Source organism: Sulfolobus sp. A20 (genome assembly GCF_001719125.1).
Taxonomy (GTDB): Archaea; Thermoproteota; Thermoprotei_A; order Sulfolobales; family Sulfolobaceae; genus Saccharolobus.
This window is the reverse complement of sequence record NZ_CP017006.1, coordinates 458,206-515,231: the sequence shown is the minus strand read 5'-3', so window position 1 is coordinate 515,231 and position 57,026 is coordinate 458,206. Positions and strand designations below refer to the sequence as shown.

The window sequence follows — 57,026 nt, the reverse complement described above, 5'->3', positions numbered from 1 at the left end:
AGATTGATTTCCGGAAGACCTAACTCAGCACTACTTGATGCTATCCTCAGATCACAACTTAATGCTAATTCTAAGCCCCCTCCTAAAGCATACCCATTTATCATAGCTATTGACGGTTTGGGAAATCTCTCAATATAATCCATGAGTTGTCTCCCTTTGAGAGCAAATTCCCACGCCTTTACAGGATCAAGCTCCTTAAATTGTGAAATATCAGCACCAGCTGAGAAAGCTCTACCATTACCGGTAATGATTACTACCTTAATATTATCATTAACTGCAAAGTTTTTTAGTGCAATTTCCGTTTCTTCTATCAATTTAAGATTTATTGAATTTAACTTATCTGGTCTATTCAATATTATCCATCCTAATTTATCTTCCTCTTTTACCATTATTGTTTCCATAAAAGAGACCTCGAGTATTATAAACATCTGCAGTATTTATCTTTTTAAGCAACTAAGTATAATGGAATATGTGAACAAAAGGGATACAATTATAGCAATATTATCATCGGCAATTCCTTTTGCAGGAAACACAATAACTTCATTCATAATTAGTAGAATTTATGGAGATTTTAAAGAAATAATAAAATATGTAATATTAGGACTTCCAATTACTATAGGTACTACATATTATCTTTTAACGAATATATTTCCAAAATTAGAGTATTATCTACTAATTATTCCTGTAATTTTACCATTTCCGGTATCGTTCATTTTAAGCAGAAAGAATATGGCAATCACTTACAGTGAGGATGTCATTGAAATCAAGTTTAAGATACCTATAAACATGAGTGCCAGAGATCCTCATGAATTATTTGAATATGTATTCAATAAAGCCTTATCAAAAATTAAAAACCCATATTACTATAATAAATTAATTTCAGTCGCAAATTGTTCTGGACTTAAAGTATCATATATTAGTGATGATAAATTAGTTATCAGGAGGAAATGCGGGGATATAGATATTAGAATAATTATCTCATCAATGAAAATAGCAGATATGGTAATAGATATTTCATATTAATCTAGAAATTATAATAATTAAAAATATTATAGTAAGATATATATTTGAAAATATAAATGATCTCATAGCTTCTTCTTTGCTTGGATTTCTCATTAGTCTATATGAGAAGAAAAGTAATATCAAACTCAATATGGTACTAGCTATTAAATAGCCCAAGCCTAAGTAGGTAAAAAGCAAGATGACTATAGGAACCATTAAGGCGTTAGATATCGCTATCGCCTTGGCAGAAGTAGTTATTCCAACAACTGCTGGTAGCATTGGATAATGTGCATTTAAATAATCCTCTCTATATTTAAGGGCTAATGACCAGAAGTGCCCCGGAGTCCACATGAATATAAGAAAGCCTAAGAGGAAACTCTCTAGATTAAACGAATTTGTTAAGGAAGCGTAACCTGCCCAAGCTGCAGCACTTCCTGCAAATCCTCCAATTACAATATTAAGCCAAGTTCTAGGCTTTAGCAAGATAGTGTAAACAAACACATATATTATAACGCCTAAAGCAATAAAGATCGCAGTCATGATATTGTCCACAAAACCTATTAAACTTCCTATTAATGCTAATAATGAACCCACTAGTATTGCTTCTTTTTTACTCACATAACCTACAACAGTAGGTCTCCTAGAAGTTCTAGACATTACCTTATCTCTATCAATTTCTATCCCACTATTGATTATCATTGCCCCCATAGATCCTAAAGTACCACCTATAATCACAAAGACAATGGGCAAAATAGACATTCCAATCTTGTAAGCTAATATTGCACCTGCAATAGCTGCCAAATCGAGAAGACTAACCACGCCAAGTTTCCCTAGTTTTATATATGCTTTAACCTTATTCTGTAAGCTCATCAAATTTATCTTTATCTTATTAGAATAAAAATTTATATCATAAACATCCTTTTAATAATAGCACTAAGTCAGTCAATGCGCCATAAGCAGCATTGATGGGTCCTGCACCAGGACCTCTTATTACTATTCTTTGTATCTCATTATGAATTTCCAACGCATTTTCGACACCATCTATATTAAATAAGGGATCATGAGGATCTAATTGCTTTGGAGAAACCTCTACAACATAATTGTCAGCATAAGCTAACAACTTTATTTTTTTACCTTCAGCTCTACTTCTTCTTATCTCTTCGTTAGTAATATTTTGAATTCCTCTAAATTTAAAGTCCCTTAGTCTTAAATTCCTATTCATCATTAGGTTAACTAGAATGGTTAACTTAGCAGCAGCGTCAAAACCGTTTAAATCTAACGTAGGGTCCTCCTCGGCATATCCTTTCTCCTTAGCCTCTTTTAGAGCACTATTGAAGTCAAGTCCGTCATAAATTCTACTTAAAATGTAATTTGTAGTACCATTTAATATTCCCCTTATCTTAAACACCTCTACTAAAGGTTGAACTCTATATAAGTTTATAGATGGTGTACCACTCATTACGGTACCTTGAAAACCTATTTTTGAGCCATGTTTTTCTGCTACTTCAAATAATTTTTGAAATTCAAGAGCTAGTGGCGCCTTATTAACTGTTATCACGTGTATTCCTCGCGATAACGCTTTAATGTAAAGGCTTACTGAAGGTTCTCCATCGTTATAATTAGGGCTAGAAGTGTCAACTACTACTTCTGGATTTACAAAATCTAATGCTTCAATCACATTAATGGTTTTCTCAGGGATGAAATCATCTTTATCTCCCATCATAAAACCTCGTCTAGTAACTATCCCAGCAATTTCAACATCTTGTAATATTGGATACCTATCTTTTTTCTCATAAAGTAGTTTTCTGAACGCCCTTCCTACGTTACCATAACCCACTAATAATAGTTTCATTTTATCACCAAGGTTTCATAGTCCTTTTTACCACTACAAAACCTCTCTAATAAGTCTACTACATTATCCACAGCCCTCTTAACTAGGTCTTCTTCTACATTTGGTACTCCAGCTCCTACTATAACTACGTTTTTTGTATCTGAAGTTACGCTAGTGATAATTGAATCCCTGTGAGGATAAACGTGAAGTACCCTACCTTCATCATCTACTAATATTGGAATACCTTTATCTAATTTTTCCACTTTTTTACTACCTAGATCAAAGAATTCTTCATTACCCTTGGATATTACGATATGCAAATTTCCGATTATCTTATCCCTATCATAAATACCAATAGGTACCAATGTTTCAATGCTAGCGATATTACCAATATCTACGATCTCATTTATTCTAGGAAATTTATTACCTCTCATTACTCTTCTTCTCAGAGCTTCTCCGCTAGGTCTAATTTTAGTGGGATCAATCCCTATTTTCCAATAAAAATCCCTATAAGCTCTTACCACTGGGTCATCCTTAAGAGAGTCAACGTTTTTCCCCTTGTATTTAGTTTCTATAGCATTTATAATTTCGTCCAAAGAGTTATTTTTAGTTATTTTAAGATTGCTCACCTCATTCATAGCTACGAATATTCCCAATTTTCTAGCCTCATCAGAAATCTCAAGCTTTTTCATATGAGTAAGATATTAATAGCCTAGCTTTTAAAATTCCTTTACTCTCACTTAATCGATTGACTAGCTCTACAAGTTTACTCTTTTCTCCTCTAACAGCTATTGCTTCAACACATACCCTTTCATTAATATGTACGTGAAGAGATGAAATGATATATTCATTATAGTCGTGTTGAATACCAGTTAGAGAATCTGAAGCTAACTCATGATCATAAACTATGTTTATAATGCCATATACTTGGTCATTATCCTCCTTATTTTCATCCAGGTAGTTTTTTAAGGCAATTTGAAAGATCCTTGACCTATCATAAATATTCTTAGTTCTCATAAAATCCTCAAGCTCTCTATATAATTCCTTAGGTAATGATATACTTATTTTCTCAACATTCATAAATATCATGATGACGCATAAGATAAAAAGATTAAACTACATCTACTCTATATACTTCCTCTGCCTCAAATATCCCACATTCGGTTATTAGCCTACCCATGAAATCCACAAAAAGTGCTTTGCACGTTTTTTCCCAATTGTCTCCGACAATCTTTATTACTCTATCCTTTATCGATAAGTTATTATTTAAGATTTCTATTGCGTCCTTGGAATTAAGATTTATATATTTTTCTATCTCACTTATTACGTCACTTATATTAATATTTACCTCCTTATTAAGCTCAAGATATAGTGAAGTAGCCTTAATATCCTGCGGAAATTCCCTCAGATTAGTATCAATACCAACACCGATAAATAAGTCACAATATTCAATATTCTCATAAGTCCTTGCTTCAATTAAGATTCCCGCTATTTTCTTATCATTTACCACTATATCATTAGGCCATCTTATTTTAGAATTGATAAAGTTATTAATTATCTGCATGATTGCAATAGCTACCTTAACTCCTATCAAAGGTATATTTTCGGTTTTAAAGTTCTTCTTAACATAGGTGAACCAAAGCCCACCAGGTGGTGAATACCAACTTCTACCAAATCTTCCCCTAGCCTTAGTCTGTTCTTTCGCTATAACAATGAAGTCTTCATATAACATATTACTTACTGCTTCAGCGAAATCTTGAGTAGATGTTACCTTATTAAGTTCTATCACCAACATATTTCCACACATCCTCCTTCTTGAAAACTATGGAGAAACCTGATGCCTTTCTGGCTCTATTCATAATTGCTAGTCCTATACCCCTTTCACTAACTCCATGAATTATTCCAATGTCAGCATTTAATGTGTCCAACTTCCTAAAACAATCAAATAAATTCTTAGCCACTCCATATAAGTTTTCCTCACTGCCTAATTCAATAATTTGAATTTCTTTGTTAACAAACTTCCTGCAAATACCTTTAGTGCATAAAAGAGCTACCCTATAGCCCTTAGCCTTTAGCTCTTCAATAACTGATGCTAATATGCTCACGTCTTCAACCACTATTAATTTTTTCTTAGGGGCATAATGTCTATATTTCATTCCAGGGGCTAATGCAACTTCAGCCTCTTTTGTTCCCTTAATAAAATCAGGCAAAATAACCTTTCCAAAAAATCTCTCTAGTTCCTCAACTGAAAAGGGCCCAGGTCTCAACAACACAGGTGGATCTACGGTAACGTTTATCACAGTAGATTCTACTCCAAAAAACGTTTCACCTCCATCTAATATAATATCAACTCTACCATTAAGGTCCTCAATAACGTGTTCGACTTTAGTAGGACTAGGCTTAGTCGCCAAGTTAGCACTTGGCGCAGCAATAGGTACTTCACTCTCCCTTATTAAAGCTAGGGCCACTGGGTGAGCTGGCATCCTTACTGCCACAGTATCAAGACTGCCTGTAGTTTCCTTAGGTACAATATCAGTTTTCTTTAATACAAACGTTAATGGACCGGGCCAAACGATCTTAGCGATTTTTAACACTTTTTCAGGCACTTCTTTAGCTATTAGGAAGAGTTGATTAAAATCAGATATATGGACAATAAGAGGATTATCTACAGGTCTATTCTTTGCAATAAAGATTTTCTTTACAGATTCTGAATCTAATGCATTTGCACCTATTCCATATACAGTTTCTGTAGGAAAAACTACAGTACCGCCAGACCTTATTACTTGAGCCGCAATTTTTATTTTCTCTATTTCTGGGTATAGAGGATCTACCTTAATTATATCAGTCATTTTCCTTAACCTTATATTTTTAAGAGAAATATATTTATCGATGATGAAAGTAGATTTTCGAAAGATGAGATATGAGGTGATCTCTGAGCAAATGTATTTAAGCTCTCGTTAAAAATAAATACATATGCCAGACCAGACGATGCTAATAGGAAATTTGGATGAAGTGGCTAAGAAAGCTGCGAAATGGATTATAGATAGAAAACCTATCAAATCACTTATTGACTGGGGAATTTCGTTCTCCTTATGGCCTCCACACTTTACTACATCGTGCTGTGGAACTGAGTTTGGAGCTTATGCTGCAGCTAGATTTGATGCAGAAAGATATGGAATGTTACCTTTTTCTTCAGCTAGACAATCTAATATCCTAATTATAGAAGGCACTCTTAGCAGAAAGATGGCTAGAGCTGCAAGAATAGTTTATGATCAAATGCCTGAACCAAAGTTTGTCATAGCATTAGGAGCTTGCATATTAGAAGGAGGAATCTTCTGGAACTCTTATAACACAGTTTTGCCGTCAGATGTTGGAATTCCAGTAGATCTATATGTTCCCGGTTGCCCAATAAGGCCAGAGGCAATAGCTAGAGCTGTTCTAATGTTACAGAAGAAAATAAGAACTCAAGGAGCGTTCAATACGTAGATATTATTAACGTTCGTATTAGTGTAACCAGTTTTAATTACTGCATTATATTTTTCTAAAATCTCGTAGCTGGAATGGGTCTCTAAGGCCTTATCTATCTCACTCTCGTCTAACTTTATATCTTGACTAACTATGCATCCTGCGTACTCAGAATTCCCATCTATACCATCAGTTGCAAAAGCTAACAATTCGAATTTACTATTATTTTTTCTTACATATTTAAGGAACGATAAACATACTTCTCCGTTTCTCCCACCCTTTCCAGCCTTTCCAGTTATTGTAACCTCTGGTTCTCCTCCTAATATAATGTAAGAAGACCTCTTTAAAGGCAAACTGTAACTATCTATGGAATTATAAATTGAAGCTAGGAAACTGCCTACGTCTTTAGCTTCCCCTCTGATTTCAGAGGTCAGTATTAGAGAATTAGCTAAGTCCGTACTTAATCTCTTTAAAACACTCATATTATCAAGTATTACAAAATTTTTTACTACATGTTTGAATTCCTTAGGAGTTTCAGTTAAATAATTTATATATTTATGTAAATTCAATTTCTTTAATATATTTATCGCATCGTTTAAGGTTGAATGGTCAACAGCGGTTAAACCACTACCTATGCTACTAACATCATTCCCAGGCACATCGCTTACAATAAATGACAAAACTGTAGCATTATTTTTCACATAATTTATAATTTTTCCACCTTTTATTTTAGATAAATGCTTTCTAACTATATTTATGGAATTTATTCCTAAACCAGAGGATATAAGAGTTTTATTTATATAAATTAGTTCTTCTAAACTTAGCTCTGAGGTTTCTATCATGGCTGAAGCACCACCTGATATTGCAAAAATTACCAAATCGTAATCATTACTATTTAATAATTCAATTGCTTTTTCACCTGCCTTTATACTATTCTCGTCAGGCAATGGATGTCCGGCTCTAATAACGTAGTTATCAGCTTTAGCGTTTTTAGGTACCACTATTAATTTATCTACGAAATGAATTCTCTCAACGAAAAACTTCGACATTGGAATAGAAGCTTTACCTACTGCGATCAGAATAGGTTTATTAAAAGTAAAACTTTCGCCATCTACAGTAATCTTGTTATCAGTGACAGAGACTTTCTCTTTCAAAGCGTTATAGGGATCGGAATACTCTAAGATTTTATCTATTAATTTTTTAGTCACCTTTTTCTCCCTCTTTCTTATATTCCTTATAGATTTGAGAAGCTAATTTTCTACCTTGCCTAGTTAGGTCATAATATATACCTTTTGGTTTATTACCTAATTCTTTGGCCTTAACCTTTAGCCAAGGCTTCACAGAGGACGTAACGTACTTCTTTAAAGGTCCTTGATACCTATATAAATAGCCTAATTCCTCTAGTTTATTACAAGCTTCTTCAATAACTGTCTCGTCATATTTGGCTTTCCAGCCAGACTCTCCCAGCAATCTCCTAGCCATATACCACGGATTATCTGGACCAAATTTATATATATGAATCAGAATTTTTTTCATTACATCATTTAATTCATTCACTAACTAACACCTGTTCAGCTATTATTTTAGGTATCTTTTCTATTTCACCATTTACCTTTATTATTATATTGTTCACTTCATTATTCAGAACCTCCAGCTCTATCCCGGGCTTTAAACCAAAATTAGTTACTTCTCTCAAAATCCATTCCTCCTCTCTAATTATCATGATTACTTTATAATGCCCATTTTTCAACTGGGAAAGTCTCTTCCCATATATCTTTACTCTGCCCTCAATAGGGTGGCCATGAGGGCAAGTAGTGGGATGACCTAATATTTCATCAATCTTTTCTATTATATCATCTGGCCAAATGTGTTCTAGCCTATGAGCTAACTCATGAGCCCTAATCCAGTCAACCTTAAGTACATCAGTAAGCAATCTTTCACTAAGCCTATGGGATTTTATTAATCTCTCAGCTACTTTTTTACCCTCGTCCGTTAGCTTGATCTTTCTATCACTACTTCTCTCTATTAATCCCAATTTTTCTAACCTATTTAGAGCTTTACTAATTGTTCCGGGAGAAATATTAAAAATTTCAATTAAATCAGATACTCTAGCTCCACCTTTAATTTCTTCTAACTCATATATTTCTTTCAAATAATTTTCTAATGGCTCAGATAGTCCTTTCACAGTTTCATATAGAAATTCTAGTTTTTATACTCTCTATTAGATTAGATACTTTCTCATCCTTTGCAAATACTTCTATCACTGCGTTTATCTTTTTTCCCTTTATTCCTTCTTGTTTCAATAGACTTGTGATCTTTTCGAAAGCCTCATCAACAGCTGATGATATATGATCATGTAATCTAGTTTCTATTTCATAGCCATATACCTTAGCTATAGCATAAAACTTTTGGTTAGTGAAGCTCATCCTACCATAATATATCATTATTATAAAAATAAATCTGAGGTTCTAACTGCGAACAGACAAAAAAATATTAAGAAATTCTTTGGATATATTGATATGTGTATAAAGTTATTTTTAAGATAAGGGGAGGAGAAGGCACTTCCCTTAGAGAGTTAAGACAAGCTGGCTTTATACCATTATATTTTAGAAGAAATGGTATAGAAGAATACTATGTTGCACTGTTTAAGGGAAAAGATATTGGAGAATTAAAAGAGGCACTTTTTGATCTTTCTTATTACCTTTCGAAAAATAGAAAATATGGTATGTGTGATTTTGCTACAATATACGAAGTAACGAACAGCAGTAATTTAGGAAAAGTAATCGGTGGTGTAACGGGTAGTGTTTTGGGATATTATTTAGGCGGATTAGGGGGATTAATATTAGGAATGCTTGGAGGAATATTTTTAGGGGAGCTAGCTGATATTCAACTTGGAGAAAAATTTGTAGGTGTAGTAGGATGGCCCACGTTAATAAGAACTTAAAGAAAAGACTAATTAGTACTCTCTTGGGAATATCATTATTAGTAACCTCAGGGTATCTAATATTCAAAACTGGAATAAATAGTGAACAATTGCAGTCTGCGTTGTTTTTCGGAATTAGTCCAATAATCTTCTACATGATAGGCATAGTATTCGGAATAGAGAGAATAATTTATGGAGTTACAGGGAGCGAGAAATTATTCAGATTGTTGGCAGGAGATGGAGAGCTGTACTTTACTGCATTGTTAGGAATGTTCTTCTTGTTCATACTGTCAGGGGTCTTAGTTTTGGTTTATACTCCAGCTGTAATAGGAATTTTAAGTAAAGTATTAGAGCTAATAAATGGGCTAAGTTTCTTAGCCTTATCAGCTACGCTTCTCATGAAGCCTTAATACACTTAATTATAACCCAAGGTCCAAACTCTTTTCTTTGAACCACTTGTAAGGAATTTGACAACAATAAATTAATATAATAATCATAATGTCTTAGATTGACTTTCCACATCTTAGAAAGAATTTTGGCCATTAATGAGTCGACATTAGCTAAAACAGCTATACCGCATTTACCCTTGGGCTTGAGAATTCTTGAAATTTCTTTAATAGCCAGATGAGGATTAGGCAACATATGTAAAACCAAGGTTGAAGAAACACCATCGGCTATATTGGATTTTATCGGTAAGTTACTTGCATCTCCTCTAACGGCAATGACATCTTTTCTCTTTTTCTTCATGTATTTTAAGAAATTTAATGAAATATCTATCCCTATGCACCTATCACATTTCAAGAGATCAAATATTTTTCCGGTGCCAGTTCCTACGTCTACTACGACGCCTCCGCTAATGAACTCAGCTATATTTCTGAGAAAATTAGAGTATGATGTACGTCCAGTTATGAACATACCCAATGGAGCCCATAGATTCTCATAAATCGGGATTATCCTTTCTAGCATTTGATCAGTTTTTATCTTGACATTACTAGGTAAAAAATCATAGATCCCGTTATCAATTAAATTAAACTTATGTCCTTTCTCGCAAATTAGATTATCATCTATTTTACTACCATCAATAGGGCAGATGAAGATCATCGAATATATCTATCAATTAGCCTTATTAAATCTCTGTTAGTGAAAATTAAAGTTTCTTTTTTATTATCTTTACTTTTAACTATCAAGCTTCCCACTTTTCTTTTCAACATCATTTCTACACTATCTCTTACATAATCTTCAGCATCTCCCACAACTAAATTAACGTTCATGATCTTTTCTACATTCGAATTCAATGACATCATACTTTCAAAGGAATACACTATATCTCTAGCGCTAACTATTCCTAAAGGCAAATCTAAAACTACTGGTAGATGTCGTATAGAATTACCAAGCATCTTTTCTGCACATGTCGAAATCTTAGTAAAAGGCTCAACTACTATAGCCTTCCTAGCTATTTCCCAATTTTTCTCCTTAATTTTTTCCCAATTGAAATTACTAATAATATCTCTTTCTGTTATTATATATTTGTTTGTATATATAACAAAATCGCTGTTTTCCGTTAACATTGCTGTTACTATATTCTTTATATCGTTTGATTTGACTGAAACTGGTTTTTTTAACTTTATTTCATTCATTTTAGCTTCCATCTTATTTTCCAATATTTGTTTCAATGCAATATCAATAGTAAAAACACCAATAATTTTAGATGAGTCTGATATTACTAATCTCCTAATATTATTTCTCTTCATAAAATAAATGACATCTATCACGTAGGCGTTAGGATTAAGAGATATTATCTCCGAGCCCTTAATCCAGAGTGACATTCCTAATTCCTAACGCTTTTAATAAGTTATAAAGTAATAATAATAAAGGTTTCTCAGAATTTACCTCCACTTTATTTTCATCCAAGTGAAGAAAACCTTTAACTCTGACACATTCTTCTAAATCACTCAAAATTCTATTTACTACCTCATCAACCTCGTCTGGGCTTTGTATAAAATACTTTTTACCAAGCTCTAAATTCGTGAAGCCCTCTATAAATATTATGTCTACTGGTAAAAGATCTATCAGAGAAGATGAAAGAACATTGGGCATAAATAGCACTGACTGCCTTTCTCCCTCTTGAAACACAATGTAATCACTTCCAGCTTCCCGGAATCTATCAGTATCCTTCCCAGCTAAATCAAGTAAATGATGAGAATGTTTAAACACAGCTATTTTATAATTAACCTTATTTTTAATTATTTTAATCGCTTTTTCTATCACTGAAGTCTTTCCAGTATCCTTCTTACCTACTACGTGAAATATGCATACCATATCATATATTAACTTAAAAAATATATAACATCTTATGACATTGATTACACTTGAAGATGCAAGAAAAATTATAGACTCTACAAGCTTTAATGTAACACCAAAAGAATGCGAAGTTAATATTTCAGATGCTATAGGTAAAATTGTAGTTAGTGAGATTAGAGCTATTAAGAGCATACCAGAAAGGTCTCTATCAGCAATGGATGGATATGCGATTAAGTTTAACGATTATCTTAAGTATGGGAAATTTAAGGTTGTAGGGAAGATCTATCCATTTGATACTACAGAAAGAAAATTGTCAGATGGAGAAGCTTACTATGTAACTACTGGAGCACCATTACCAATTAATGCTGATACTGTTATCCCTATAGAAAACTCAAAATTAGAAGATGATTATGTGGTCTTCAAAGGTGAAGTAAAAAAAGGAAAGAACGTGAGAGAAAGAGGTGAGGACGTTAATGAGAACGAAGTTATTATAACAAAAGGTGAGGAGATAAAACCTTATCATTTAGGACTTTTAATTCAGCAAGGCATATTTAGAGTAAAAGTGTCTAATCTCAATTTTTCAATTTTCGCAAACGGTAATGAAATTACAGACTTCAGAAATCCCGAGAGTCATAAAATACCAGATTCAATATCTCCTATTATAATTAAACTCTTAGAAAAATTTGGTAGTGTCAATTATCTAGGAGTTGCTAAAGATGATTTAAACGATGTCTCTCAGATGATAGAAAATGCTATAGATAAATCCGATGTATTAATCTCCATAGGAGGCTCATCAGTAGGTGAGAAGGATTTCGTAAAGAGAGCTGTAAACAAATTAGGAGAGATACTCTTTGAAGGAGTATCAGTAAATGTAATTAAAAGAGGTAGTATTGGTAAGGTAAATGGAAAGCCAATAATTATATTACCTGGACAAGTGGTCTCAGCTATAACTGCATTTCATGAATTTGGTCTCTCCGTATTATCTAAAATAATTAACGTAAATTTAAAAAAATACGTAAAAAGTTATTTAGCTGATGACATATTTGTTGAACACAAAATGGATTCAATTTATCTGTTTCGAACAGAGGGAAGTTCAGCTAAACCTCTTAAGTGGGGAGTTGGACTATACAAAGAGTTGACAAAGGCTAATTCTTTTGGCATATTAAAGAGAAATGTAATGTACAAGAAAGGGGAAGAAGTTGAGTTACAACTATTATTATGACACGATAATCTTAGCTGGAGGTTTATCTAAAAGATTTGGTATAGACAAATGTTCCTTTGAAATAAACTCTAAGACTATGCTTGATAGGGTAATTGATCAATTTCCAGACCCCATCGTGGTTTCTAGAACTAATAGAGTCATCTCTAAAGGTATAATAGTAGTAGAAGATGGAGACTATATGGGACCTATAAAGGGAATAAGAGCTGGTTTAAAATATGTTAAGGAGAGGAAAGTGTTTATCACCGGCTGTGATTTCCCTTTTATAACTGTCAATATAGCTGATTACCTATGTAGCAAAAACGGTTACGATATTGTTATGGTAGTTGACGAAAAACCTCAACCACTTTTGGCTTGTTACTCAACTGCTTTTCTAGAGCGTAACTTATCTAAAGTAAAGAAATTAACAGAATTACTTACCTTATCCCATTCCACATATTTAGCAGGTAGTCAAGAGATCATTAGAGCTGATCCATTTTTATACTCAACAATTAACGTTAATTCTATTGTGGATCTCGTTTTAAGACCTAGAAGAATAAAATCTTTATCAAGATTAATTGTAAATAATCTACTTTAATTCTATCTCTACATAGAGATTAAGGAATCAAATTAAAGACTAACATTAGCAAAATTACTTCTATACAAAGAGAAAAATAAACATTTGTTATTATTTTAAGGACTAAACAAAGAATATTTTATATACTTCCCATTTAAGGGAAGAAACTATTTATGGAATAACGTAGCTTTTTTACGATAATATTCAACTAAGATGTAGTTAGGAATGCTTATTAAGTAATTCCTTACCAAAATAAAATCAGAGAAAAAATGGCGAAGAAGAAGAAGGAAGGTCAACAGCAACAAGGTGGCGGAGAGCAACAACAGAAAAAGAAATAATTTATTTAGCTAATTACCCATGAAATATTAAAGTTAACTCTTTTTTACTCCTTTCCTACTTTTCTAATATTGAATGTGTGCGCATTGTACTCAGGAGGTAAAGATAGCACCTATGCTCTACACTGGGCAATTCTAAAAGGGTTCGAAATTTCATGTTTAATAACCTTAATACCTAAAAGAGAAGACTCTTGGATGTTTCAGTATCCTAACGTAAATTATACTAGATATCAAGCTGATGCGATGGGCTTTAAATTATTAGTATTTGAGACTACCGGTCAACGTGATATAGAATTACAAGATCTAAAAAGAGCTTTTTTGGAAGCAAAGAAGTTAGGGGCACAAGGCATAGTGAGTGGGGCATTGTTATCTGACTATCAGAGATTAAATATTAGTATAATCGCTGAAGAGGTCGGCTTAAAAACATACAACCCAATTTGGAGAAAAAATCAAGAGGAATATATGCGATGGCTAATAAAAGAAGGTTATAAATTTATTATCACGTCGGCTTCAGCTTACGGTTTTCCCTTTAACCTCTTAGGAAAAATAATTAATGAGGAAGACATAGAAAATATAATATCTGCGTCAAAAAAATATGGTTTTAATGCTGCTTTTGAGGGAGGTGAAGCTGAGACTTTCGTTGTTTTTGCTCCGTTGTTTAAAAGAGAGTTAAAAGTTGAAGGTAGGATAAAGAAGATAAGTGAGTTTGAGTGGAGATACGAAATAATACGTATACACTGAAAAAATGTAAGTACATAGTTAATTATGATAGTATAATCGAAGACAGTAATATAGTAATACAAGATGGCAAGATAAAGGAAGTTGGAAATTATTCTGAAGGAGATGAAATCGAATGTAATCAGTATATAGTGATCCCCGGATTAGTTAACGCTCATACCCATACTCCAATGATAGTCTTACGTGGATATTATGACGATGCAGAACTAACATTATGGTTAGAAAAGATGTGGGATTTTGAAAAAGAGTTCAAACAAAGTTGGATGGATTTAGCGTCCGAGCTAGCTATAATTGAAATGCTCTCTAAAGGAACTACAGCGTTTGTTGACATGTACTTTAATCCAGAAGGTATAGAAAAACTTTCTAATATGTATGGAATAAGGGCTGCAGCAGGATATACTTTTTTAGATAATCTTTACGACCCTTATGAAATAGATAAGAAGCAGAGAATGTTAAAGAAAAAAGAAATGTTTTATCCGATAGTTAACGTTCATAGCATTTATGCAAATTCTTTGAACACGTTAAAATTAGCAAAACAGTTAGCTAAGGAAACTGATACCTGGATACACATTCACGTTTCTGAAACAAGAAAGGAGATTTATGAGGTCAAGAAGAGGTATGGAAAGTTCCCAGTAGAACTTCTTCATGATTATGAAATCGATAAATTATCGCAGATGGTTCATTTAGGGTGGGTTGCAAGCTGGGAACTAAATTACGTATATAAGGCTACACATTGTCCGACATCAAATATGAAATTAGCCACTGCTGGATTCTTCCCGTTCAAAGAAATGTTAGAAAAAAATATAAATATAACTCTCGGTACTGATAGCGCAGCTAGTAATAACTCTTTAGATATGTTTAGGGAGATGAAAAATGCAGTATTACTTCAAAGGCATTCGTATTGGGATGCAAGTATAAAAGCATACCACGCTTTTAGGTCGGCTACGTTCGAAGGATACAAGCTTTTAGGAATAAAGGGAGGTAAAATAGAAAAAGATTATATTGCTGATCTAGTATTACTAGACAAGAATTATCTCTATCCATTAAGGAAAGATAGAATACTCTCACATATCGTTTATAATGCTGTTGGAGAATACGTTAAAAAAGTAATAGTGAATGGGAAAATGGTCTATGACGAGGAAAAGGCTAAAATATTCCATACTAGAAGATTAGAGTTACTTTCTCTTATTGACCAAATTGTACCATAATCCGTAAGGAGAGGATAAAGCTAGTGCTAAGCCTGGTATTAGATTTAATAAGAATTTCCTAACACCACCATAATAACGTATACCATATCCTATCAAAGGAATGTATAGGACTGCTAAAGGTGGAAAAATTAAGCCAGATAGTAGTCCTAGAATATAATAGCTACCATAGTATGCATAGCCAGTCAAAAAAGTGAAATCTATTAGCCCGTCAAACATCAACATTATATCATATTTACTTCTCCACAAGTTCCTCCTAGCCTCCTTGATAGATGAGGAGAAATCTAGTCTAGCATGAACCTTGTTAAGATGGAGACATCTACCATCTGCCGGTTCTACTATGTACCCAGATTTTTTTAGTTTAGCATAAAGCCATACGTCTTCATCTCTCTCATATCTCTCGTCAAATTCCTTTATTACTTCTCTGTTTAACCCACTACAACCTAAATTTGGATTATGCTCATTTACTGATAAATGTTTGTCTACTTCATCCTCTGAATAAGCATAATGCATCCAAGTAAAGACAACTCCTTTCTCTAGCTTATCTATAAGTCTCTTAGAATAATCTTTAGGTATAACCACATCACTATCCAACATTATTATGTATTTATCATTAGCAAGCTTAAGCATCTTATTTCTCAACTTAGCCATATTAACTTTCTTCATTCTCTCGTCCTTGACATAAATTATTTTGTCCTTAAGGCTCTCAAAAAATTCATTTATATCTCTTCTTTCACTATTGTCATAAACTATTACTCCATCAACAGGTTGAGATATAGCTGAAAATACGGACTTTTTTACCCAATCTAGATTGTCAGAAGGACCGACAGGTATTATAATCTTAACCATTATTACCAAATACATAAATGAGAGAAATAAAAGTTGCAGTAATTGCTCATGGTTTAGGAATGAGTAAAACTTACAGTGGAGAAGGAAATGTTTACAAAACAGTTTTTGAAATGTTAAATGAGGAAAAAATCCAGTACATTGCTGTTAGTTTTTCTAAACCTTATGACTTATTTTTGCCCTCAGTCTATTCCTTACCATTCCATTTGTCTAAATTTGATAAGTATCAAAGACTACTTTCTTACTATACAGCTAAAAAGGTAAAGCCTAAGTTATACATAAATTTATCAGGAGTCCCGTTACCTTTATCAAATCTTGCCCCACACATTATATATGCTGGAGCACCTTCGATTTCTAATGTACCTAGTAAATATAATAGATCACTCATATGGAAGCTATACCTACTTCCATTTAGGACAATAGTAAATAGAATGAAAGATGAAGCCAAGAGGGCTAAAATAATAGCTAATTCTAGATATTCAGCAAAGGCTATAGCTGAGGTATATAATATACAAGAGCCAGAAGTAATCTATCCTCCCGTTGATGTCGAGTTTTATTCTAAAGCATATAACGAGAATTCAAGAGATAACGCATTTCTAACCATAGGTAGAATAGAGAGAGGGAAAATGCTAGAGAATAGTATACTACTATCAGCAAAAACTGGTATTAAGGGAATTATAGTAGGATCTCTAAATGAGAAAAGCTATATGCAGAAACTGATTAAGCTGAGAAACAAGCTAAATGCCGATATAGAAATTTATACGAATCTAGGAAGAGAAGAGCTACTCAAGATTATGGAAAAGGTGAAGATATACTTTCACCCGACTATGGGAGAACACTTTGGCATACCGGTGATAGAGGCCATGTCCTCTGGCCTTATTCCCATTGTACCTAAGGAGAGTGGAGCATATGAAATAGTACCTGAATTTTCATATTCTGACATAGATGAGGCTTCCAAAATTTTAAAGGATCTAATAGAGGACAAGAGAGATATTGAAATTAGACGAGAGATGAAAAAGAGATCTCTAGGGTTCGATAAAGTCACGTTTAAGAATAAGTTTATGTCAAAAATTCTCACTTTAATTTCCTAGCTGTTATTATAGTGAACTTCTCTTTTAATAACTCAAGAAATGAATGGTCATTCATTTCATTTGAGTAATCCTCAATTATTGGTAATAGGTCTTTGAATTCTTCCTCCGACAATTCTCTATATTCGTAATGAGGCATTCCAATTTTCTCTTCGAACAACTTCTTGGCATACTCCTTAGCATTACCCTCCAACTTATCTATTAAATCAATGTACTCCTCCCTACTGAGAGAGTTATACTGATCTTCCGTTATAAGATTTTTTAGTAGCAGAGCCTTTAAAAACTTATTAATTTCTTGCTTTGGTGGCTGAAGTCCGATCTTTTCTGGGGAAACCCTGCCCCTTATATAGATTTTCCCTCCTACCATGCCGCTTCCTACAAAATTTCCTACGGGTTCCCTTCTCATATTCTTGCCAAAGACGACTATAGCTCCTCCCGCCATGTATTCTCCTAAGTAATCATCGACCATTCCACCGATTATTAGATATGGTTTTTTATCTTTATATTCCCTCATCTGAATACCTACTCTATTTCCTGCATTACCTCTAACGTAAATTCTACCATTTTGAAAAGCTTGACCTAAAACGTCTCTCGCATCACCATATATTACCACCTTTCCGCCATGCATCGTATCACAACAATCATCTGCTACATTACCATATACGTAAAAGTTGTTTCCCTCATTAAGATTAGCTAAACAATTGCCTACAACACCATAAAGATTAATTCTAAGTCCTTGTATGACCTTAGCAGGTAAATTTATCCCAATATACCTATGCCCCATAACATTTGCAACTGTTATCTCTTTCTTCCCAGATATTGCTAATTTCAAAATTTCGTAATTTAGATCCTTGTACCCTATATCGTACGCGTTTATGTCATAGTTTTCTGGGACCATAACGGGTGGAGGAGAAAATGATCCTAATTCTTCCTCGTTTCTACCATAAGAAATAACTCCTTTGTTAATCGACGCTATAAAGTATGATCCAGGCTTAAGAGTCCATACCTTAGCTTTAGGACTTATTTCCCTTATCTCATTCTCCTCGCTTGCTACATAATAATAATAATCGTCCTCTCCCACTATAGCGGGTCTGAACTTAGCCCTATCAGCTATCGCAATTAAGTATAAATCATCACCAGAATCATAACCTATAATTGCGGTAAACGGACCATCTAGCCTGGAATTCCTATACAAGTAATCTACGTGATTTGGCAACCCGTTAAATCTTCTTGAAGGATTTATAATAATATTCACAACTTCTTCGATAGTTAACCCTTCTGATAATAATTCTTCAAATAAAAACGCTATCACTTCACTATCCGTTCCAACGAAACTACTCAACCCTCTTGATCTTAGATACTCCACGTTAGCTCCAAAAGAACTTACGTCACCATTATGCACTATTGCTATATTAAATGTAGAGAATGGATGCGACCAGAAAGGAAAATAGCCTGGTGAATTAGTGGGCTGTCTAGTATGAGCTAACCATAAATCACCCTCCAAATTTTCCACATTATACTTCTTAGCCACTTCGATAGGATATCCAACACCCTTAAACACTTGAAGAGAACTACCTATACTATATATTCTTCCCTTCCTATCTTGGTTCCATAAAATTTCATTAACGTTTCTTATAGCCTTCTTTATCTCGTTAATATCTCCTAAAGTAATAACGTTACAGTCGCAGAGGTTTGACCTAACATAATCATACTTAATATCCTTTACGTAAATTCCGTAATCCGAAAGAATCTCTTTTAATTCATTAGGATTACCTTTATAGAACGTCTTTATAACGTAATAGTTCCTATCATGAAGATTAAAAACAGCAAATCCAGCTCCTTTATCACTTCCCCTATATCTTACTCTATCTATCCCTCTTACTACAGCTTCACCCCCAATCTTAGGGGCATTCCTCTTTCTTAAAACACCTAGAACACCACAACCAGAAGGGGTATATTCCATTATAACTCACCTGCAGACTTAATCCTTAACTCGTTCCTTATTATCGAGTTAAGATTTATTGAACGAAGTAGCTCTCTATTACCCGTCAATGTAGACTGAACGCTATATACCCCTGCTGCACCAGCAAGTAAGGCTATTTCTTTTTTCATCCCGCTTATTAAGCTGAACGCCTTTTCCTCAAGATTGCTCTTATTACCCTCTCCTATAGCTTTTTCTAAAACAAAATAGGGCATTATGACTGAGTCAGCTCCTAACAGAACCATTTTAAAAGCATCAGCAGAATGTCTAAGCCTACTTGATTTAGCTAATATATCGTAATTATTTCTAATTCCAGCTTCCCTTAATTTTGTATCAAGATCACTAACTACTATCTCTAGATCATCACTCCCTAGATCCTCATCAATTATAAATCCGGGAACACCAATTCCTATCACATCATCTATAACATTTTTGTCACTGGGAATCAACAAATAAGAGTCATCTTCAGGTTCTCCTTTATTCCACTTAGCTATTCCCTTACCATCATTGCTTATGAAAACTTCAGAATACTTATCGATTGTAACATAGTCAAAAACTGCAGAGGATAAGGCTAGAGCACTCCAAGCAAACGCATCTTTATATTCACTTGATGCTTCTGTAATATCAAAGATTATTGGTAGTGAGAGATATAGCTCTCCTCCTTTAAGATAAAAGGATGTATCTATATCCTCTCTGTACGGATCAATGGAAGGTCGAGTAACTTGAGCTCCATCAGATCTTAACCAATCTACTATCCTCGCAGGTCTCTCAACATCTGGAGGAGCAGTGCTGCCCATACTAGTTATTACTGGATTTGCCTTAGTCATTAACTCGTGCATATAAGAGATTATTCTCTTATTCCATAACTCGCCCATTTTGGGGTTAAGGTCTTCTTCAGTACCTTCAATACCTAATATTTGTAAAGTATCATTAGTTAAACCATAACCATATAGGAGATCTCTTCTTCCCCTAAGATCCTTGATAGATTCTAACCCTAAATTATCAAGAATATTAGCCAATTCTAATGAAAATCCATTGATAAAGTTAATAAGGGTTTTAACGCCAAATTCAATATTGAAAATCCTTGTTCCATCAATCTTTGAAGTTAAACCAGTTGGACATGACCCAATGTGACATTTGTGAACCATAACGCAACCCATTGCTACTAAGGCCGCTGTTCCTACACTCACCAGATCAGCTCCTAGTGCTATCAATTTAGCAGCATCAGTAGCTGACGAAACCCTACCCGCTGCTATAATTGTAAACTTCTCTCTGAGTCCTTCACGTCTTAAAATAGTGTCTGCTGATGACACAGCAAGCTCGATGGGTATTCCTACGTTATCCCTTATTACCACCGGAGTAGCTCCTGTTCCAGCTCCGTGCCCATCTATTATTACTCCATCAGCCCCCATTCTAGCAATACCAGAGACAACGTAAGGAATATAATTAGTTGCAGCAACTTTTACAAAAACTGGCTTTCCAGTAGCCTCCTTCAAAGCCTCTATTCTTTGCCCCAAATCTTCAATAGAGTAAATATCATGATGAGGAGCTGGTGAAACTGCATCAATACCTATTGGAATTCTACGCGTCATAGAGATTGGTTCAGTAACCTTATTACCGGGTAAATGACCACCAATACCAGGTTTAGCTCCTTGACCAATTTTTATCACCACACCAGAACCAGCAGTCAATACTCTTATATCCACTCCAAATCTGGCTGAAGCCCATTGCACGAAAATTCTTTTATACCTAGCTACCTCTGGATGTAAACCTCCCTCTCCAGTACCGGCTAATGTCTCAGTCATATCTGCTGCCTTTGCTATGGCAATATTTGGATTACCACTTAAGGCTCCATAGGACATGTCACCTAGATATAAGGGAGACTTCATATGTATTCCAGAGAATTCGAAGTCTAACTTAGCCTTTGGACTTTCTGATAAAGCAGGAGACTTATCCAGCTTGAACCTTACTTTATCTAAGATTCTCAATGAGTTAGAGTCTTGAGTAAATATTTTATACGGCTTTCCAGTCAACGATAAATTCCTAATATGGTCTATCTTTTCTACTGTCCAAAATTCCTCATTTATCTGCCTAGGAACTGGTATGTACTTATCGTATATGAGCAATCTTATCGCATCTAATAAATCTACATTATATTATATAACTGTTTATGAGAAACTTTATCGTATTTAATAGTTCTATTTATCACATCTGTTTCATCACTCAAGTAATGATATAAGTTTATAATTAGAACTTAATCTTGTTTGTGATCAAACTTTTATCTCAACTATGATATAGTTTATATTAGCTTTTTATTTTTTTAGTTCAAAATTAGCTATAACTATTATATGTTTCCCATATATTATAAACAATTTTTATCCGTAATTAAGATATACCTGCAACGATGTCACGAATGCTCTGATAAATTATGTTAAGTAATTTAATATAATATAACAAGATTTGGCTATTAATTCATTCAAATATATAATGTGTCTCTATAATGAAAAGTGAAATATCATAAAACGTGTAGCGTTATTTCTGTATAATAGTAACTAATTTGAAAAGCATATCATTTTTATTTAAGAATAGCTTGATATTTTTACTCTTCATAAAGAATTCTTCTTTGTTTCTATAATATCTCTATTATTGTTTAGCAAAAGACTTTGTTAGGAATTTTCTTGGGTTGTCATCTATTTTTAATTACACCATAAAGATTCTACTTTAGTTTTTATGAAATGTATGCGGCCGCCGGGATTTGAACCCGGGATCATCGGCTTGGGAGGCCGACGTCCTAATCCAGGCTAGACTACGGCCGCAATGTCAAAAAATATAGAGTACTATAGGATAAAAGTTTTTATCAGTTTTTCCAGCGACAATCATCAATCATTGGACCCTCTCATCATCACATAAAATTAAAAATTACAAATGAATAAAAAGATTATCTTTAATCCCTCCTAATAGCCTCTACTACTGTTAATCTTGAAGCTTTCCAAGCGGGATAAATTCCAGCTATCAAGCTAACTACTATGGCTACTACTAGCGCTATTAGAATTGCTTCAATAGAAATAACTGGTTTAAAAGCAAATAATACTCCAGAATTGGCACCTCTAGATGCAAACGCACCACCAAACCCTCCTCTAAATCCCCCTCTGCCTCCAGAAAAACCACCTCCGAATGAGGAGCTTTGTTGAGAAGCTGAGGAAGATGTGATTGAAGAGAGTACATCTATAAATGAGGTTCCTAATAGTCCGACGATAATTCCTAAAACCCCACCTATAAGACCAATAATCCCGGACTCGGCTAAAAATATGCTTAAAACATCCTTAGTAGTTAATCCTAAAGTTTTCATTATACCTATTTCTCTAATTCTCTGGTATACTCTGCTTAACATTATTGCCATAATGCCAACAGCCCCAACAAAAAGAGAGATCGAAGCTACAGCTATTAACAGGAAACTAAAACCAGAAGTAATAGTAGATACAGTGTCTATTAATTGCTGAACGGTTATAACATTAAGTTCGTTTCCGTAAATAAGCTGAATCGTATTGGCTACTTGATTTACATCTTTTACTGACTGAGCTTCTACTATGATTTCGCTATATGTAGTTCTGTTCAAGATAGCTGTAGCTTCACCTAAAGGGACAAATATTGTAGTTGAGGAATCAGACAGAGGATTAGCACCAGACGGCGATAATACGCCTACTACTTGTAGCGGAACACTATATCCTCTAGAAATTTCGACAGTAATTGTACTTCCAGGAGAAAAATATACCCCAGGTAAGGGATTTGCAACTTCTGAGCCTATTACGGCTTCAGGAGTTGTGACAGGTGGATATGTTGTGCCGTCCTCTAAAATTACTTGACCTAAAATTGGAGACAAATTATTTATACCAATAATAGATACGCCCATTGATTGACCTTCAACATCTATCGTTCCAAAACCACTCACTACTGGATAAACCGCACTAACTCCAGGAAGGCTTTCAAGCGTAGCTACGGTAGCTTGCGTTAAGCCTTCGCCTCTCCCCGAAAAGATCAATATAGTGTTAGGACCTAAAGATTCTACTATTGAGAGTATTGATTGACTTACTCCTTGCGTGAACGCTACTAGAGTGGTAACGCTAGCAACCCCAATTAAAACTGCTATAATAGCTAAAATTGCTATGGCTTTTCTCGATACAAGTCCCTTATAAGCCAACCACATAATATCTAAACCATTCGTGCTCATTCACCTCCTAACTCTAAGGAGATAAATGGCTATAATTACTATAATAATCACAATAATAACTAAGATAATGATTAATGGTAAATCAATAGCAATACCCCTATCTTTAGCACTTGTAGTTCTAAAGAAACCACTACTATTAGCTATTGTTAACGTTATGCTAGAATTAGAATGAATGACTTGACCTATATTGTTAGTATACGTGTAAACAATAGGAATAGTATATCTTCCGGGTGTAGTAGTATTTAATATCTTAAACGCAAATGTAAACGTTGATGAAGTATCAGATCCCAGGTTCCCAATATAATAAGTATTCTCTCCAATAACTTGTATTCCTCTAGGTGGGTAAACAGTAACGGTTAATCCATTTGCTGGACCAGTACCAAAATTGTATATAGTAGCGGTAATAGATACTATTCCTCCTGGAGTAGCTATTGTTGGAACAGATGAAATACCGGTAATCACAATGTTGACTGAGCCTGCAGATAGAGTGTTTAATAACTCGTTAAAAGTCTTTAGCTGTCCAGACTGGTAATAAGTTACTGTAGCTTGTAAACTTACAATACCGGAAGTTGAGGTGTAAACTTGGATAGGAAATTCAAGATTTTGTAATGGCTTTAAAACTGGTATAATAATATTTGTATCGTTCAAGTAAATTTGACCTTGAGTAGATAACGATACTGTAACGTTGTAGAGAGGCTCATTTAAGATATTAGATATTTTTAACTCCAGATCCTGGGTTTGTCCTTCCAATATAGTTGAAGTATTGAAAGATATTAGTATTGGAATTGAAGGTGAATTTATCTGCTCTACGTAAATAGGAATAGATAACTCTTCCTGCCTTTGAATATTTTCTTGATAAAATGTAATAGAAACACTTATGGAATATATTCCAGAATCCTGAGATAATAATGTTATAGGAATGAAATATAGGGAGTTTGGTTTTAACGCTGGAATATTAAATAGAGTTGCGTTGATGTATAGTGGAGATGTCAAAATAACTGAGATGTTATAGAGAGTTTCGTTCAGAGTATTAACTAAGACAATATCATCACTATTAGATTCACCCGGTATAATCAGAGTCTCATTAACGCTAGCTATTATTGGATTTGATGGAACAATTTGAGTAACATAAAATCCTATTTGCTCTTGATACTGAGATTGTTGATATATAGAATTTAAGTAGTCTATAGTTATGCTAAGCTGTATACTACCTCCCTGTAAACTTGAAGGAACGTATATTTGTAAAGGTATATCTACTGTTTGATTTGGCTTAAGTAAAGAAATTTTAGGTAAAGTATTCAATATTGAAACTGAGGTTGAGGGCATTATTGACAAGTTGTATATGTTCCCATTTCCAGTGTTCCTTATATTTAAGGTAATATTATTTACCGTTCCGGCATAGAGAAGGGATGATGAAGGAACTACTTGGATGTTTGAAGTACCTAATAGTGTCAAGGAGAATGATGAATACTGAGTTATACTGACTACTGAACCCTCGCCTTCAATAGCATTCCAAACGATTTTAACTGGAATAGAATAAGAACCTAATGATACGTTATTAATATTAATATTTATTGGTATAGATACTTCTGATTCCGGTTGTAGTAGTCCTCCGAAAAAGTAAATAGCGCTTCCTCCGGTCACATTCGTTATACCCTTAGGTAGTAATAGTTCTACTGAGTAACTCTCTATATTAACTGGACCAGTATAAATTAAGGATAATTGAAAGGTAACTCCTTTACTGTTTGGTCCTTCGCTTAATATAATATTTGGATTTAGGATTTCTCCTTCGATGCTTTGATTACTGTTTATCGAAATCGATACATTTAATGAATAATATTTCCCATATGCCAAAATTGTTAGAGGAATCTGATAAGTACCAATACTCGCATTATTATATATGTTAGCTGTCAGTTGAACAGAATAAGAGGATCCTGCTTGTATTATTGGTATATGAGTAACTTTAGCCATGAAATCTATCGGATACGTACTATTAGTAAATAAGGTTACGTTATAGGCATTAGTGTTACCTGTGTTAAATATTGTTAGTATTACCGGTAAGTCATGTTCTCCAGGAAAGACTATTCCGGAAATTGAAGATTGTGCATAGAATTGTAAATACCCCATTATAGGGATTTGAACAGTCACGTCTTGAACTTGTTCTATCCCGTTAATAGTGTAATAAACTTGAATGTAAAAGTCGTATACTCCTAACGGTATATTAGGCGTGATATTACCTATGAAGGTCAAAGTGTATTCTTGTCCAGGTATTATAATCGGGAAAGAGTAAGTTTGAGTATTAGAGGTTACAATAAATGGTGAAGACTCCACTGGATATATCTGAACGTTAGTTATATTTGTATAACCGTGATAAACTAGTGTAACTTGCAATGGGACTAGTTTCTCTCCAGGTGCTACGTACGGTGGTGAGACTAACCATTGTGACGATGTGGTAAAATAGCCAGCTGAGGCTTCAGATGCAGTATTAGTTAAATTTGATAATGAAAAAAGAAGAGAAAAGATAACTAAAACGGACAAAATAATTCCTACTTTACTCGTTTTGGACAACCTCCTTCTCTATTTGACCATCCCTAATGTAAACTATCCTATCAGCATATCTCATCATATCTGGGTCATGTGTAGCCATTATAACAGTAACGTTCTTTTCTTTGTTCAATTTACTTATCAATTCTACTATTGCCAACCCGGTTTTTGAGTCAAGATTTGCAGTAGGTTCATCAGCGATTAATATTTTAGGATCATTTGCTAGAGCCCTTGCAATAGCCACTCTTTGCTGTTGACCACCAGATAGTTCATTAGGTTTTTTATTCTTTAGTTCTAACATACCGGGTATTAATGATAAAATCTCCTCTGCCTTTTCCCTTCTTTTCCACGCTGGTATCCCTAAAGAAGCTAAAGCCAGCTCAACATTTTCCAAGACTGAAAGATATGTTATTAGATTATACGACTGAAAAACAAAGCCAATATACTTCTTTCTGAAATTAGCCCTCTGATCTTCATTAAAGTTAGTAACGTCTATATTATTGATTATAATTTTACCGCTAGATGGTGTATCAAGTAATCCTATCAAATCAAGGAGAGTGGTTTTGCCAGAACCAGATGGACCAGCAATTATTAAAAATTCACCTTTTCTAACCTTAAGTGATACGCCTCTTAATGCGACATACTCAGCCTTCTTAGTCTTATAAACCTTAGACAAATCAACAGCATCTACTATAATCTCCTCATTATTCATGTTATTCGGCACCTCATTAGAAGAAGTCTAATGACGAAGCTAATAAGTTTTTTGATAACGTTTTCGATATCAAAACAATATTCGAGATTGTTAAATATCTCATAATTCTTACTATATAATGAACTAGCATGTACACTTTCATTGTCTTCACATATCTGACTCAGAATGTGAATATTTTAGTGTTAATATAAGTTTTATTTCCATACAACATATCATAATAAGTTAAGAATTTTTTAGAATACAAAATAATTACCTATAGGCATTTTAAACTAACTCGCTTTTTGTTTTAAAAAATTAAAAAAGCAACTTCACTAACATCGTGTGTAGACAACAATTTGGTTGTTTTGATATAAATTGAATTTTCTTTATCGTGGAAAAGTATTTTTAGGATGAGGACGAGTTGTTTATTGGAGCGAGAATATCAATAGGTTTGATTTTCTCGCCCTCACCCAAATTATCTCTACCCTTTTAAGCCTAGGTTCCACTCCTTGGACGAGATTGTATTAGCCTTTTACTTGCTAGGCTAAAGGACTTTACTACCTCACACTACCTTGTTTTTCACAAGTTGGCTAATGTTAATTACGAGGTTAAGGTTGATGTTAAGCATGGGGATCATTTACTCGTTGTCGAGGGTTAATGGTGAGATGGGTTGTTAGGCATTACGAGTCTAGGCTAGTTGTGTTCTTCATGTAAGAGTGGTTTCCACGTTTATGTAAGCTTGAGAATTGGAGGGATAAAGTTACACGATAAGTCTACAAGGCATTCTCTTGGTTAAAACATGGTATTGAAACTTTTGGCAAGCTTAGTAAGTGTTCAGAAGCCTAAAACTAGCAAGTATGGACTCCACATGGAACTCAACAGAGAACACAATAACGAGATGGTTAAAAATATTCTTCAATACAATTTACTCGAAATCTATTTAGCATAAGTTAGAATAAAATTTTATGGAGGTGGATGAAATTGTTGTCCACACACCTAACATCAATGAAAGATTTTATTAAAGTGCCGCCGCGGGGACTTGAACCCCGGACAACCCGGTCCCTGCTTTTTAAACTTCAGCCGGGCGCTCTCCCGGGCTGAGCTACGGCGGCACTATATCTGTACTAGCTAAGACTTTATAATTTTTCATCCTTTTATTTTTAACGGGGACCTGGCGACACCCTTGGAGAGCCCAAAAAAGAGTATATGGGGCCAATGAAGCAGGGTCTCCAGGGGTCCCTACATTTATATTTTCTCCCTTTCCCTCTAAGTTAGATAAAAATTTTTAAACAACCGTATTAAAACTAAGTTCGTCACCCTAATACATGTAAGGGCCTGTAATATCATGGTAAAGTTAATATGAGGTTTGAGGTATGAAAGTTCTCATTATACCTTTATCGTTAATGGAAAAGAGTATATTGGAGGAAATATCCAGCCATTTAAATACATATGGTTTTGATGTTGACATATTGCTTGATACTAGAAGATATTTACCGATATCAAGTTTTAACTGGGAAAGATTGCAGTATAATGCTGCTGAATTACTAAAGTATTTAAAAAATGAATATAATTTAAAATATGACTCAGTAGTGTTTTTGTTAGATGCAGATGGATATGTTAATGGTTATAACTTTATTTTCGGACTAGCCGTGGAGAACTATTGCATAATATTCACTAGTAGACTCAGAGAGGAATTTTATAAGAGAGAGAGTGATTTGAATTTATTCACAGAAAGAGTTATAAAAGAAGTTGTTCATGAAGTAGGACATACCTTAGGTTTAAGACACTGTGAAAATCATGGTTGCGTAATGAATTTTAGCGTTAATATAGAAGACGTTGACAAAAAGAGTAAATACTTTTGCGAAAGTTGCAGAATGAAGATTTCCAATATTATTTCTAGATATCAACGACAAAAGTAATTATGAATCTGTTATCGGATCTTTGTATAGACATCTCGTGATAAGTCATGGCTTTAACTAGAGTTCTTCTTTCATGTTTAGCTTCATTAAACCTCTCTCCCCATGCCTTTCCTTGTAAAACCATATTTTCTTCATTTATTACAATATCGAACTTACTGAACAGCATCAATTCGGTATCATAGTAATATAGCAACTCTTCTATCCATTTGTATAATAAATTTTCGAGATCATATCCATTTAGAAACACCTCTCGATATTCCAACGGCTGTACTTTAGTAGTATCAGTCATTATTTCGAAAACAGCTAAGGCAGCGTTAGAAAAAGCTTCCTCTAGTGAATTTCCATAAGCCCTAATACCTATATCTGCAGTGTGATCGAAAAACTCGTATGGATTCATAAAATTTATAATATGTTTCTAACATTAATAGTTAATTGATGATATAAATGGGAGGAAGACAAAGGACTACTTTATTTATGACCAAAGAAGTTAGAAAGGAAAAGAAGTCAGGTCAGTCTAGCCCTCAACCTTCTTCAAAATAAATTTATTAATTAGAAATATGATTGCTATCAATATGCCACTCCATAATACAAAATAAATATTTTTTAGATATATATACGCAATTATTGTGTCAGCTAGTAAGAGAAATATTATTACTGTTGAGCTCTTCATTTTATCACCTTAAAATAAATCTATCGGAAATGGAATTTTTCCACCGGAACCACCAATAGCGTTACCTAAACCTATCGATAATCCTGCCAATATGCTGATATATATTATAGGAATTATTATAAAAGCCATAACGAGAGATGGGACTAATCCAACTATTGTCTCTATAACCACGTTTAAATCAGATACTGGAATGTACTGTAGTTGAGTTGGTGGGGAATAGATGTTCTGCATGAAAATTGGCAAATAGGGTAGACCGATATAAAATACGATTGATGACGATATTAAGCTTCCACCTATACCCTTTCCTATTCTAAACGGTAACGAAAGTAGCAAGATACCTATTGCTATTAAAATCATGAAAGAATTTTGAACAAACTCTCCAATATCAATAATAAATTGTAATAAAAAAACTATATCTGATATAAATGAGGAGAACTGAAGTAAAGGTATAAACACTGGAGCTGCCGCCGCGGCTTTAATATTTACTAATGTATAGTAAATACTCTTCAACTCAAACATTAGATAGAAAGCTTGTGCTTCCAAATTAGTTAAGTACGTATAAAATATACTCCAATTTACTCCTAATAAATTTTGTAATTCGTTAGCTAAGACTATAATAAGCCCATAAATATTTATCCAAACCCCCGCATATATCGCATCACTTATCATTCTGGGACCCCACTTTTTAACGCCATATACAGGGATTGGAAGACCGTAAAATAATGCTCCTAGAATATAGGTTAAAGTTGCTATGTTCATAGATAAAAATAGTATATAAAAGGGAGAATAACTCATTTATTTTTTACCCCCCTACCTGGGATGCTAAGTAAGTAATCAACGAAAACACCGTAGAACCTATAGCAATCCAAAATGCAGCAAGTATCGCATCTTCTATTAAATCTTGGCCAGTTCTCTTTACTCTAAATATAGGAATTGGTGATCCTCTAAGGGCCCAGCCTATTGCCCATGCTAATATAAATATGCTCCACGCTACTTCAGTGACTTCTGAATCAAGGTTCTGAATGAATTGAATTAAACTTACCATCTACTATCATTACTTGGCTTCATTTTTTATAGAGCCAGAGTTAGACGAAATTGATAAAAGATAAGTAAGTATTACTTTAACTACATTATCTAAGCTCATGTTGTTTGTATTTATCACTAAATCAAAAACTGATAAATCATTTATATCTATACCGTAAAATTTTTTAAACCTTCTATAATGCATATACTCTCTCCTAATGATTTGAATTAATGCTTCGTTGTAAGGAATATTATCTCTCATAGAAATTCTAGTTGCTCTAACTTTAAGAGGAGCCCATAAATAGATCGTTACATTTGCATATTCTCTAAATAACCAACCAGCGATATGTGACTCAATGACCAGATCTTTCTCGCTTAATAAATATTCATAAATTCTCCTGTCAACAGACTTATCTATTTCAAAATCAGACTCCGCTACCCTATTTAAACTTATTACATCCATATCTTTCTCTTTAGCTATCTCACGAAATAAGTTTCCTGCAGAAACCAACTTAAAGGATAAACTCTTTGCTAGCCTACTCGCTACAGAGGTCTTCCCACTCCCAGCAGGACCGCTAATTACTATAATCATAAAAACTCCTCAAAAATCAAATAATATTTTTTCTAACCTCATGTATAATTATTTTGGATAAACAACTATGGCATAAAACTCCACCAAATGGTCTTTGAGGTCTTTTCTCCGTCCTACTAAATTTATGTAAGTTATCAGTCTTTACTCCGCGTAAAGGTTTCTTACAAATAGCACATTTAGCAGCATCATTCCTCTTTCTTTCATAGTGTATTTCAGTATTTCCACTAGGTAACTTAACATATATTCTTCTTAATGACCTAGAACGTAGAGCTGGTTTAGGCATTAATAAGAAATACTTAGTTATACTTTTAAATTTGACCTTAAAGATAACGGCGTGAAAAGAATGTAAGATGCTATAAATACGAAGAGAGATCCATTTAGCATTAAGTATCCAGTCGTAGTTTTTAGTGTTAAATAAGGTATATAAAAGGGCAAATATATATTGAAGCTAAGGTACATTAGTATTAAAAAGAGATCTAGTATGTATATCCCTACTAGTATCATTGACCTTATAAACATATAGTATCTGACTGTAGAGATATAAGATTCTAGTTGTTTAGAAACCTTACGATAGGTTTTTTCGCGCCTCTTAGGTGAGCTAACGCTCCTTAATCTCTCCTCATATTTTTCAACAATATCCATAGCTTTAGAAATTCTTCCCATAAGATAGTACTTGTATATCATATAAACTACTAAATTAGAAAAAAACGATATTAGAAGTATATACAAAATATCTATTTCCATAGTTTCACATTAAGGTGCTTATTATTTCATTTGCAGCCACTGAGGGGTCTCCTTCCAAATTGTTCACAACTTTAACAGAAGCACCTACTAATACCGCCGAGGCAACAGCTGCATATCTAGCAAAATTTATCACCTCACTTATAACATTAATATCACTATAGTCAACTCTGCTTCTTGTAGAGTCTCTCTTTTGCCTTTCTAGTATAATTTTAGGATCGGCCTCAATCAAAAAAATCACGTTTGGAGAAAGGACTTCTACCACGTGTTTAGGTAATCCTGGTAAATATCCAGCTGGTGTTCTAATAACAGCATGAGTATCTACTAATCCAATACCATTAATTTTAGATAAGTCTTCATTTATCCTTTTTGCTGCTAATGTTTGTAATTCTTTTTGTTTGTCTAATGGGAGTTTTCTTATTTCATCCCTACTCTTTACATAACCTTCTTTTATGCCAGTATTCAGCATATAGTCTCCATAATTAACTATCTTATGTGGAATTTCCTTCTCTATTAGAATTTTATCAACTAATGATAAAACAGTTGTCTTTCCAACTCCTGGAATACCTGTTACAATTCCCACTTTCATTTCCTACTCACCAATTAACCTTCTCAGTATGGGATACATTTCTAAAGATCTCTCATAAGCTAATAAGCTATAATACTGAATAGCTATCGTTACTGCCAATAATATTCCTATACCAGTACCATATGCCCCTAAAAGTGTTGCCACAACTGCTATTACACCTACAATAATTGAACTAAAGAAGGCTAATGGATAAATATACCTGCTAAGAATTCCCTCAATGACTTTTGGATTGCTTCGAACACCAGGAATTTCTATTCCAGCCTCTATTAACTGTTGAGCTTGTGTAGCGGGATCTAATCCAGCTACGTCAACCCATAATAATCCAAATAATATACTTAAGACAATAAAAATTACTGTATATTCCACCGCACCTATCGGATCAAGTACTATTGCAAAGACACTATGAGGAATACTAACATTTGGAGGCGGAAAGAAGAAGGCCGCGCTAATTGCATTAAGGACACTTGAGGCTGAAGGTGAGACATAAGCAGCAAGGGATGCAAACAATTGAATATCAGAACCTAAAACAGCAACAAATATAACTGGGATACTACTTACATATAGGAAATTCAACGGGATAGTTCTCCTTATCCCTCTTAATCTTTGTGAAGTTACTGGTATTTCTATTGTCATAGTAGTCAGGTATATCGTTATTATTATCAGCACTATAGTCGTAACAAGTCCTACTAAATCTGGCTGAAATGGGTCCTTAGTCGAAGTATTTACTAATAGATTTAGAACGTTGCCGTGAGATAATAATGTAGATATAAGAGCAGGGAAAAATCCTACCGGTAAGTTTTGAGAACTGACACTGGCAATCCCAAACATATCCCAAAACATTATCTTCATTACCCCAGCTAGTATGAATAAACTAACTCCAGATCCCAATCCCCAGCCTTTCTGTATCATTTCGTCTAGCAATAATATCAAAAAAGTTGCTACAATTAATTGGAGAATCACAATACCTGCTATAAATAATATAGAGCCCCCAATACTCGAGGATGTACGAGCTAAAACATACCCAAATAATGCCGACTCGACTAGGATAAATATAAATGCCAAACCTTTCTGGGCTTCTGTGAATCTAACTCTATCGTCCGGATCATTTAAATCAATCTGTATAAGCTTAGAACCAGCTAAAATTTGCATAATTAATCCAGCCGTGATGATTGGTCCGATCCCTAATTGGGCTAAAGTACCAGCAGTAGAGGCAAAAATAATCTGTTCAAGTATCAAATTCTTAAAAAAAGACGTTGAAGTTATTCCATATAGGGGAGTTGAAGCCATTATCAAATATACTATTACTGCAATTATCGACCAAACTAATTTTTGACCCAAAGATGGCTTCTCCTTCGGCTTAGTAACAGCTGGCAGATACTCTCCCAGCCTAGCTAATGAGTCTATAAATGACATACTTTACTCAAAAACATTATTGAGTTGGGTTTAATATTATTTCTCCTCCTATTTGCTTCACTTTTTCTACAGCCTTTTTACTAGCCCTTGATACTCTTACGGTTAATGGAATCGATAATCTTCCACTACCTAACAACTTGTCATATCCCAACTTACTAAGATCTATAACCTTCTTGCCGTTTTCCTCTTCAATTTTTAGTGTTCCCTTACCAATTAACTCCTCCAATTCTCGTAAAGATATTGCGCTTACTTTCTTAGATGTAGGGTTTCTGAACCCATGTTTACCATACCAATCTTTGCCATATTTAACTACCCATGACCACTTCTCCTTATGCATTCCTATTTGCCTGCTACCTTCAGAACCCCTATCTCTGTGTTGGCCCCTTATTCCCCATCCCATAGTTCTAGACCCTCTTAATTTTCTAGTTTTCTTCTCTCTCCTAACTACCATCTCACACCATCCTCCTTAACAACTGATTTATATCTTTACCCCTATAACCGAATTCCCCTTTATTTTTATAGGGCCTCTTAACACTTCCCTTGAATCCGCCCTTAGGTGGATGAAGAGTTAAAGGTAAATCAAAGTACTCATCCAACTTATGTAAGTACAGCTTGCCTTCATATAGGGCTTTTGAGAAAGTTTCTATATCTTCTATTTTTAGCACCTTTCTAAGGTACTCGTTGCTAACTTTTTCACCATTCCTAGTCCTAAGTCTATTTATTAATAATAGCTTCAAAGTATCCTCAGTTATTTCTCCCCAAGTTATATGGGTAGATGCTTTCTGCAACATTCCCAGCATTGGAGAAGTTCTGGGATATATCATAGCATTAAAGTTTCTCTTCAGTCGCAATAAATTAAGAGTCTCATTAACAAACCACGGAGCTTTTGCCCAACCCCTAATTCTAACTATAGCTAATAACTCTGCCATGCGTAATCACCTTTTCCTCGCCCAATCTTGCATAGTAACAAAGCTATAAGTATTATAAAGTGCATTATACCCAGCTCTTATAAAATTCTCAGTAGTCCTAGTCTCCCCTTTAGTAATTGACCAGGCATCCTTTATTCCTGCATAGGTTAACAAAATCTTTAATTTACTTCCAACAACTAAACCAGTCCCTTTAGGGGCTGGTAATAATTCGATCCTTACACTACCATCCTTTCCCACTACTTTAAATGGTAGACTATGAGGCTCACCACATGTACACTGCCAACTTCCACAACCTCTTCTTACTGGGATTATGTTCATCTTGGCGTCTCTAATAGCTTTCTGAATGGCGACTCTTAGTTGCTTAGCCTTGCCGGTGCCAATACTAACATAACCATCCATATTTCCCATTATTACAAGTACTTTATATCTAGATATCTCTCCAGCATCAGTTTGTTTTTGTACTACAGCTATATCAACAACCTCATATTTTAGCTTAGGTAATAATACATCAACTATTTCAGGCTCTGTTATTGGGAGATTCCTATCATATAATTCCTTTATTGACGTTATTTTCCCTTCCTTAATCATCTTCCCTACTAAGGTCCTAGGCTTCCATTCCTCAATATTAATCGTCGGAACTTCTTCTGCCATATTAACCACCCATTGTCTTTATTTTATTTAAAGTTTCCTCGAAATGAGAGGGAAGACTTACTGGATCTAACCCCCTCGCTAAGTATTTAGAAAACAATCTATTGAACTTATCTGGATTCTCCACCTTTAGCTTTTCCGCATACTTTGCAACATGAATACCCTTTATTCGATCATCTAAAATACCTACATCCCCTAAAGGCACTTTTAATCCAGCATCAATAGCACCTTTTATTACATAGAATATTCTAGAGCCCCTAGCTGGTACATGAAGTCCAATATCTGCTACAGCCTCTTGAACACCACTCTTCAAAGCTCTTATTCCAAGCAGGTAACCAGTGAGATAAGCAACTGATGTGTTGTTAGTATCACCCTTCCATCCAAACTTTTTAACTAGCTCAATAGAATGTGCATACGCTATTGTTATATCACCCTTAGGATCAACTTTACTTATGTGTGCAACAATATACTTATTGGTTATTCTAACAACTAGCCTTAACTTGTTACTTACTACATAACTATACCTTTTATAATAATTAGTTTTACCTTCCCTTCTCCTCCTAAATTTTACCTTATAATTAGGACCATGAGCCATTTAAATCACTCCCTCATTTTACCCATTTGGATTAATGTGCTCCTCACGTCTGAAACGCCTTTAAAAGAGCCACCCTTTGCTCTTAAATATAACTCACGATAAGTATGCGAATCAATAACCTCATGATCCCTCAGCCATCTTAGATACTGCCTAATTTTCCTTATCCTATTTACCCATAACTGTTTCCTTCTAGCTCTAGCACCCTTTCTGCCCTTTCTGCTACCTTCTTTTTTACCTTCACTTTTAATTCTCCTATTCCTTCTTTTCTCCTTTGCTCTTCCACTGCTAATACCTGTTTTGCTTAGAATTATTATTTTACCCTCTTTTATCAATTTCTTAACGTCACTTCTAGTTAGCGCATCTTGGACTTCACTTTCAAAACCTTCAGCTATTCTTACTTTACTAATTCCCACTCCGGTCAGTTCTGCAGCGAGTCTCTTCTGAAAAGATAAATCGCTCATTTACATAACACCCTCGTTTGAAACCTTAATTCCCAATTCCTTAGCCTTATTTATAATATCCAACCTCTTTTTAAATCCAACCGTGCCTCCAATAATCACTATTACATTATCCTTCTGATCTTTAAGCTTAATTAGCTCATCAACGTTATTAACTATCACTTTCTTCAAACCTGTTGGATGTAAGTACCTTATGTCCTTAGGTAATCTGTAACCTACACTGACCTTTGGTGGAAATCCTCTTATCTTTAAACGAGTCTTATTATCTCTACCATAAGGCCTTCTCCATTTCTCTTGTCTACCTAGCTTGAAGAATTTATCCGCGTCATATCTTAGAAACTCTGGTTTCCTTTCTTTTAATCTTTGCCTTAACTCACGATATTGTTTAGTTTTTAATTGACCGCTCATTCTATCACCTCTTTTTTATATAAAAATATTCCATCAGAGAAAACACGTCTGTCGAAACCTCTTATCTTTGAAGCTAATTCAATATTTGATGCAGTTTGTGCAACAGCCTCAATATCAGAACCCTCAACTACTATATCTTCTCCTTTAATAGTAACCTTCACTCCTTTACTAATCTTAGCTTTTCTAACAACTTTCTCGCCAATTAAGTTAGTAATTTGAACCTCATCTCCTACAACCTTTACTGTAGTAGGGAAATGGGTGTATATTATTTTCAAATAATATCTATAGCCTTTAGTCACTCCAGTAATCATATTTTGTAAGTGCCTTAGTAATGTGTAGAATAATGCCTTTTTACGTCTATCAGCAAAAGTAGTCTCTAAGATAATTTTTTTATCACCCAATTTAATCTCAATTCCTTTAACGTAACTAAAGTCTCTACTAACTTCTCCCTTTGGACCCTTAATAGTAACTTTTGATCCATCGATCTTTACATTAACGTTATTTGGAACATCAATTTCCTCCTTCAAAACAACTGTTTGCATTTCTGACCACCTAATAAACGTAACCTAAAGCAATTCCACCTGTTCTTATCCTAGAAGCGTCTTTATGGGACATAACACCTTTAGAAGTAGAAACTATTATTATGCCAATTTCCTTGGATGGTAGGTATCGCCTAATATAGTCTGGTAAATTGATCATTTGCCTATATGTTAATGGATATCTCGGCGTAATGGGTCCACATTTATTAATTCTTCCAAGCAACTGAACTGTTATTTTACCCCATCTTCCATCATCAATGAACTCAAACTCACCTACATATCCTTCTTTTTGCATAACTCTTAACACGTTTATTATTAGCTTGGATGCAGGCATTATTATTGCTTGCTTGTTTCTTCTCATCTCATTATTATATATAGTTGTGAGAGCGTTTGATAAAGGATTTATTACTACCATCTTATATCACCAATACTTATTAAATCCTAACTCATAAGCCACTTCTCTAAAACATTGTCTACACAAATATATTCCATACTTTTGTATCACAGAATCTCTACTCCCACATCTTCTACAAGCTTGAATTCCCTTTCCATATCTTCTTTCTGCCGGAGGTTTAAATTTACCCATATTATTCACCCTTCTATAACTTGAATCCCAAAATTCTGCTTCAAGAACTCTATAGCCTCTTCCTTAGTTACTCTATGTCTTTTTGGCACTCTAGTCTTCTTTCTCCTTCTTCTTGCAATTCTATATCCAGCTCTCTCTAAAGTTATTGCTATATCCATACCAAAAATGCCTACTTCAGGGTCATAACGAGCCCCAGGGATTATGACATGTTCTGCAATTCCGAAACTTACGTTTCCATTATCGTCAAAACTGCTTTTCTTTATCCTATAACCTACTGCCTCTAATACTTTTTTCAAAAATTCATAAGCCTTATCCCTTCTTAGTGTCACCTTCACACCTATTGGTTGACCTTTTCTTGTTCCAAACTCCCTTATCGTCTTCTTAGCATTAGTATATACTGGCTTTGCATTAGTTAATTCTTGAAGTAATTGATATGCCTTCTGTAATCTATCTCCAGATTCACCTACTCCTATATTCACAGTTACTTTTACTAACTTTATTTTCCTCATAATGTTCTGGGTAACTGCTTGTTCACTCATCTTACTCAATCCTCATATCAGGATTTTCATTTCCAATACTCATGATATTTAATAAGTTGGTTTGAAAAGTTTTATCATCCTTACCTTTAACAGTTACAATAGTATATCTCCTAGTCTTATATTTACTCCAGCTTATTTTCTGTATTATACCATGAAGACCAATGTTCTTTCCACCTATAGCTACTACATATGAATTTTCGTTGATAGTAAATATATTCACTATTTTCTGAGTAGGTATTTCTATCTTAAGCGTTGACAACGTTCCAATTTTCTTAGCTTCTTCAGAAGATAGCAGAATATTTCTGCCATCATCTAAATTTAATTGAATAATACCTCCTCTAACAGTTGTCTTATTCATCACTCTAACGTATTTATAATTAGCCTCATCCTTAGTTATCTTAATCAATTTTAAGAATCTAATATTGTCAGGGACTACCCTAAAGTATAAATCTGAAGATGGAACAGAGATTACGTCCATAATCCCGATGGGATATTTATAATGCTTCCTTACCCTGCCATCAACTAGCACTTTACCACTTGAAATAATAAACTTAGCTTCTTTTAGTGACTCTGCTAAATTAAGATAATCCCTAAGTATTATAGCTAAGGGAACACTAGTAGTAACTGAATGCGGACCGGCGATAGGTCTAACAGTCCACTTATATTCTTTCTTACTTAAAGGTAAAAACCAAGGTGCCTCAAATCTTGTAATATGCGTCATTACTTCTCAACCCCCTTTTCCAATTGTTTCTTGCGTATCTCAGAAATTTTTTCGATTTTCTCTCTTCGTCTCGGATCACTTAAATCTAACTTTATAATCATCAATTTAGAAGCATGAATCCATTTATAAACGGGAGTACCATCAGCCTTTTTCCTTGTGATCCCCTCAATAGCGACTTTACCGGTTTTAGAATTAACCTCTACCACTTTGCCTTCTTTCCCACTCTCCGACCCTCTGAGAATTCTTACTGTATCGCCTTTCCTAACACTAATCCTCCTTATACCATACTGATTTCTAATATCTTCTGAGACCATTGAAACAAGTAGTTTTTTTCTCCCGTGCAAAGGTAGAGTGTAGATTGATTTTCTTTGTTTAGAAGGCTTAAGAGAAGACGTAAACATCACCTCAAATCACTAATGTAGCTATACTAGCTATTTTAGGCCATCTCTCTGCTGCTTCTCTAGCAATAGGACCTCTAACCTCAGTTCCCTTTGGAGTTCCATCAGGATTTATTATTACCGCTGCATTATCTTCAAAGGAGATCCATGTTCCGTCTGGCCTCCTATAAGGCATACGTTGCCTAACTATTACGGCTCTAAACTTCTGTTTTCTTACTTCTGGTGTTCCTTTTTTAACCGACACCATAATCATATCGGCAATGTTTGCAAATGGAACTCTTCTTAAGACACCTCTATATCCATAGATTCCTATTACCATAACCTCTTTAGCTCCACTATTATCCGCCACATTCAAAATACTATAGTGTTGAATAGCTGGAGTTAAACCTTTTCTAGCTCCTAAAAACTGAATTTTTTCTGGCACTTTAACTCACCTTACCTAGTACTACAAAACTAATCGATTTAGAGATAGGTCTTGATTCACCAATTATAACTTTATCTCCCTCTTTTACTTCAACGCAAGGTGGAATGTGAACGTGAATTCTACTTCTTCTTCTTTCATACCTCTTATATTTAGAATCATAATATAAATACTGCCTCTCAACTACACCAGATTTTTGGGCTCTACTCTTAACTAATACTCCCTCCATTATCGCACCTCTTACTCTTAATGTACCGTGATAAGGACAATTATCATCAGTACAAGTCTTATCAGGTACTTTCACATTTGGAACACCGACATCTTTTATCAACTTTCCTTTTGATCCCATCTATTTCACCTAACTCTCTTCCATGGTTTGCTAACTAACTTGTGACCACCTATTATAAAACGCTTACCTTTAAAAGTTATCTCAAATACTCCATTCGACTTAAAAATTGTTATCACTCTGTTACTAATAGCTAACTTAACTAGAAATGTCCTCTCAGTTTCAAAAACTATTTCCCCTTTTTTTAGAGCTAAACCAGGATCAGTATAATATAAAATCCTTATTCTAGAACCAATATAATCTATCATAATACAATAGCCTACTATTAAATAAAATTACTAAGAGCTAGCTTTTTCAGATTTAGGTTGTTGAGACGAACTTCTACTAATCTCAGAAAGTACAGTCAATATTCTCGCAATATCCTTTCTAGTATTCCTTATACTTGAAGTATTCTTTAAAGTTCCCATCCTTGCTTGAGCCCTCAGTTTAATTAATTCTATTCGTAATTCCTCAAGCTTTTTAGCAAGCTCCTCTCTTTGCATCTTTCTTAATTCATCTGAAGATAAGGGCATTATTGTTCACCTTCCTTCTTTTCCTCACCTGACTCACTAATAAATGACACATTAGTAACAGATACCTCTTGAGGCACAGCTGGAGTTTCTCTTAATGTAATCTTATCTTCAATTTTCCTTGGTTTTGTTATTAAGACCTCTACTCCATAAATACCTGGCTTTAGCATAGCTATTGCTATAGCTCTATCGACCATTTTCTCAAGTTGTTGCCCACTCTTAAATACAATTCCTTCCTTTAACTTCTCGTATCTAGCTCTTTCCGAAGTTAACTTTCCACTAACTATGACTTCAGATCCTAAAGCCCCAGCATTCATTATTCTTCGTATAGTTATAAATGCTGCCCTTCTGAAATGATAACCCTTCTCTAATGCAACTGCTAGTCTAAATGCCATAACTCTGGCATTAAGCTCTGGATTTTCAACATTAGTTATTGTTATCTGAGGATTTTCGAGACCGAAAACTTTCTCAAGAATCTGAGCTAGCTGCTTAATATTTCTTCCTCCCCTCCCAATAATCATCGGAGGTCTTCCAGCATATATTATAACTCTGGTTCCTATTGGCGTTTTCAGAACTTCTACCCCAGCATATTCTGCATTATAATACTGTTTAGCTAAATACTCATCAATCATAACTTTTACCATTGATTTCTCTAGAAAATATCTCTTTATATTTGGCATTCTACTCCACCTCCTCTAATATAACTTCAATATTTGAGGTTCTCTTGTATTTAGGAGTAGCCCTTCCAAATGCCCTAGGCATATATCTCTTTAAAGTAACTCCCTTATGGGCAGCTAAATGTCTAATTATTAATTTACTGCTATCTAATCCCTTGTTAGAAGCATTAGCCTCAGCATTCTCTAATAACTTTAAGACATATTTTATTGCCTTCTTTGGGTACCTACCAGCTTTTATTTTCCATTTGCGTGATAATTTTGACTTATGTGAAGCACCCGTATTATATCTCCAATAGGGAACAGCTTCTTTCTCTTCTAACACTCTGTTTAAAAAATCTTTAGCTTCATTTAGATTCATCCCCCTAATAACCCTACAAACATTGTATAAATCCTTTATAGATACTTGAACATCTCGTAGAACGGCTTTAGATATCTTTAACTCATCCACATTTAATTGAGGATAAACCCAGTTACCCATCTTAATCAACCCTTCATGGCTAGGAATAAGCTTGATCTTGTAGCCTTTAAACCTGGTTCGCCATGCTCAACCTTCTTCGTAGTTATCGAATATTCACCTAGGTAATGTCCTATCATCTCTGGAGTTACAGTAAACTCTACAAACTCCTTGCCATTATATACAGCTAACTTAAGTCCTATAAACTCCGGTAATATCACTAAATCTCTCACATGAGTCTTTATAGTCTTGTTAACCTTTCCTTCCCTCCTATGTCTTCTTATTTTTTCTAATAAACGCCTCTGAGCGTCAGTAAAACCTCTCTTCAAAGACCTTCTCTGCCTAGCTGGTAATAACTTTATAAACTCATCCATTGGCATAGTAACTAGCTCGTTTATACTTTTTCCCCTATATCTATAGTTTTTCCATTCAGGTGGTAATTCTACTGACATCTTTTATCACCTATTCATAACTAACTTATAAAAACTCACTTTCCTTCCTTCCTCCCTGTTCTCCTTGCAGCTATATGTCCGACTTTTCTTCCAGGTGGCGCATTTCTTGATACAGTAGATGACCTACTCACACTCTGATGCAAACCACCACCATGAGGGTGATCTACAGCATTCATAGCTACTCCTCTAACAATCGGCCACTTTTTAGCTTTAACCTTGTATTTATGGTAATTAGCCCCAGCCTTAAGTAATGGTTTTTCTGTAATTCCTCCACCAGCAATTACTCCAACCATAGCCCTTGCCTTATTAGAGACCGCTTTTATTTTTCCAGACGGTAATCTTACCAGAACCTTATCTCCACTTTTTCCAATCACAACTCCATAAGATCCAGCACTTCTAGCATATTTTCCACCATCACCAAAGTTCTCTTCTATGTTACATACAATTGTACCTTCATTAGCATCCCCTATCTCAATAATATTTCCAGTAACTACTTGAGAACCTTTACCGAACTCTATTTTTTGCCCAATTACATAGCCTTGAACAGCTGGAGCATAGAATTTTATTCCATTTTCCAATTTTATTAAGGCTATTGGCTCATTCATACCTGGGTTATGAAGAATATCGATTATCTTTCCAACAAAGTGCCCCGTTATATTCGGATACCTGACCTTACCTAATCTTAACCAACTAGGGCTCCTAAAGTTTGGTGAATTTTTACCTGCTCTTTGTTGTAATAGTCTTTTACCCATTCATACCACCTCACAATATCCCTAACCTATGTGCTATATCACTCGCCTTATACTCAGAAGATAACCTTACGTATGCCTTTTTCTCACCTTGAGGTGTTGTTACTACATTCACCTTTACCACCTTGACACTAAACATCTTCTCCACATATTTCTTCACATCTCTTTTAGTATCATTTCTATCTACAATAAATACTAGCGTATTATATGACTCTATTAATTTTAATGCCTTCTCAGTTGAAAGAGCCATCTTAATCATTTAAATCACCAATCTTCCACCTAATCTATTCTGGAGAATCTGTAAACTAGACTCAGTATAAATTGTAAGCCTACCTGGATGAGCACCCGGAGCTAAGTGGATAACGCTTAAATTTTTAGCATTTGCAACATCAACCCCAGCTAAATTTCTAGCGGCCTTAATGATAGGAGCCTTATAAGCATGAATCACAATTAATGGACCAATTGGTTTCTTGTATTTTCTGCCTCTCATTTTTCCTTTCCCTGATCTTATTTTTATTCTCTCCTTCACTCTCTGTATATCTCCTAAAATTCCTATCTTATTAAATAGCTCTTCAACTTCGCTTGTAGATTTCATATTAACTATATCATCAACTACTATTATAGGCAGCATTAATGATTCATTAAATATGTGACCTCTTTTCCTCACAAATAAAGGTTCTGATGTGGCACTTATTGCACTCACTATGGCTAGTTTCATTTCCTTTTTATTAATCTCCTCAGTAATCTTCTCAAACGGAGAAGGTGGGAAGGTTAATCTACCACCAACCGTATTTGGTGCCAACGCGGCTTCTCCAGAGTTTTTAACTCTAGGAACTCTAGCTAATCCTAAATTTATACCAAAACTTTCAGCAGTAGTCCTCTTTCCAGCCATTGGATCTCTTCCCTTTGGTTGCAAAGATTTCGTAAATGAGGATAAGTATGCGCGTCTTATCAAGTCGCTTCTGACGGGATATGAAAAAATCAATGGTAATTCTATATCTTTTACTTTTTTTCCTTCTAGATCTAAAACAGCTGAATTCTTTTGAACTAGTTCCACGTACATCTACATCACCCTTGTTGACTGTTTAAATTCACGTAAGTTATCTTAGGCACCCCTTCAAAAACATACGAAGGCCTAACTGGGTACCTTAAGAATATTGGCCTCTTCTTACTTCCCAATACTGAACCTTGTATTACTAAAAACGTATTTCTTACTATCCCATATCTAACAAATCCTCCCAACGGGTTTATCTCTTTTGGATCATCAGAAATCTTCAAAATTCTCTTATTGTATTCAGTTCTCCTATGGAATCCTAATTGACCAGGTTGCGGGGTATAACTAGGTGTGCCCAATGAAGGTCCTCTGGTACCAATTTTTCTACTTCCCTTTCTATGCTTATGCCACCTTGGCAATTCTATAACATTATATCTCTTTATGACACCGGCAAACCCTTTACCCTTAGTAACTCCAATTATATCAACTAATTGACCCTCCTTAAATACATCTTTTACATTTATTTCCTTACCTAATATACTTAAAGAATACTCCAGTTGTTTAGCCTTATCCCCTCCTCCAATCTGTATTTCTACTAGATCCGGAGCTTTCTTTCCTAACGACGGAATTTTTCTAGGCTGTGTTGCTACCAAAACTCTAAAGTATAAAATCCTTTCAAGATTGGATTTTATTAACTCAAATCTTTTATTCATATTCTCTTGGAATTTTTTCTTACTCTCCTCATCTTTTTGTAAAATAGAGAAAGATTTAATTCTCCTAAATACCTCTGGTTGAGAGGGAATAGAAGCCCAATACTCAGTTAGTACACTAGGCTCTCCTTTAGGATCCATGACATAAGCTCTAATGGATAAGGGAATAATTGGTGGTGTCTCCACAACGGTAACTGGCATATAAATTTCTTTTCCGTTTGTAGGAGAGTTAGGCCAATCATCAATAAAGTAAATATGAGTCATTCCAACTTTATATCCTATAAAGCCTAATAGTTTAGGTTCATTAAAGTTAACTTGAGGCCAATTCCTAGGTGTAGGAAGCAACTCAGATGCTCTCTTCCTAGGTCTGAGACCAGCCGAACCTCTTCTTGGTGACGATAACTTACGATGACCCATTAATCTTCCCCGCTAATGCTATTTCTCCTATTATTTAAGAATTATAAAGCTAACTTAACATCAGATTTAGTATAGATAAGGAGTACGCTAATGCTTCTTCCGTCCTTATGTCCATAACGCCTTGATTAATTGCAAAATTGTACGAACTATTTATATATTTCTCACCTAGCTTATTAAGAACTCTTCCATGAGGAGGGCCTATTAATAGAGTCAAACCTCTATTATTATAAAGCTCTTTAATTTCATGCATACTTTCTAAGGGATTTTTCCCACTTCTACTGGCTACTATTATATTATCAAATTTAAATATGTCATCGAATTCAATAAATTTCATCCTTATACCATCATAGTATATATTAATATATGGAATAAAATTAAATTTTATTGAATCTAAGACAAGAATTACCTTGGATTTAGTTTTTATCTTTCTATTAAATCCAAAATCACCTTTTCTTCCTAACCTTAATTCTCCTTCGACTAACGTTTTCTTAACATTATGTGAGGGAACGTTCAAAGGGCTTAGAAGACCAACTTTCCTTAGAGTAGATTTGAATGGGATGTATTTTTTAAGATAAGGCGGAGCCAATAAATATTTGGAGACATCGTCTACTATCTCCATCATTTTCTCATTATGTCTAGAATCCTTTACCCAGAATATTTCATTAACTCTAAACGTGCATGTTACTCTGAGAATAAAGGATAGTTTTGATGTGATTTCTAACATTGAATTTTCTATATCAAATAATGACAAAAATAGGATTACATTTAATGGTTTAGCTCTCGGAAAAAGATACATACCATTATTAGATGCTAAGGAGAAAAATGAAAACTTTACTTCTTTTCATCATTATTTACCTTGCTTATACCGATAGTATATGTTTCTCCTTCAATGTCCCAATCAAGCAGTAAATCACCCTTCGCTTCATTGGTTGAAATAGACAGAGCCCTAGTCTCACTCTTAATAAAATCTGACCATCGCTCAATAATATCTCCTCTTTCCTCCGGAACCTTAATTGAGACTAGTATGTAATCCACTACATTTAATCCTAACTTCTTTCTCATGAACTGTATTCTTCTGATAATATCCCTTACTATACCCTCCTCTTCTTCCCTTTGAGAAATTTGTTTACTTATAACTATAACGCCCTTATCAAATTTAGCTGAAACGTAACCTTCTATCGTCTCCTCAGATATAATTAAATGCGAAGAGTTTAATACTATCTCTCTTCCTTCTATCATAGTCTTATGTGAATTATTATCAAGTATGTCTCTCGCGATAACATTACCATTTTCTTCAATATACTTTATAATCTTAGGTGCCAAACTCTTATACTCTTTACCTATGATAGATTTATTCGGTTCAACTTTATATTTACTGAAATTCTTGAATCCTTTAATGTCTCCTATCTCAATATCCTTAGCATTTAGTAGATTTAACAACACTTCTTTGGTTTTTCCTAAATAACTTATATCCTTAGGCTCATTCAGAAATACGTAAACCTTAGATAGAGGCCACCTTAACTTAATTCCAGCCTTTGCTCTAGCATTTAAAGAAGCTTCGCTAATCTCTCTTAATAATTTAAACGCTTGTTCTAGTTCTAAATTAACTAATGACTCGTCATACTTCCCTATGGTTTCCATGGAAACGGATTCTTTCTTATCATCAACGCAAAAAGATTGATATATTTTCTCAGCTGTAAATGGAATTACTGTAGAGGCTAATATGAGCCAATTCTTAAGAACATAGTATAAAACGTAGTATAGAGACACTTTATCTTCAGTGTTGCCCTCTACCCAAGCTCTTTTTCTGATTAGCCTTATATAAAACCTACTAACGTCCTCTATTAGGAAGTTAACTAATGTATTTGCTAATTCATGAACTTTATAATCTTTCATTGCCTCTATAACAATTTTTAACATGGAGTTGAATCGTGATAGTAACCATAGGTCCTCAATCTTAGCATATTTTATGATATAAGACAAATTATATTTAGATGGATCAAAATTATCTAGATTCATATATGTCGAAGCGAAAACAAAAGTATTCCAAATCACTTGCAGATCACGTTTGACTAAATCCAATGACCTCCAAGAGAATTTAGCATCCTCCCATGTCGTATTCCTTAATAACCATAATCTCAAAATATCTCTGCCATATCTTTCTATAACAACAGAGGGCTCAACATAGTTACCTAAGCTTTTATGCATCTCTCTGCCTTGCTCATCTAACATGAATCCATGAACTAATACTGACAAATACGGAGCTTTATCAAGTAATATCATTCCAGTCCTTAGCAGACTGAAGAACCATCCCCTTAATTGATCATGTCCTTCTAGCACTAGATCAACTGGACCTATTTGCTTCCATTTTTTATCCCAGTCTTTCCCTAAACTAGCGAAGAATGCAACGCCACTATCAAACCACACATCTGCAACGTCTGGAACTCTCCTAGCCATACTGCCACATTTGTTACATTTCACCCTAATATTATCTATATAGGGCTTGTGTAAATCATTAGGAACTGGATCAACACTAATCTTTTCTAGCTCCTCTTTACTACCGACTACTATAACATTACTACAATTTTCACAAACCCATATAGGTAAAGGAGTCCCCCAAAATCTTTGCCTGCTTATTACCCAGTCTCTTAATTCTCTTATCATATTACCTATTCTAATCTTTCCCCACTCTGGTATCCAATTGACCTTATCAATCTCTTCCAACATCTTATTTTTAATTTTCGATACTCTGATGAACCATTGATCAACTGCACGAAGAATTAATGGAGTTTTACATCTCCAACAGACTGGGTATCTGTGAACTATTTTACCTGCATATAATAACGCTTTATGCTCTCTTAGATCTTTTATTATTACTTCAGCTGCTTCTCTGACGTTTAGACCTTTATATTTCCCTCCTTCTTCCTTAAATTCGCCTTTATCATTTACAAACATAACGACAGGGAATCCGTTCCTTGTTCCTATTTCGAAGTCCTCCTCACCATGACCAGGAGCACCATGAACTAAACCTGTACCTTCACTTAAAGTCACTACACTACCAGCATCAACTACATAATGTTCAAGATTACTTTGAGCAGGAATCAAGTCCTTAAGTGGATGCTCGTACCTAACGCCTAATAAGTCGTCTCCCTTATAAACTCTCAAAATCTTATAATTAGTTATCCCGGCTTCTTTCATCACTGACTCTACCCTATCTTTAGCAATAACTAGGATCTCTCCATTTACCTCCACGTCTACATAATAATAGTCCTTATTGACCATGACGAATACGTTAGCTGGAATAGTCCAAGGTGTGGTAGTCCAGATTAACAAGTATTTATTGTTTTCGCCTTTAATTTTAAACTTAACATATATTGAGGGATCCTCTATATCTTTATATTCTGAAACTTCATAATCTGATAATGTAGTCTCACACCTAGGGCACCAATGCAATACAGCGGTTCCTTTACCCAATAACCCTTTTTCATAAGCTTTCTTAACTACACTCCAGGAAGAACTAATATATTCGGGGTCTAAAGTATAGTAAGGATTATCCCAATCCATGAAAACGCCAATATCCTTAAAATTCTTGGTCATCATATTAGCATTGTTTAATGCAAAGTCTTTACACTTTTTAATGAAATTCTCTACTCCTATTTTATCTATAATCTCTTGTTTATTCTTGATACCTAATTGTCTTTCAATCGCCACCTCAATTGGTAAACCGTGAGTATCATATCCAGGTTGATCATGAACCTTCTTGTTCATTAATCTCTCGTACCTCAGTATGCAATCCTTAATTACCTTATTCCAAATAGTGCCTATGTGTGGAACTGGACTAGACGGATAAGGAGGACCATCAATAAATAAGAATTTTTCTGTTCTCTTATTGACCTCGGACTTAAGCTTCTGATATATCTTATTATCCTCCCAGAATTTTATTACCTCACTTTCGAGTCTCTTAGGGTCATAGTTGCCAATCAGAGCCTCAACCACACGAGATAATTCGACTCACCTAACCATTATTAGATTTGTAGAGGACTATAAAAGTTTACGTTGAATAGAAAACATCTAAAATATCATTCTCTAGATCACAATTAAGCTAAAGCCTCCCTTTGTCTTTAGATTACTTAATTATATAATAATGATTTTAAAACGTGTTCTTCAAACTTACGAAGATCATCAGTTCTCTCAATACATATCAAACCCGATTATTTAAATTACCATAAATATATTTTCCTAATAAAGAATAGCTTAACTTTAAGATGGCATAAAAACTTCTTTTAGAAAATATAAAATTTCGTTATGATAATTTTTATCTACTATAAACTAGAGATTTTTGATACTAAAAAGAGAAGCCACTATTGTATGTATTTGTATATTTCGTCTATGAACTCACTACTCTTAGCGTTACCACCTACGTCTTGAGTTAACTTAATTCCTCTTTTATAAACTTCAGATATGGCATTCTCTAATGACTTATGAGCAGACATATACGCAACGTTTTTAGATTTCTCATAAAGTTGATAGAGCATCATTGAAATTGAAAGCAAGAAGGCAGTAGGATTAACTATCCCCCTTCCAGCTATATCAAAAGCCGCACCATGTACTGGTTCAAACATAGACTTTTCATCGCCTATGTTTGCAGAGGGTGCCAAACCTAAGCTTCCGGCTATTTGGCTCGCCTCATCACTTAGAATATCACCATAAACATTAGTAGTGACTATGACATCAAATCTAGTTGGATCTCTCACTAAATTAGCTGCTGCCGCATCAACATACATTTCCTCAAATTCGACTTTTCCTTTAAGTATCTCTCTGCAAACTCTAGCAAAAAGACCATCAGTTACCCTCATAACATTTGCCTTATGAACACAAGTAACTTTTTTTCTCCTACTATTAGCATAGTTTAGAGCTACGTTTATAATTCTTCTTGAAGCAAACTCAGTTATTATCTTCATAGCTATCGCTACTCCGTTAGCAGGAACGTATTCAAAGCCCTTATACAGATCCTCAGTATTTTCCCTAACTATAACCAAATCAACGTTCTGAAACTTAGAGTGAACGTTAGGTAACGATTTAGCTGGTCTTATATTAGCATACATATCATACATTTGCCTAAGTTTAACTACTACATCCATTGCGCTTTCCCCTACTGGTCCCTTTAAAATAGCGTCAGACTTATCTATTACGTTTAGGGTTTGCTTAGGCAAAGCTTCACCATATTTACTCAAAGCCGTATCTCCAGCTTCAACTTCAATTAAATTCATATCCAGTTTATACAATTCTATTAACTTGCTTAATATTTTCTTACTTAGTGCATAAATTTCTGGACCTACCCCATCACCTGGAATCACAGCTATATTAAAAACCATATATTTACAAAGACTAGTCCAACTTATAACCTTTTGATCTCATAGTGTTCTGTATAACGCCTAACATCTTAGCCAAGTGGGGTGTTGTCTTCTTTATTACACCATATTCATAGCTTAATATTTCCAATAATTTTTCGAGATCCTTTCCTCCATAAATGTCCACTCTAGTGTAATTCACTAAGAAATCTATTAAAATGCCATAACCCCTACTGTAAGCTGGTGAAATGGTCATTGAGTTAATTTCTAAGTCAAAGGGCAATAATTCGAATACTGCTGGATCTTTACTATCATCTATCTTTTTACATTCAGCGTAAATTACATTATAACTTCTTAATACGGGAAGACCATATTCATCGTCTATGGTGAAATTTAAATCCTGAATGAGAGACGAGAGAAAAACTTCGGGATTAGTGACTATATTTATAGAACATTTATTATTTATGATCAAGTTAGAGTATGTCAAAGTGTTTTTGTATATTTTTAAAGTAATAGTGTTAACATCACTTCTTATGATTCCTATTGGTTTCAAGTTAGGCTTAACTCCATTAGTTCCTAATAATACTTCATAAATTCCGTCGTAAGGAAAGAACATTTTTAAGAACTTTTTCATATATTACATGTGATTTTTAGCCGTCTTAAATCCTTGTCAGATGAAGGAGAAATAATTGCTGGGTCTAAAGAAGAGGAGAAGATCAAGAACAAGATTAGGAAAATATTAGAACTTGTAAGCGATGAAATAAGAGTCACTCCCGTAAGGGTTCTAAACTGGAGAGAAAAAGAGATAATAGTAGAATGCGAAGGAAATAAAATAGATGCGATATCTTTCCCTTACTCTTTGTCTACGGATACAGAAGGAAACGTCTCAGACAATTTTAGTGAGTGCAATGATAAAATACTTAAAGTAAACATAACTAGTCTCTTTGAGGTCAATAAATACTATATTAACGCAGTTAAAGCTAACTGTAAAGCAGTAATTTTTTCTCTAGATAATGAAAATAGAAGGTTTGTAATAAAATATGGTAACATGCTAGACTATGGTCCATGCCCACCTCCACCAATACCTGCTATATATGTTAAAAGTAGTGATTTCAACAAGATAAGAGGTAAGTGCAGAATAATTATTGAGTCTGAAATAAATCCTTATGCAACTGGATATGTAATTGAGGGAATAACTAACGCTAGAAATGAGAATACCGTGGTCCACATAACCTCCCATCACGATCATTGGCTAGCTGGCGAAAGGGACGATTTATTAGCTGTTTCACTTTTACCAGAATTTAGATCAAATCTTTATGAGACTCATTTAATATCCTATACCGCTGAGGAATCCGGATCTATTTACTTTTCCACTTTCTCTTGGTCTTACGGATCAAGAACTTTTCTCAGCAATCTAGGTTCAGAAGATTTGGATAATATTTTGATTAATATTAATTTAGATAATATAAGTGAGTATGAGATTATAATAAAAACTGTTCCGGGTTTGAAAGACTTGTTTAGCGGATTATATACTACTAATATAATTGACGTACCAGAAATTTATACTGATAGTTACTCATACATAAGAAATGGTATACCCAGTATAGACATAGGAAGTAAGAATAATCCTCACTATCATGGCGAGTTTGACAAAATAGATCCAAATGATAGTAAGATAATTGGTAATATAAATTTAATTAAGAATATTATATCAAAAATTATAAATAATAATATATATTATAACTTTAATGACATGATAGAGCAAGTTAAAAATAGTATGCTATATGCTCATCCACCTTTAAAGACTTATCTAGTGAATTTAATAGATAGGTTAAGAGATAAAGATATCTACGTATATAGAAATTTGCTAAAATTTTACGGTGGAATTTTAGATATCGAGGAGAATTATGCAAACGTTAAACTATTTCACAAAAGTTATGGGATTGAAGAAATGATAAAGAGAAAATCAACGATATGTATTGAAAACTTCCAATGCCTAGAAAAACCTAAAGAATCCAGTAGTACTTATTATCGTTATTTCACATATTATCTTAATGAATTAAAAGAGGACGTAACGAATGAATATACAGACCAACTGTACTTATTGTTAAAGAAATTCCTCTAACTGTGTAAGAGATGTTACAACGAAGTCTGCGTATAACTCAGCATTCTTCACCTTAGCTTCTCTATCAACTAAAACAGAATACATACCAGCTTTCTTCGCCGCTAAACAATCTTTTATGGGATCATCTCCTATGAAAAGGCAGGAATTAGGACTTACTGATACCCTTTCACAAGCAATTATGAAAGGTTCAATATTTGGTTTAGGTTTTATACCTCCTTCCCCTCCAATAATTATAACATTAAATTTATCAATTAATGGAAAACTCCTTAATCGCTTACTTTTATTTCCTCCTTCTCCATCGCTATTTGTTATTATGCCCAATTTGTAACCTTTGCTACTTAAATATTCTATAAGTTCTTTAGCATCCTCATAAGGTTCAGTTTGCCCCGCGATCGACCAATATAGGCTAGTCCAATCATATAATTGAGACCTTTCTACTTTTTCTACGTTTAATAGACTAAGCACATTTTCCCACCATTTATTTCTGTCATATTCGCCCTCCCTATCCAATCTGTTACTTTCAGCATCAACTAATCTCTGGATTATGGTAATATCTATTTCGTATCTATAATTTTCTTTAATATAATTATACATATCCTTAGCAACTGTCCTTAAAGCCTCTCTTGATCTACTATCAAAATTAATTAAGGTATTATCGAAATCAAAAAACACAGCCTTTACGTTGCTGAATATTGTATTATCGGAAGACAAAATAATCACGAGAGGAAATCTTCTACTTTAGGTAACTCTTTTGGTAATCCTTTTCTCTCTCTGATCTTACTTACTACATCTAACAGTATACTATCAGGTACTGGTGCCCATCTACTAAATTCAGTACCCCAGAATGCTCTCCCACCAGTTGCACCTCTTAGCTCGCTTGCCATATCGTAAGATTCTGAAACTGGAACCTCTGCGGTAATTCTCGACATATTGGACACTTGTGAAACATCGAGGATCTTCCCTCTCTTTCTAGTTATTACTGCTGTTACGTTACCTATCAGGTCAGCTGGGGCTCTTATATCAAGTTTTTGGATAGGCTCTAAGAGAGTAGGTCTTGACGTTAAGAAACCAGCAAAGATGGAATTCCTTACTGCAGGGTAAATTTGGGCTGGACCTCTGTGAGCTGGATCTTCATGTATTACAGCATCATGCATTATAACTTTTACTCCTCTAATCGGTTCATGTGCTAGTGGTCCCTCCCTCATAGCTAACCTGAAACCTTGAAGTACTGTATCAATGACTTCTCTTAAGTGTTGCACACCGCTTGTCATATCAACAAATACGTTTACGTTTTCATCTATTGCTATTATTCTCTTAGCCTCGTCATAATCCCAGTCAGCACTATCTCTTAATATTTTAGCCATTTCCTTACTATCCATATCTTCCCTTATTGTTCCATTACTAATCAGCTCAATGGTCTTATCATTTAACGGTTCAACACTCAAATAGAACTTGTTATGCTTATTTGGTGACTTCCCTTCAAATACTTGACTCTTGGCTCTTATGCTTTCTCTATATACTACTATTGGTGGTGTTGTTACTACATCAATACCATAGTTTTCTCTCAATAGTTGTAACGATACTTCTAAGTGAAGGAATCCCATGCCAGATAACAGATATTCGCCTGTTTCTTCATTTATTTTGACTACTAAGTTTGGATCTTCAATACTTAATTTCCTTAATGCATCAATCATCTTTGTTAAATCTTTTGGATTCTTAGGCTCTACTGCTATTGTTACTACTGGTTCCGAGATATAATGAAGTCTTTCAAAACTTCCTTGAACTGAATTAAAGGCTACAGATATAGCAGTCTCACCTGATCTAGCTCTATCTAAGCCTAATACTGCTGCAATATTTCCTGCTGGTATCTCTTCCGCAAGCTCTCTTGTCGGTCCCATATATAGACTTACTTGTAAAATTCTCTGCGAAGTCTTTGCGTTAACTAACCATAATTCTTCCCCAGATCTGAGAGTTCCAGAGAATACTCTACCGGTTGCTACTAAACCTGCGTGTGGATCCACTTTCATATCTGTTATCATGAAAACTACTGGTCCGTTAGGATCTGCATTTAACATTGCCTTAGCCACTTCGCTATCTAAGTCACCTTTCCAGATCTTAGGAATTCTGTACTTTTGCGCCTCTAGAGGATTAGGAACGAATTTGATTGCCGCATCAAGTAAAGCTTCGTGGATTGGAACTTGTGAGGCTAGCTCCTCAATTTTGGATTTATCAGAGGCAGTATATGCATCAATTACATGCTTCATGTTAATTCCTTTCTTCTGTGCCATAGGTAAACTAAACCCCCATTTGTCTTTGGCTGAACCGAAAACTACATTACCCGCTTGTGGATTTATCATCCATTTTTCTTTGAACTCTGGCTCTCCATACATGTCAATTAAATTGTTAAATTGCCTTATTATATCTAGTAATCTATTTAGCATTTCTTGTGGGCTTAACTTTAACTCCTTTACTAATCTATCAACCTTATTTACAAATAGTATTGGCCTAACTCTTTCTTCCAGACTCTGTCTTAGAACAGTTTCAGTTTGTGTCATTATACCCTCAACTGCATCAACAACAACTATCGAACCGTCAAGAACTCTTAAACTTCTTGTAACTCTTCCACTAAAATCAACGTGGCCTGGTGTATCGATTAAGTTAATTACATATCCTTTGCCTTCTGCTTCGTGATATAGACTTATGTTTGCAGCCTTCACTGTGATTCCTCTTTGTTGCTCTACATTCAGATAGTCTAACGCTAATGCCTCACCAGCCACTTTTGGTGAAATTATTCCAGAGGCTGCTAATAAAGTATCACTGGTAGTAGTCTTTCCATGATCGACATGGGCGATTATCCCTATATTACGTACTCTCGTTCTATCCTTCATTAAGCTGAGTACTTGCTCTACTGTCTTATACCTAGGCAACTAAAACCACCTACTTCTTGCACATAAACTTATTAAGACACATATTAAAAGGTAATGCACAAAAATCAATCTAAAAAATCTAAAGATAATCGAACAATGAAGAACCTTTCTTTTTATCTTCAGATTTATTATCTGTATTAGTTTGTGAATAATAAGTCCTTAAAATCTTATATATTTCCTCAGCTTTTTTTCTACTTCCAAGAGCTTTTTCCAGTTCAGAAATTGAAGCATTACAAATATTCTGAATAGTTCCAAATCTATTTAATAATCTTTCAGCTAGTATCGTACCCACACTAGGTAATGATTCAACAATGTATAATTGAATATCACTCACACTATTCAGCTTTGATTTGTTATGGAGATTAATCTTTCTATTATAGTTCTCCGAAGATAACTGAAATTTTTCAGCTAATTTCTTTAATATTTCTGATGTATCTCTTTTGTCTCTAGAGTAGATCACTTTTACATCATAATCTAGTGTGAGTGAAATTAACGCGTTATTTATTGCCTTCCATCTATCAGTTATTTTTCTAATTAAGTTAATATCACCCTCCAGTATCAGTATTGGGACTCTGTAGGAATCTGATAACCTAGAAATCTGATCAAAAAATCTTTTATCAAAAATAGAGTTAATTAAATCAGGCACAGATTTTCTCTCTATAGCAACACCATCTGCCACTACGTAGTCAGCAACTTCAAGTTGGCTAAATATTACTATTAAGCCTAATTCTTTAAGTAACTCTGGTATACCGCTTGCTTTCTCTCTATCATCAACATAAATTCTAATTACCATAGGTCAATATAATTAATCTTTTCCTAGGCTTTTATACCCGATTGCCCTCCTTGTGGATAATATTTAGACAACATCTCGTTGATCTTTGCTTGGAGATCCTCAAGCTGTTTCCTTAATATACTTTCTTGTTTCTGATATGTACGTGATCTTAATTCTAGTAATTCTTTTCTATCATTTAATTCCTTTTCTACGGAAGCCTTATCCGACTTAACCAATAAATTACCAACTATCTTATAAATTGTAGCCTCAGCTGTAAGATTAGCTAACTCGTCTAAGACTCTGTTAATTTCCCTTAGCTCGTTTTCTATCGTAGATTTCTCTAACAGTAATCTATCTAATTGGTTTTTCAATTGTTGAAATTTCGCTAATTGGGTTTGAAC

71 protein-coding genes and 2 tRNA genes (2 of these 73 only partly in view) are annotated in these 57,026 nt (G+C 34.4%); 11 read left to right on the top strand and 62 right to left on the bottom strand.

Annotation, left to right across the window (positions count from 1 at the left end):
- A protein-coding gene (locus tag BFU36_RS02775; RefSeq protein WP_069282095.1) for an enoyl-CoA hydratase/isomerase family protein crosses the window boundary here: on the bottom strand, window positions 1-401 show its 5' portion. The gene continues 358 nt to the left of window position 1, outside the view; the window shows 401 of its 759 coding nt (coding positions 1-401); it begins with the start codon at window positions 399-401; the stop codon falls past the left edge of the window.
- A 70-nt stretch (window positions 402-471) separates the two neighbouring features.
- Between BFU36_RS02775 and BFU36_RS02770 the strand changes: the two genes are divergently transcribed.
- Window positions 472-1,023 (top strand): hypothetical protein, encoded by a 552-nt coding sequence (locus BFU36_RS02770; protein ID WP_069284559.1) that lies wholly within the window; start codon window positions 472-474, stop codon window positions 1,021-1,023.
- On the opposite strand, the gene cyoE is transcribed toward BFU36_RS02770, so the two are convergent.
- Genes cyoE through BFU36_RS02740 form a run of 6 tightly spaced genes read right to left on the bottom strand, consistent with a single transcriptional unit; the run spans window position 1,015 to window position 5,682 of the window.
- Complete coding sequence (gene cyoE, locus BFU36_RS02765) at window positions 1,015-1,872, bottom strand: heme o synthase (RefSeq protein ID WP_069282093.1); 858 nt, start codon at window positions 1,870-1,872, stop codon at window positions 1,015-1,017. The two genes, BFU36_RS02770 and cyoE, sit on opposite strands and share 9 nt — an antisense overlap.
- Window positions 1,873-1,909: 37 nt before the next feature.
- Window positions 1,910-2,854, bottom strand: coding sequence for a homoserine dehydrogenase (locus BFU36_RS02760; RefSeq protein ID WP_069282091.1), 945 nt, complete (start codon window positions 2,852-2,854; stop codon window positions 1,910-1,912).
- Window positions 2,851-3,525, bottom strand: coding sequence for a B3/4 domain-containing protein (locus BFU36_RS02755; RefSeq protein ID WP_069282089.1), 675 nt, complete (start codon window positions 3,523-3,525; stop codon window positions 2,851-2,853). Before BFU36_RS02755 ends, BFU36_RS02760 begins: the two co-directional genes overlap by 4 nt.
- Window positions 3,512-3,913, bottom strand: a complete 402-nt coding sequence (locus BFU36_RS02750) for a CopG family ribbon-helix-helix protein (RefSeq protein WP_069282087.1) — start codon at window positions 3,911-3,913, stop codon at window positions 3,512-3,514. Before BFU36_RS02750 ends, BFU36_RS02755 begins: the two co-directional genes overlap by 14 nt.
- Before the next feature lie 31 nt (window positions 3,914-3,944).
- The gene (locus tag BFU36_RS02745; protein WP_069284558.1) at window positions 3,945-4,628 is read right to left on the bottom strand and encodes a biotin--[acetyl-CoA-carboxylase] ligase; all 684 of its coding nucleotides are present in this window, start codon (window positions 4,626-4,628) and stop codon (window positions 3,945-3,947) included.
- Window positions 4,609-5,682 carry an L-threonylcarbamoyladenylate synthase gene (locus BFU36_RS02740; protein WP_069282085.1) on the bottom strand — a complete coding sequence of 358 codons (1,074 nt, stop codon included), beginning with the start codon at window positions 5,680-5,682 and terminating at the stop codon, window positions 4,609-4,611. The genes BFU36_RS02745 and BFU36_RS02740 overlap by 20 nt, the downstream gene beginning before the upstream one ends.
- Window positions 5,683-5,806: 124 nt before the next feature.
- Between BFU36_RS02740 and BFU36_RS02735 the strand changes: the two genes are divergently transcribed.
- Complete coding sequence (locus BFU36_RS02735) at window positions 5,807-6,319, top strand: NADH-quinone oxidoreductase subunit B (RefSeq protein ID WP_069282083.1); 513 nt, start codon at window positions 5,807-5,809, stop codon at window positions 6,317-6,319.
- On the opposite strand, the gene BFU36_RS02730 is transcribed toward BFU36_RS02735, so the two are convergent.
- From BFU36_RS02730 to BFU36_RS02715, 4 genes are read right to left on the bottom strand one after another with little or no spacing between them, the layout of a single operon-like run.
- Complete coding sequence (locus BFU36_RS02730; RefSeq protein ID WP_069282080.1) at window positions 6,298-7,506, bottom strand: glycerate 2-kinase; 1,209 nt, start codon at window positions 7,504-7,506, stop codon at window positions 6,298-6,300. The two genes, BFU36_RS02735 and BFU36_RS02730, sit on opposite strands and share 22 nt — an antisense overlap.
- A complete protein-coding gene (locus BFU36_RS02725; protein ID WP_069284557.1) occupies window positions 7,499-7,834 on the bottom strand; it encodes a hypothetical protein in 336 nt (111 codons plus the stop codon). The genes BFU36_RS02730 and BFU36_RS02725 overlap by 8 nt, the downstream gene beginning before the upstream one ends.
- A 13-nt stretch (window positions 7,835-7,847) precedes the next feature.
- Window positions 7,848-8,483 (bottom strand): metal-dependent transcriptional regulator, encoded by a 636-nt coding sequence (locus BFU36_RS02720; RefSeq protein ID WP_069282078.1) that lies wholly within the window; start codon window positions 8,481-8,483, stop codon window positions 7,848-7,850.
- 4 nt (window positions 8,484-8,487) lie between these two features.
- Window positions 8,488-8,724: a hypothetical protein gene (locus BFU36_RS02715; protein ID WP_069284556.1), complete on the bottom strand. Its 237-nt coding sequence runs from the start codon at window positions 8,722-8,724 to the stop codon at window positions 8,488-8,490.
- Between the two features lie 95 nt (window positions 8,725-8,819).
- Here BFU36_RS02715 and BFU36_RS02710 point away from each other — a divergent pair, with 95 nt between their 5' ends.
- Window positions 8,820-9,242: a hypothetical protein gene (locus tag BFU36_RS02710; RefSeq protein ID WP_069282077.1), complete on the top strand. Its 423-nt coding sequence runs from the start codon at window positions 8,820-8,822 to the stop codon at window positions 9,240-9,242.
- Window positions 9,218-9,631 (top strand): hypothetical protein, encoded by a 414-nt coding sequence (locus BFU36_RS02705; protein ID WP_069282076.1) that lies wholly within the window; start codon window positions 9,218-9,220, stop codon window positions 9,629-9,631. The genes BFU36_RS02710 and BFU36_RS02705 overlap by 25 nt, the downstream gene beginning before the upstream one ends.
- On the opposite strand, the gene BFU36_RS02700 is transcribed toward BFU36_RS02705, so the two are convergent.
- From BFU36_RS02700 to mobB, 3 genes are read right to left on the bottom strand one after another with little or no spacing between them, the layout of a single operon-like run.
- Window positions 9,618-10,322, bottom strand: coding sequence for a class I SAM-dependent methyltransferase (locus tag BFU36_RS02700; RefSeq protein ID WP_069282075.1), 705 nt, complete (start codon window positions 10,320-10,322; stop codon window positions 9,618-9,620). The two genes, BFU36_RS02705 and BFU36_RS02700, sit on opposite strands and share 14 nt — an antisense overlap.
- Complete coding sequence (locus BFU36_RS02695) at window positions 10,319-11,047, bottom strand: CBS domain-containing protein (protein ID WP_069282074.1); 729 nt, start codon at window positions 11,045-11,047, stop codon at window positions 10,319-10,321. Before BFU36_RS02695 ends, BFU36_RS02700 begins: the two co-directional genes overlap by 4 nt.
- Window positions 11,031-11,540, bottom strand: a complete 510-nt coding sequence (mobB, locus tag BFU36_RS02690; protein ID WP_069282073.1) for a molybdopterin-guanine dinucleotide biosynthesis protein B — start codon at window positions 11,538-11,540, stop codon at window positions 11,031-11,033. The genes BFU36_RS02695 and mobB overlap by 17 nt, the downstream gene beginning before the upstream one ends.
- Before the next feature lie 34 nt (window positions 11,541-11,574).
- On the opposite strand from mobB, the gene BFU36_RS02685 reads away from it, so the two are divergent.
- From BFU36_RS02685 to BFU36_RS02670, 4 genes are all read left to right on the top strand, one after another.
- Window positions 11,575-12,744, top strand: coding sequence for a molybdopterin molybdotransferase MoeA (locus tag BFU36_RS02685; RefSeq protein WP_069282071.1), 1,170 nt, complete (start codon window positions 11,575-11,577; stop codon window positions 12,742-12,744).
- The gene (locus BFU36_RS02680; protein ID WP_069282069.1) at window positions 12,722-13,318 is read left to right on the top strand and encodes a molybdenum cofactor guanylyltransferase; all 597 of its coding nucleotides are present in this window, start codon (window positions 12,722-12,724) and stop codon (window positions 13,316-13,318) included. Before BFU36_RS02685 ends, BFU36_RS02680 begins: the two co-directional genes overlap by 23 nt.
- A 386-nt stretch (window positions 13,319-13,704) precedes the next feature.
- Complete coding sequence (locus BFU36_RS02675) at window positions 13,705-14,373, top strand: diphthine--ammonia ligase (RefSeq protein ID WP_069282067.1); 669 nt, start codon at window positions 13,705-13,707, stop codon at window positions 14,371-14,373.
- Window positions 14,343-15,578, top strand: coding sequence for an amidohydrolase (locus BFU36_RS02670; protein WP_069282060.1), 1,236 nt, complete (start codon window positions 14,343-14,345; stop codon window positions 15,576-15,578). The genes BFU36_RS02675 and BFU36_RS02670 overlap by 31 nt, the downstream gene beginning before the upstream one ends.
- Here the strand turns inward: BFU36_RS02670 and BFU36_RS02665 are convergent.
- Window positions 15,546-16,424, bottom strand: a complete 879-nt coding sequence (locus BFU36_RS02665) for a glycosyltransferase family 2 protein (protein ID WP_069282059.1) — start codon at window positions 16,422-16,424, stop codon at window positions 15,546-15,548. The two genes, BFU36_RS02670 and BFU36_RS02665, sit on opposite strands and share 33 nt — an antisense overlap.
- A gap of 17 nt (window positions 16,425-16,441) precedes the next feature.
- Between BFU36_RS02665 and BFU36_RS02660 the strand changes: the two genes are divergently transcribed.
- Window positions 16,442-17,512: a glycosyltransferase family 4 protein gene (locus tag BFU36_RS02660; protein WP_069282058.1), complete on the top strand. Its 1,071-nt coding sequence runs from the start codon at window positions 16,442-16,444 to the stop codon at window positions 17,510-17,512.
- Here the strand turns inward: BFU36_RS02660 and BFU36_RS02655 are convergent.
- From BFU36_RS02655 to BFU36_RS02625, 7 genes are all read right to left on the bottom strand, one after another.
- On the bottom strand, window positions 17,496-19,475 hold the full coding sequence (locus BFU36_RS02655) for a glutamate synthase (protein ID WP_069282057.1): 1,980 nt from the start codon (window positions 19,473-19,475) through the stop codon (window positions 17,496-17,498). The genes BFU36_RS02660 and BFU36_RS02655 overlap by 17 nt on opposite strands.
- On the bottom strand, window positions 19,472-21,616 hold the full coding sequence (locus BFU36_RS02650) for a glutamate synthase-related protein (RefSeq protein ID WP_069282055.1): 2,145 nt from the start codon (window positions 21,614-21,616) through the stop codon (window positions 19,472-19,474). The genes BFU36_RS02655 and BFU36_RS02650 overlap by 4 nt, the downstream gene beginning before the upstream one ends.
- A 614-nt stretch (window positions 21,617-22,230) precedes the next feature.
- Window positions 22,231-22,306: transfer RNA gene (locus BFU36_RS02645), tRNA-Gly, on the bottom strand.
- Window positions 22,307-22,434: 128 nt separating this feature from the next.
- Complete coding sequence (locus BFU36_RS02640) at window positions 22,435-23,718, bottom strand: ABC transporter permease (RefSeq protein ID WP_069282054.1); 1,284 nt, start codon at window positions 23,716-23,718, stop codon at window positions 22,435-22,437.
- Window positions 23,719-26,256, bottom strand: coding sequence for a CARDB domain-containing protein (locus BFU36_RS02635; RefSeq protein WP_231961221.1), 2,538 nt, complete (start codon window positions 26,254-26,256; stop codon window positions 23,719-23,721).
- Between the two features lie 13 nt (window positions 26,257-26,269).
- Window positions 26,270-26,974: an ABC transporter ATP-binding protein gene (locus tag BFU36_RS02630; protein ID WP_069282051.1), complete on the bottom strand. Its 705-nt coding sequence runs from the start codon at window positions 26,972-26,974 to the stop codon at window positions 26,270-26,272.
- A 1,003-nt stretch (window positions 26,975-27,977) separates the two neighbouring features.
- A tRNA-Phe gene (locus BFU36_RS02625) sits at window positions 27,978-28,065 on the bottom strand.
- 261 nt (window positions 28,066-28,326) lie between these two features.
- Between BFU36_RS02625 and BFU36_RS02620 the strand changes: the two genes are divergently transcribed.
- The gene (locus tag BFU36_RS02620; protein ID WP_069282049.1) at window positions 28,327-28,872 is read left to right on the top strand and encodes an archaemetzincin family Zn-dependent metalloprotease; all 546 of its coding nucleotides are present in this window, start codon (window positions 28,327-28,329) and stop codon (window positions 28,870-28,872) included.
- Here BFU36_RS02620 and BFU36_RS02615 read toward each other — a convergent pair.
- From BFU36_RS02615 to BFU36_RS02445, 36 genes are all read right to left on the bottom strand, one after another.
- The gene (locus BFU36_RS02615; protein ID WP_069282047.1) at window positions 28,850-29,269 is read right to left on the bottom strand and encodes an archease; all 420 of its coding nucleotides are present in this window, start codon (window positions 29,267-29,269) and stop codon (window positions 28,850-28,852) included. The genes BFU36_RS02620 and BFU36_RS02615 overlap by 23 nt on opposite strands.
- A gap of 117 nt (window positions 29,270-29,386) precedes the next feature.
- Window positions 29,387-29,542 carry a hypothetical protein gene (locus tag BFU36_RS14030; protein WP_185957845.1) on the bottom strand — a complete coding sequence of 52 codons (156 nt, stop codon included), beginning with the start codon at window positions 29,540-29,542 and terminating at the stop codon, window positions 29,387-29,389.
- 9 nt (window positions 29,543-29,551) lie between these two features.
- Entirely contained in the window at window positions 29,552-30,337 is a 786-nt protein-coding gene (gene cedA / locus BFU36_RS02610; RefSeq protein ID WP_069282045.1) for a DNA import protein CedA, read from the bottom strand.
- A 7-nt stretch (window positions 30,338-30,344) separates the two neighbouring features.
- Window positions 30,345-30,587 (bottom strand): DNA import protein CedA1, encoded by a 243-nt coding sequence (gene cedA1, locus BFU36_RS02605; protein WP_069282044.1) that lies wholly within the window; start codon window positions 30,585-30,587, stop codon window positions 30,345-30,347.
- A 9-nt stretch (window positions 30,588-30,596) separates the two neighbouring features.
- On the bottom strand, window positions 30,597-31,157 hold the full coding sequence (gene cmk / locus BFU36_RS02600) for a (d)CMP kinase (RefSeq protein ID WP_069282042.1): 561 nt from the start codon (window positions 31,155-31,157) through the stop codon (window positions 30,597-30,599).
- A 16-nt stretch (window positions 31,158-31,173) separates the two neighbouring features.
- The gene (locus tag BFU36_RS02595) at window positions 31,174-31,440 is read right to left on the bottom strand and encodes a 50S ribosomal protein L34e (RefSeq protein ID WP_069282040.1); all 267 of its coding nucleotides are present in this window, start codon (window positions 31,438-31,440) and stop codon (window positions 31,174-31,176) included.
- Window positions 31,441-31,457: 17 nt separating this feature from the next.
- Complete coding sequence (locus BFU36_RS02590; RefSeq protein WP_069282038.1) at window positions 31,458-31,901, bottom strand: hypothetical protein; 444 nt, start codon at window positions 31,899-31,901, stop codon at window positions 31,458-31,460.
- A 4-nt stretch (window positions 31,902-31,905) separates the two neighbouring features.
- On the bottom strand, window positions 31,906-32,487 hold the full coding sequence (locus BFU36_RS02585) for an adenylate kinase (RefSeq protein ID WP_069282036.1): 582 nt from the start codon (window positions 32,485-32,487) through the stop codon (window positions 31,906-31,908).
- 3 nt (window positions 32,488-32,490) lie between these two features.
- Entirely contained in the window at window positions 32,491-33,900 is a 1,410-nt protein-coding gene (gene secY / locus BFU36_RS02580; RefSeq protein WP_069282035.1) for a preprotein translocase subunit SecY, read from the bottom strand.
- Between the two features lie 16 nt (window positions 33,901-33,916).
- A complete protein-coding gene (locus tag BFU36_RS02575; RefSeq protein ID WP_069282034.1) occupies window positions 33,917-34,351 on the bottom strand; it encodes an uL15 family ribosomal protein in 435 nt (144 codons plus the stop codon).
- A gap of 1 nt (window position 34,352) precedes the next feature.
- Window positions 34,353-34,829: a 50S ribosomal protein L30 gene (locus BFU36_RS02570; RefSeq protein WP_069282033.1), complete on the bottom strand. Its 477-nt coding sequence runs from the start codon at window positions 34,827-34,829 to the stop codon at window positions 34,353-34,355.
- A 6-nt stretch (window positions 34,830-34,835) separates the two neighbouring features.
- A complete protein-coding gene (locus BFU36_RS02565) occupies window positions 34,836-35,480 on the bottom strand; it encodes a 30S ribosomal protein S5 (RefSeq protein WP_069282031.1) in 645 nt (214 codons plus the stop codon).
- Between the two features lies 1 nt (window position 35,481).
- On the bottom strand, window positions 35,482-36,072 hold the full coding sequence (locus tag BFU36_RS02560; protein WP_069282029.1) for a 50S ribosomal protein L18: 591 nt from the start codon (window positions 36,070-36,072) through the stop codon (window positions 35,482-35,484).
- A gap of 5 nt (window positions 36,073-36,077) precedes the next feature.
- The gene (locus BFU36_RS02555) at window positions 36,078-36,533 is read right to left on the bottom strand and encodes a 50S ribosomal protein L19e (RefSeq protein WP_069282027.1); all 456 of its coding nucleotides are present in this window, start codon (window positions 36,531-36,533) and stop codon (window positions 36,078-36,080) included.
- Window positions 36,534-36,938 (bottom strand): 50S ribosomal protein L32e, encoded by a 405-nt coding sequence (locus tag BFU36_RS02550; RefSeq protein WP_069282025.1) that lies wholly within the window; start codon window positions 36,936-36,938, stop codon window positions 36,534-36,536.
- Window positions 36,935-37,480 (bottom strand): 50S ribosomal protein L6, encoded by a 546-nt coding sequence (locus BFU36_RS02545; RefSeq protein ID WP_069282023.1) that lies wholly within the window; start codon window positions 37,478-37,480, stop codon window positions 36,935-36,937. The genes BFU36_RS02550 and BFU36_RS02545 overlap by 4 nt, the downstream gene beginning before the upstream one ends.
- 10 nt (window positions 37,481-37,490) lie before the next feature.
- Window positions 37,491-37,892 (bottom strand): 30S ribosomal protein S8, encoded by a 402-nt coding sequence (locus BFU36_RS02540; protein WP_069282021.1) that lies wholly within the window; start codon window positions 37,890-37,892, stop codon window positions 37,491-37,493.
- 6 nt (window positions 37,893-37,898) lie between these two features.
- On the bottom strand, window positions 37,899-38,063 hold the full coding sequence (locus tag BFU36_RS02535; protein ID WP_069282019.1) for a 30S ribosomal protein S14: 165 nt from the start codon (window positions 38,061-38,063) through the stop codon (window positions 37,899-37,901).
- A 5-nt stretch (window positions 38,064-38,068) separates the two neighbouring features.
- Complete coding sequence (locus BFU36_RS02530; RefSeq protein WP_069282018.1) at window positions 38,069-38,602, bottom strand: 50S ribosomal protein L5; 534 nt, start codon at window positions 38,600-38,602, stop codon at window positions 38,069-38,071.
- A gap of 1 nt (window position 38,603) precedes the next feature.
- On the bottom strand, window positions 38,604-39,323 hold the full coding sequence (locus BFU36_RS02525; protein ID WP_069282017.1) for a 30S ribosomal protein S4e: 720 nt from the start codon (window positions 39,321-39,323) through the stop codon (window positions 38,604-38,606).
- On the bottom strand, window positions 39,323-39,724 hold the full coding sequence (gene rplX, locus BFU36_RS02520; protein WP_069284555.1) for a 50S ribosomal protein L24: 402 nt from the start codon (window positions 39,722-39,724) through the stop codon (window positions 39,323-39,325). The genes BFU36_RS02525 and rplX overlap by 1 nt, the downstream gene beginning before the upstream one ends.
- Window positions 39,725-39,728: 4 nt before the next feature.
- Window positions 39,729-40,145, bottom strand: coding sequence for a 50S ribosomal protein L14 (locus tag BFU36_RS02515; RefSeq protein ID WP_069282016.1), 417 nt, complete (start codon window positions 40,143-40,145; stop codon window positions 39,729-39,731).
- A 1-nt stretch (window position 40,146) separates the two neighbouring features.
- A complete protein-coding gene (locus BFU36_RS02510; RefSeq protein WP_069282015.1) occupies window positions 40,147-40,491 on the bottom strand; it encodes a 30S ribosomal protein S17 in 345 nt (114 codons plus the stop codon).
- Between the two features lie 5 nt (window positions 40,492-40,496).
- A complete protein-coding gene (locus BFU36_RS02505; RefSeq protein WP_069282014.1) occupies window positions 40,497-40,739 on the bottom strand; it encodes a ribonuclease P protein subunit in 243 nt (80 codons plus the stop codon).
- Between the two features lie 27 nt (window positions 40,740-40,766).
- Window positions 40,767-41,000: a 50S ribosomal protein L29 gene (gene rpmC / locus BFU36_RS02500; RefSeq protein ID WP_069282012.1), complete on the bottom strand. Its 234-nt coding sequence runs from the start codon at window positions 40,998-41,000 to the stop codon at window positions 40,767-40,769.
- On the bottom strand, window positions 41,000-41,677 hold the full coding sequence (locus BFU36_RS02495; RefSeq protein ID WP_069282009.1) for a 30S ribosomal protein S3: 678 nt from the start codon (window positions 41,675-41,677) through the stop codon (window positions 41,000-41,002). Before BFU36_RS02495 ends, rpmC begins: the two co-directional genes overlap by 1 nt.
- 1 nt (window position 41,678) lies before the next feature.
- Window positions 41,679-42,152 (bottom strand): 50S ribosomal protein L22, encoded by a 474-nt coding sequence (locus BFU36_RS02490; protein WP_069284554.1) that lies wholly within the window; start codon window positions 42,150-42,152, stop codon window positions 41,679-41,681.
- A 5-nt stretch (window positions 42,153-42,157) separates the two neighbouring features.
- The gene (locus BFU36_RS02485) at window positions 42,158-42,580 is read right to left on the bottom strand and encodes a 30S ribosomal protein S19 (RefSeq protein WP_069282007.1); all 423 of its coding nucleotides are present in this window, start codon (window positions 42,578-42,580) and stop codon (window positions 42,158-42,160) included.
- 35 nt (window positions 42,581-42,615) lie between these two features.
- Window positions 42,616-43,332 (bottom strand): 50S ribosomal protein L2, encoded by a 717-nt coding sequence (locus BFU36_RS02480; RefSeq protein ID WP_069282001.1) that lies wholly within the window; start codon window positions 43,330-43,332, stop codon window positions 42,616-42,618.
- Window positions 43,333-43,342: 10 nt separating this feature from the next.
- The gene (locus BFU36_RS02475; protein WP_069281999.1) at window positions 43,343-43,588 is read right to left on the bottom strand and encodes a 50S ribosomal protein L23; all 246 of its coding nucleotides are present in this window, start codon (window positions 43,586-43,588) and stop codon (window positions 43,343-43,345) included.
- Window positions 43,589-44,392 (bottom strand): 50S ribosomal protein L4, encoded by an 804-nt coding sequence (gene rpl4p / locus BFU36_RS02470; protein ID WP_069281997.1) that lies wholly within the window; start codon window positions 44,390-44,392, stop codon window positions 43,589-43,591.
- 5 nt (window positions 44,393-44,397) lie between these two features.
- Window positions 44,398-45,450, bottom strand: coding sequence for a 50S ribosomal protein L3 (locus BFU36_RS02465; protein ID WP_069281994.1), 1,053 nt, complete (start codon window positions 45,448-45,450; stop codon window positions 44,398-44,400).
- 49 nt (window positions 45,451-45,499) lie between these two features.
- The gene (locus BFU36_RS02460) at window positions 45,500-46,246 is read right to left on the bottom strand and encodes a putative RNA uridine N3 methyltransferase (protein WP_069281992.1); all 747 of its coding nucleotides are present in this window, start codon (window positions 46,244-46,246) and stop codon (window positions 45,500-45,502) included.
- A gap of 35 nt (window positions 46,247-46,281) precedes the next feature.
- Window positions 46,282-49,434, bottom strand: coding sequence for an isoleucine--tRNA ligase (gene ileS / locus BFU36_RS02455; protein ID WP_143576987.1), 3,153 nt, complete (start codon window positions 49,432-49,434; stop codon window positions 46,282-46,284).
- 377 nt (window positions 49,435-49,811) lie between these two features.
- Window positions 49,812-50,825, bottom strand: coding sequence for an isocitrate/isopropylmalate family dehydrogenase (locus tag BFU36_RS02450; RefSeq protein ID WP_069281986.1), 1,014 nt, complete (start codon window positions 50,823-50,825; stop codon window positions 49,812-49,814).
- Between the two features lie 13 nt (window positions 50,826-50,838).
- Entirely contained in the window at window positions 50,839-51,435 is a 597-nt protein-coding gene (locus BFU36_RS02445; protein WP_069281984.1) for a DUF447 domain-containing protein, read from the bottom strand.
- 9 nt (window positions 51,436-51,444) lie between these two features.
- Between BFU36_RS02445 and BFU36_RS02440 the strand changes: the two genes are divergently transcribed.
- Complete coding sequence (locus BFU36_RS02440; protein WP_069281982.1) at window positions 51,445-52,926, top strand: M28 family peptidase; 1,482 nt, start codon at window positions 51,445-51,447, stop codon at window positions 52,924-52,926.
- Here the strand turns inward: BFU36_RS02440 and BFU36_RS02435 are convergent.
- The 4 genes from BFU36_RS02435 to BFU36_RS02420 all read right to left on the bottom strand — a co-directional run.
- Window positions 52,909-53,637: an HAD family hydrolase gene (locus BFU36_RS02435; RefSeq protein ID WP_069284552.1), complete on the bottom strand. Its 729-nt coding sequence runs from the start codon at window positions 53,635-53,637 to the stop codon at window positions 52,909-52,911. The two genes, BFU36_RS02440 and BFU36_RS02435, sit on opposite strands and share 18 nt — an antisense overlap.
- Before the next feature lie 5 nt (window positions 53,638-53,642).
- Window positions 53,643-55,853 (bottom strand): elongation factor EF-2, encoded by a 2,211-nt coding sequence (locus BFU36_RS02430; RefSeq protein WP_069281980.1) that lies wholly within the window; start codon window positions 55,851-55,853, stop codon window positions 53,643-53,645.
- 79 nt (window positions 55,854-55,932) lie between these two features.
- Window positions 55,933-56,646 carry a 3'-flap repair endonuclease Xpf gene (gene xpf / locus BFU36_RS02425; RefSeq protein WP_069281978.1) on the bottom strand — a complete coding sequence of 238 codons (714 nt, stop codon included), beginning with the start codon at window positions 56,644-56,646 and terminating at the stop codon, window positions 55,933-55,935.
- Between the two features lie 23 nt (window positions 56,647-56,669).
- A protein-coding gene (locus BFU36_RS02420; RefSeq protein WP_069284551.1) for a prefoldin subunit beta crosses the window boundary here: on the bottom strand, window positions 56,670-57,026 show its 3' portion. 24 nt of this gene lie beyond the right edge of the window; only the last 357 of its 381 coding nucleotides appear in the window; its start codon lies beyond the right edge, outside the window; its stop codon occupies window positions 56,670-56,672.

Bases quoted from the DNA above. Each gene is read 5' to 3' on its own strand.
- cyoE (WP_069282093.1), bottom strand. From the start codon at position 1,872: ATGAGCTTACAGAATAAGGTTAAAGCATATATAAAACTAGGGAAACTT.
- BFU36_RS02760 (WP_069282091.1), bottom strand. From the start codon at position 2,854: ATGAAACTATTATTAGTGGGTTATGGTAACGTAGGAAGGGCGTTCAGA.
- BFU36_RS02755 (WP_069282089.1), bottom strand. From the start codon at position 3,525: ATGAAAAAGCTTGAGATTTCTGATGAGGCTAGAAAATTGGGAATATTC.
- BFU36_RS02750 (WP_069282087.1), bottom strand. From the start codon at position 3,913: ATGAATGTTGAGAAAATAAGTATATCATTACCTAAGGAATTATATAGA.
- BFU36_RS02745 (WP_069284558.1), bottom strand. From the start codon at position 4,628: ATGTTGGTGATAGAACTTAATAAGGTAACATCTACTCAAGATTTCGCT.
- BFU36_RS02740 (WP_069282085.1), bottom strand. From the start codon at position 5,682: ATGACTGATATAATTAAGGTAGATCCTCTATACCCAGAAATAGAGAAA.
- BFU36_RS02735 (WP_069282083.1), top strand. From the start codon at position 5,807: ATGCCAGACCAGACGATGCTAATAGGAAATTTGGATGAAGTGGCTAAG.
- BFU36_RS02725 (WP_069284557.1), bottom strand. From the start codon at position 7,834: ATGAAAAAAATTCTGATTCATATATATAAATTTGGTCCAGATAATCCG.
- BFU36_RS02715 (WP_069284556.1), bottom strand. From the start codon at position 8,724: ATGAGCTTCACTAACCAAAAGTTTTATGCTATAGCTAAGGTATATGGC.
- BFU36_RS02705 (WP_069282076.1), top strand. From the start codon at position 9,218: ATGGCCCACGTTAATAAGAACTTAAAGAAAAGACTAATTAGTACTCTC.
- BFU36_RS02700 (WP_069282075.1), bottom strand. From the start codon at position 10,322: ATGATCTTCATCTGCCCTATTGATGGTAGTAAAATAGATGATAATCTA.
- BFU36_RS02695 (WP_069282074.1), bottom strand. From the start codon at position 11,047: ATGTCACTCTGGATTAAGGGCTCGGAGATAATATCTCTTAATCCTAAC.
- mobB (WP_069282073.1), bottom strand. From the start codon at position 11,540: ATGGTATGCATATTTCACGTAGTAGGTAAGAAGGATACTGGAAAGACT.
- BFU36_RS02685 (WP_069282071.1), top strand. From the start codon at position 11,575: ATGACATTGATTACACTTGAAGATGCAAGAAAAATTATAGACTCTACA.
- BFU36_RS02665 (WP_069282059.1), bottom strand. From the start codon at position 16,424: ATGGTTAAGATTATAATACCTGTCGGTCCTTCTGACAATCTAGATTGG.
- BFU36_RS02660 (WP_069282058.1), top strand. From the start codon at position 16,442: ATGAGAGAAATAAAAGTTGCAGTAATTGCTCATGGTTTAGGAATGAGT.
- BFU36_RS02640 (WP_069282054.1), bottom strand. From the start codon at position 23,718: ATGAGCACGAATGGTTTAGATATTATGTGGTTGGCTTATAAGGGACTT.
- BFU36_RS02630 (WP_069282051.1), bottom strand. From the start codon at position 26,974: ATGAATAATGAGGAGATTATAGTAGATGCTGTTGATTTGTCTAAGGTT.
- BFU36_RS02620 (WP_069282049.1), top strand. From the start codon at position 28,327: ATGAAAGTTCTCATTATACCTTTATCGTTAATGGAAAAGAGTATATTG.
- BFU36_RS02615 (WP_069282047.1), bottom strand. From the start codon at position 29,269: ATGAATCCATACGAGTTTTTCGATCACACTGCAGATATAGGTATTAGG.
- BFU36_RS14030 (WP_185957845.1), bottom strand. From the start codon at position 29,542: ATGAAGAGCTCAACAGTAATAATATTTCTCTTACTAGCTGACACAATA.
- cedA (WP_069282045.1), bottom strand. From the start codon at position 30,337: ATGAGTTATTCTCCCTTTTATATACTATTTTTATCTATGAACATAGCA.
- cedA1 (WP_069282044.1), bottom strand. From the start codon at position 30,587: ATGGTAAGTTTAATTCAATTCATTCAGAACCTTGATTCAGAAGTCACT.
- cmk (WP_069282042.1), bottom strand. From the start codon at position 31,157: ATGATTATAGTAATTAGCGGTCCTGCTGGGAGTGGGAAGACCTCTGTA.
- BFU36_RS02595 (WP_069282040.1), bottom strand. From the start codon at position 31,440: ATGCCTAAACCAGCTCTACGTTCTAGGTCATTAAGAAGAATATATGTT.
- BFU36_RS02590 (WP_069282038.1), bottom strand. From the start codon at position 31,901: ATGGAAATAGATATTTTGTATATACTTCTAATATCGTTTTTTTCTAAT.
- BFU36_RS02585 (WP_069282036.1), bottom strand. From the start codon at position 32,487: ATGAAAGTGGGAATTGTAACAGGTATTCCAGGAGTTGGAAAGACAACT.
- secY (WP_069282035.1), bottom strand. From the start codon at position 33,900: ATGTCATTTATAGACTCATTAGCTAGGCTGGGAGAGTATCTGCCAGCT.
- BFU36_RS02575 (WP_069282034.1), bottom strand. From the start codon at position 34,351: ATGGTAGTTAGGAGAGAGAAGAAAACTAGAAAATTAAGAGGGTCTAGA.
- BFU36_RS02570 (WP_069282033.1), bottom strand. From the start codon at position 34,829: ATGGCAGAGTTATTAGCTATAGTTAGAATTAGGGGTTGGGCAAAAGCT.
- BFU36_RS02565 (WP_069282031.1), bottom strand. From the start codon at position 35,480: ATGGCAGAAGAAGTTCCGACGATTAATATTGAGGAATGGAAGCCTAGG.
- BFU36_RS02560 (WP_069282029.1), bottom strand. From the start codon at position 36,072: ATGGCTCATGGTCCTAATTATAAGGTAAAATTTAGGAGGAGAAGGGAA.
- BFU36_RS02555 (WP_069282027.1), bottom strand. From the start codon at position 36,533: ATGAGCGATTTATCTTTTCAGAAGAGACTCGCTGCAGAACTGACCGGA.
- BFU36_RS02550 (WP_069282025.1), bottom strand. From the start codon at position 36,938: ATGAGCGGTCAATTAAAAACTAAACAATATCGTGAGTTAAGGCAAAGA.
- BFU36_RS02545 (WP_069282023.1), bottom strand. From the start codon at position 37,480: ATGCAAACAGTTGTTTTGAAGGAGGAAATTGATGTTCCAAATAACGTT.
- BFU36_RS02540 (WP_069282021.1), bottom strand. From the start codon at position 37,892: ATGGTAGTAATAAATCCTTTATCAAACGCTCTCACAACTATATATAAT.
- BFU36_RS02535 (WP_069282019.1), bottom strand. From the start codon at position 38,063: ATGGGTAAATTTAAACCTCCGGCAGAAAGAAGATATGGAAAGGGAATT.
- BFU36_RS02530 (WP_069282018.1), bottom strand. From the start codon at position 38,602: ATGAGTGAACAAGCAGTTACCCAGAACATTATGAGGAAAATAAAGTTA.
- BFU36_RS02525 (WP_069282017.1), bottom strand. From the start codon at position 39,323: ATGACGCATATTACAAGATTTGAGGCACCTTGGTTTTTACCTTTAAGT.
- rplX (WP_069284555.1), bottom strand. From the start codon at position 39,724: ATGTTTACGTCTTCTCTTAAGCCTTCTAAACAAAGAAAATCAATCTAC.
- BFU36_RS02510 (WP_069282015.1), bottom strand. From the start codon at position 40,491: ATGGGATCAAAAGGAAAGTTGATAAAAGATGTCGGTGTTCCAAATGTG.
- rpmC (WP_069282012.1), bottom strand. From the start codon at position 41,000: ATGCCCTTATCTTCAGATGAATTAAGAAAGATGCAAAGAGAGGAGCTT.
- BFU36_RS02495 (WP_069282009.1), bottom strand. From the start codon at position 41,677: ATGCCAAATATAAAGAGATATTTTCTAGAGAAATCAATGGTAAAAGTT.
- BFU36_RS02490 (WP_069284554.1), bottom strand. From the start codon at position 42,152: ATGGGTAACTGGGTTTATCCTCAATTAAATGTGGATGAGTTAAAGATA.
- BFU36_RS02485 (WP_069282007.1), bottom strand. From the start codon at position 42,580: ATGTCAGTAGAATTACCACCTGAATGGAAAAACTATAGATATAGGGGA.
- BFU36_RS02480 (WP_069282001.1), bottom strand. From the start codon at position 43,332: ATGGGTAAAAGACTATTACAACAAAGAGCAGGTAAAAATTCACCAAAC.
- BFU36_RS02475 (WP_069281999.1), bottom strand. From the start codon at position 43,588: ATGATTAAGATGGCTCTTTCAACTGAGAAGGCATTAAAATTAATAGAG.
- rpl4p (WP_069281997.1), bottom strand. From the start codon at position 44,392: ATGTACGTGGAACTAGTTCAAAAGAATTCAGCTGTTTTAGATCTAGAA.
- BFU36_RS02465 (WP_069281994.1), bottom strand. From the start codon at position 45,450: ATGGGTCATCGTAAGTTATCGTCACCAAGAAGAGGTTCGGCTGGTCTC.
- BFU36_RS02460 (WP_069281992.1), bottom strand. From the start codon at position 46,246: ATGTATCTTTTTCCGAGAGCTAAACCATTAAATGTAATCCTATTTTTG.
- BFU36_RS02450 (WP_069281986.1), bottom strand. From the start codon at position 50,825: ATGGTTTTTAATATAGCTGTGATTCCAGGTGATGGGGTAGGTCCAGAA.
- BFU36_RS02445 (WP_069281984.1), bottom strand. From the start codon at position 51,435: ATGAAAAAGTTCTTAAAAATGTTCTTTCCTTACGACGGAATTTATGAA.
- xpf (WP_069281978.1), bottom strand. From the start codon at position 56,646: ATGGTAATTAGAATTTATGTTGATGATAGAGAGAAAGCAAGCGGTATA.